This is a genomic window from Microbispora sp. NPDC004025, from assembly GCF_053604425.1.
The window spans coordinates 57,672-113,463 of sequence record NZ_JBSGHN010000019.1; the positions used below are offsets into that span (position 1 = coordinate 57,672).

53 protein-coding genes and 1 tRNA gene (2 of these 54 only partly in view) are annotated in these 55,792 nt (G+C 70.8%); 21 read left to right on the forward strand and 33 right to left on the reverse strand.

Annotated features, from left to right (window positions below):
• From ACWEQG_RS34480 to ACWEQG_RS34505, 6 genes are all read right to left on the reverse strand, one after another.
• Positions 1-477: the 5' portion of an ABC transporter permease subunit gene (locus ACWEQG_RS34480; RefSeq protein WP_452291256.1), read on the reverse strand. It extends 324 nt beyond the left edge of the window; 477 of the gene's 801 nt are visible here — the first part of the coding sequence; the start codon lies at positions 475-477; the stop codon falls past the left edge of the window.
• Positions 458-1,366, reverse strand: a complete 909-nt coding sequence (locus ACWEQG_RS34485; RefSeq protein WP_452291258.1) for an ABC transporter ATP-binding protein — start codon at positions 1,364-1,366, stop codon at positions 458-460. The genes ACWEQG_RS34480 and ACWEQG_RS34485 overlap by 20 nt, the downstream gene beginning before the upstream one ends.
• 92 nt (positions 1,367-1,458) lie before the next feature.
• Positions 1,459-1,842 carry a thiol-disulfide oxidoreductase DCC family protein gene (locus ACWEQG_RS34490; RefSeq protein ID WP_452291260.1) on the reverse strand — a complete coding sequence of 128 codons (384 nt, stop codon included), beginning with the start codon at positions 1,840-1,842 and terminating at the stop codon, positions 1,459-1,461.
• 10 nt (positions 1,843-1,852) lie between these two features.
• Positions 1,853-1,999: a hypothetical protein gene (locus tag ACWEQG_RS34495; protein WP_452291262.1), complete on the reverse strand. Its 147-nt coding sequence runs from the start codon at positions 1,997-1,999 to the stop codon at positions 1,853-1,855.
• The gene (locus ACWEQG_RS34500; protein ID WP_452291384.1) at positions 1,996-2,952 is read right to left on the reverse strand and encodes a cobalamin biosynthesis protein; all 957 of its coding nucleotides are present in this window, start codon (positions 2,950-2,952) and stop codon (positions 1,996-1,998) included. Before ACWEQG_RS34500 ends, ACWEQG_RS34495 begins: the two co-directional genes overlap by 4 nt.
• Positions 2,953-2,988: 36 nt before the next feature.
• Entirely contained in the window at positions 2,989-3,795 is an 807-nt protein-coding gene (locus ACWEQG_RS34505) for a phosphotransferase (RefSeq protein ID WP_452291264.1), read from the reverse strand.
• A gap of 167 nt (positions 3,796-3,962) precedes the next feature.
• Here ACWEQG_RS34505 and ACWEQG_RS34510 point away from each other — a divergent pair, with 167 nt between their 5' ends.
• The 3 genes from ACWEQG_RS34510 (at position 3,963) to ACWEQG_RS34520 (ending at position 6,052) form a co-directional block, all read left to right on the forward strand.
• Positions 3,963-4,841, forward strand: coding sequence for an alpha/beta fold hydrolase (locus ACWEQG_RS34510; protein ID WP_452291266.1), 879 nt, complete (start codon positions 3,963-3,965; stop codon positions 4,839-4,841).
• A gap of 162 nt (positions 4,842-5,003) precedes the next feature.
• A tRNA-Arg gene (locus ACWEQG_RS34515) sits at positions 5,004-5,077 on the forward strand.
• Between the two features lie 282 nt (positions 5,078-5,359).
• On the forward strand, positions 5,360-6,052 hold the full coding sequence (locus ACWEQG_RS34520) for a hypothetical protein (protein WP_452291268.1): 693 nt from the start codon (positions 5,360-5,362) through the stop codon (positions 6,050-6,052).
• Positions 6,053-6,227: 175 nt separating this feature from the next.
• Here the strand turns inward: ACWEQG_RS34520 and ACWEQG_RS34525 are convergent, their stop codons facing one another.
• The 3 genes from ACWEQG_RS34525 to ACWEQG_RS34535 all read right to left on the reverse strand — a co-directional run bounded on the left by ACWEQG_RS34525 (position 6,228) and on the right by ACWEQG_RS34535 (position 9,663).
• Positions 6,228-7,535, reverse strand: coding sequence for a ricin-type beta-trefoil lectin domain protein (locus ACWEQG_RS34525; protein WP_452291270.1), 1,308 nt, complete (start codon positions 7,533-7,535; stop codon positions 6,228-6,230).
• Positions 7,536-8,057: 522 nt separating this feature from the next.
• A complete protein-coding gene (locus ACWEQG_RS34530) occupies positions 8,058-9,035 on the reverse strand; it encodes a PaaX family transcriptional regulator (RefSeq protein ID WP_452291272.1) in 978 nt (325 codons plus the stop codon).
• A 175-nt stretch (positions 9,036-9,210) separates the two neighbouring features.
• Positions 9,211-9,663: a winged helix-turn-helix transcriptional regulator gene (locus tag ACWEQG_RS34535; RefSeq protein WP_452291274.1), complete on the reverse strand. Its 453-nt coding sequence runs from the start codon at positions 9,661-9,663 to the stop codon at positions 9,211-9,213.
• Positions 9,664-9,760: 97 nt separating this feature from the next.
• Here ACWEQG_RS34535 and ACWEQG_RS34540 point away from each other — a divergent pair, with 97 nt between their 5' ends.
• The 7 genes from ACWEQG_RS34540 (at position 9,761) to ACWEQG_RS34570 (ending at position 16,835) form a co-directional block, all read left to right on the forward strand.
• On the forward strand, positions 9,761-10,354 hold the full coding sequence (locus ACWEQG_RS34540) for a dihydrofolate reductase family protein (RefSeq protein WP_452291276.1): 594 nt from the start codon (positions 9,761-9,763) through the stop codon (positions 10,352-10,354).
• A gap of 62 nt (positions 10,355-10,416) precedes the next feature.
• A complete protein-coding gene (locus ACWEQG_RS34545) occupies positions 10,417-10,803 on the forward strand; it encodes a PPOX class F420-dependent oxidoreductase (RefSeq protein ID WP_452291278.1) in 387 nt (128 codons plus the stop codon).
• 213 nt (positions 10,804-11,016) lie between these two features.
• On the forward strand, positions 11,017-12,249 hold the full coding sequence (locus ACWEQG_RS34550) for a low temperature requirement protein A (protein WP_452291280.1): 1,233 nt from the start codon (positions 11,017-11,019) through the stop codon (positions 12,247-12,249).
• A gap of 49 nt (positions 12,250-12,298) precedes the next feature.
• Positions 12,299-13,057: an SDR family oxidoreductase gene (locus ACWEQG_RS34555; protein WP_452291281.1), complete on the forward strand. Its 759-nt coding sequence runs from the start codon at positions 12,299-12,301 to the stop codon at positions 13,055-13,057.
• Positions 13,058-13,185: 128 nt separating this feature from the next.
• Positions 13,186-13,416, forward strand: coding sequence for a hypothetical protein (locus ACWEQG_RS34560; RefSeq protein WP_452291283.1), 231 nt, complete (start codon positions 13,186-13,188; stop codon positions 13,414-13,416).
• A gap of 326 nt (positions 13,417-13,742) precedes the next feature.
• Positions 13,743-16,442, forward strand: a complete 2,700-nt coding sequence (locus ACWEQG_RS34565; protein WP_452291285.1) for an AfsR/SARP family transcriptional regulator — start codon at positions 13,743-13,745, stop codon at positions 16,440-16,442.
• 177 nt (positions 16,443-16,619) lie between these two features.
• Positions 16,620-16,835 carry a hypothetical protein gene (locus ACWEQG_RS34570; protein ID WP_452291287.1) on the forward strand — a complete coding sequence of 72 codons (216 nt, stop codon included), beginning with the start codon at positions 16,620-16,622 and terminating at the stop codon, positions 16,833-16,835.
• Between the two features lie 103 nt (positions 16,836-16,938).
• Here the strand turns inward: ACWEQG_RS34570 and ACWEQG_RS34575 are convergent, their stop codons facing one another.
• From ACWEQG_RS34575 to ACWEQG_RS34595, 5 genes are all read right to left on the reverse strand, one after another.
• On the reverse strand, positions 16,939-18,051 hold the full coding sequence (locus ACWEQG_RS34575; protein ID WP_452291289.1) for a sensor histidine kinase: 1,113 nt from the start codon (positions 18,049-18,051) through the stop codon (positions 16,939-16,941).
• A gap of 38 nt (positions 18,052-18,089) precedes the next feature.
• The gene (locus tag ACWEQG_RS34580) at positions 18,090-18,797 is read right to left on the reverse strand and encodes a response regulator transcription factor (RefSeq protein WP_452291291.1); all 708 of its coding nucleotides are present in this window, start codon (positions 18,795-18,797) and stop codon (positions 18,090-18,092) included.
• Between the two features lie 68 nt (positions 18,798-18,865).
• Positions 18,866-19,573, reverse strand: a complete 708-nt coding sequence (locus ACWEQG_RS34585) for a VanZ family protein (RefSeq protein ID WP_452291293.1) — start codon at positions 19,571-19,573, stop codon at positions 18,866-18,868.
• Positions 19,573-20,835: a serine hydrolase domain-containing protein gene (locus ACWEQG_RS34590; RefSeq protein ID WP_452291386.1), complete on the reverse strand. Its 1,263-nt coding sequence runs from the start codon at positions 20,833-20,835 to the stop codon at positions 19,573-19,575. Before ACWEQG_RS34590 ends, ACWEQG_RS34585 begins: the two co-directional genes overlap by 1 nt.
• Before the next feature lie 406 nt (positions 20,836-21,241).
• Positions 21,242-21,760 (reverse strand): hypothetical protein, encoded by a 519-nt coding sequence (locus tag ACWEQG_RS34595; protein WP_452291295.1) that lies wholly within the window; start codon positions 21,758-21,760, stop codon positions 21,242-21,244.
• A gap of 379 nt (positions 21,761-22,139) precedes the next feature.
• Here ACWEQG_RS34595 and ACWEQG_RS34600 point away from each other — a divergent pair, with 379 nt between their 5' ends.
• Positions 22,140-22,742 carry an RDD family protein gene (locus ACWEQG_RS34600; protein ID WP_452291297.1) on the forward strand — a complete coding sequence of 201 codons (603 nt, stop codon included), beginning with the start codon at positions 22,140-22,142 and terminating at the stop codon, positions 22,740-22,742.
• Between the two features lie 7 nt (positions 22,743-22,749).
• On the opposite strand, the gene ACWEQG_RS34605 is transcribed toward ACWEQG_RS34600, so the two are convergent.
• Positions 22,750-23,637 carry a DNA-3-methyladenine glycosylase 2 gene (locus tag ACWEQG_RS34605; RefSeq protein ID WP_452291299.1) on the reverse strand — a complete coding sequence of 296 codons (888 nt, stop codon included), beginning with the start codon at positions 23,635-23,637 and terminating at the stop codon, positions 22,750-22,752.
• A 385-nt stretch (positions 23,638-24,022) separates the two neighbouring features.
• Here ACWEQG_RS34605 and ACWEQG_RS34610 point away from each other — a divergent pair, with 385 nt between their 5' ends.
• Positions 24,023-24,298 carry an acyl carrier protein gene (locus ACWEQG_RS34610; protein ID WP_452291301.1) on the forward strand — a complete coding sequence of 92 codons (276 nt, stop codon included), beginning with the start codon at positions 24,023-24,025 and terminating at the stop codon, positions 24,296-24,298.
• Positions 24,292-25,671 (forward strand): condensation domain-containing protein, encoded by a 1,380-nt coding sequence (locus tag ACWEQG_RS34615; protein WP_452291302.1) that lies wholly within the window; start codon positions 24,292-24,294, stop codon positions 25,669-25,671. Before ACWEQG_RS34610 ends, ACWEQG_RS34615 begins: the two co-directional genes overlap by 7 nt.
• 59 nt (positions 25,672-25,730) lie before the next feature.
• Here ACWEQG_RS34615 and ACWEQG_RS34620 read toward each other — a convergent pair whose 3' ends face one another.
• From ACWEQG_RS34620 to ACWEQG_RS34665, 10 genes are all read right to left on the reverse strand, one after another.
• Entirely contained in the window at positions 25,731-26,363 is a 633-nt protein-coding gene (locus ACWEQG_RS34620; RefSeq protein WP_363468039.1) for a LysE family translocator, read from the reverse strand.
• A gap of 93 nt (positions 26,364-26,456) precedes the next feature.
• Complete coding sequence (locus tag ACWEQG_RS34625; RefSeq protein ID WP_452291304.1) at positions 26,457-26,984, reverse strand: hypothetical protein; 528 nt, start codon at positions 26,982-26,984, stop codon at positions 26,457-26,459.
• A 138-nt stretch (positions 26,985-27,122) separates the two neighbouring features.
• Positions 27,123-27,944 (reverse strand): IclR family transcriptional regulator, encoded by an 822-nt coding sequence (locus ACWEQG_RS34630; RefSeq protein ID WP_452291307.1) that lies wholly within the window; start codon positions 27,942-27,944, stop codon positions 27,123-27,125.
• A gap of 223 nt (positions 27,945-28,167) precedes the next feature.
• Positions 28,168-29,499, reverse strand: a complete 1,332-nt coding sequence (locus tag ACWEQG_RS34635; RefSeq protein WP_452291309.1) for a family 2B encapsulin nanocompartment shell protein — start codon at positions 29,497-29,499, stop codon at positions 28,168-28,170.
• Complete coding sequence (locus tag ACWEQG_RS34640; RefSeq protein ID WP_452291311.1) at positions 29,496-31,772, reverse strand: terpene synthase family protein; 2,277 nt, start codon at positions 31,770-31,772, stop codon at positions 29,496-29,498. The genes ACWEQG_RS34635 and ACWEQG_RS34640 overlap by 4 nt, the downstream gene beginning before the upstream one ends.
• A complete protein-coding gene (locus ACWEQG_RS34645; protein ID WP_452291388.1) occupies positions 31,772-33,145 on the reverse strand; it encodes a family 2B encapsulin nanocompartment shell protein in 1,374 nt (457 codons plus the stop codon). The genes ACWEQG_RS34640 and ACWEQG_RS34645 overlap by 1 nt, the downstream gene beginning before the upstream one ends.
• A gap of 277 nt (positions 33,146-33,422) precedes the next feature.
• Positions 33,423-34,499 carry a polyprenyl synthetase family protein gene (locus ACWEQG_RS34650; protein WP_452291313.1) on the reverse strand — a complete coding sequence of 359 codons (1,077 nt, stop codon included), beginning with the start codon at positions 34,497-34,499 and terminating at the stop codon, positions 33,423-33,425.
• 113 nt (positions 34,500-34,612) lie between these two features.
• Complete coding sequence (locus ACWEQG_RS34655; RefSeq protein WP_452291315.1) at positions 34,613-35,815, reverse strand: Cmx/CmrA family chloramphenicol efflux MFS transporter; 1,203 nt, start codon at positions 35,813-35,815, stop codon at positions 34,613-34,615.
• Positions 35,816-36,144: 329 nt separating this feature from the next.
• Positions 36,145-37,095: an ABC transporter permease gene (locus ACWEQG_RS34660; RefSeq protein WP_452291317.1), complete on the reverse strand. Its 951-nt coding sequence runs from the start codon at positions 37,093-37,095 to the stop codon at positions 36,145-36,147.
• Positions 37,092-38,075, reverse strand: a complete 984-nt coding sequence (locus ACWEQG_RS34665) for an ATP-binding cassette domain-containing protein (protein ID WP_452291319.1) — start codon at positions 38,073-38,075, stop codon at positions 37,092-37,094. Before ACWEQG_RS34665 ends, ACWEQG_RS34660 begins: the two co-directional genes overlap by 4 nt.
• Before the next feature lie 72 nt (positions 38,076-38,147).
• On the opposite strand from ACWEQG_RS34665, the gene ACWEQG_RS34670 reads away from it, so the two are divergent.
• Positions 38,148-38,777, forward strand: coding sequence for a TetR/AcrR family transcriptional regulator (locus tag ACWEQG_RS34670; protein ID WP_452291321.1), 630 nt, complete (start codon positions 38,148-38,150; stop codon positions 38,775-38,777).
• A gap of 8 nt (positions 38,778-38,785) precedes the next feature.
• Here the strand turns inward: ACWEQG_RS34670 and ACWEQG_RS34675 are convergent, their stop codons facing one another.
• Positions 38,786-40,111, reverse strand: coding sequence for an MFS transporter (locus tag ACWEQG_RS34675; protein WP_452291323.1), 1,326 nt, complete (start codon positions 40,109-40,111; stop codon positions 38,786-38,788).
• A 227-nt stretch (positions 40,112-40,338) separates the two neighbouring features.
• Between ACWEQG_RS34675 and ACWEQG_RS34680 the strand changes: the two genes are divergently transcribed.
• The 4 genes from ACWEQG_RS34680 (at position 40,339) to ACWEQG_RS34695 (ending at position 45,824) form a co-directional block, all read left to right on the forward strand.
• Positions 40,339-40,761 (forward strand): Zn-ribbon domain-containing OB-fold protein, encoded by a 423-nt coding sequence (locus tag ACWEQG_RS34680; protein WP_363466797.1) that lies wholly within the window; start codon positions 40,339-40,341, stop codon positions 40,759-40,761.
• Complete coding sequence (locus ACWEQG_RS34685) at positions 40,758-41,885, forward strand: thiolase C-terminal domain-containing protein (protein WP_452291325.1); 1,128 nt, start codon at positions 40,758-40,760, stop codon at positions 41,883-41,885. The genes ACWEQG_RS34680 and ACWEQG_RS34685 overlap by 4 nt, the downstream gene beginning before the upstream one ends.
• A gap of 316 nt (positions 41,886-42,201) precedes the next feature.
• Positions 42,202-44,481 (forward strand): hypothetical protein, encoded by a 2,280-nt coding sequence (locus tag ACWEQG_RS34690; RefSeq protein ID WP_452291327.1) that lies wholly within the window; start codon positions 42,202-42,204, stop codon positions 44,479-44,481.
• Between the two features lie 176 nt (positions 44,482-44,657).
• Entirely contained in the window at positions 44,658-45,824 is a 1,167-nt protein-coding gene (locus ACWEQG_RS34695; RefSeq protein ID WP_452291329.1) for a hypothetical protein, read from the forward strand.
• Between the two features lie 143 nt (positions 45,825-45,967).
• On the opposite strand, the gene ACWEQG_RS34700 is transcribed toward ACWEQG_RS34695, so the two are convergent.
• Positions 45,968-48,085 (reverse strand): acetate--CoA ligase family protein, encoded by a 2,118-nt coding sequence (locus ACWEQG_RS34700; protein WP_452291331.1) that lies wholly within the window; start codon positions 48,083-48,085, stop codon positions 45,968-45,970.
• Entirely contained in the window at positions 48,082-49,251 is a 1,170-nt protein-coding gene (locus tag ACWEQG_RS34705; protein WP_452291333.1) for an acyl-CoA dehydrogenase family protein, read from the reverse strand. Before ACWEQG_RS34705 ends, ACWEQG_RS34700 begins: the two co-directional genes overlap by 4 nt.
• Positions 49,252-49,392: 141 nt before the next feature.
• Here ACWEQG_RS34705 and ACWEQG_RS34710 point away from each other — a divergent pair, with 141 nt between their 5' ends.
• Entirely contained in the window at positions 49,393-50,067 is a 675-nt protein-coding gene (locus ACWEQG_RS34710; protein WP_452291335.1) for a TetR/AcrR family transcriptional regulator, read from the forward strand.
• 51 nt (positions 50,068-50,118) lie between these two features.
• Here the strand turns inward: ACWEQG_RS34710 and ACWEQG_RS34715 are convergent, their stop codons facing one another.
• Positions 50,119-50,964, reverse strand: a complete 846-nt coding sequence (locus tag ACWEQG_RS34715) for a MaoC/PaaZ C-terminal domain-containing protein (RefSeq protein ID WP_452291337.1) — start codon at positions 50,962-50,964, stop codon at positions 50,119-50,121.
• A 1-nt stretch (position 50,965) separates the two neighbouring features.
• The gene (locus ACWEQG_RS34720; RefSeq protein ID WP_452291339.1) at positions 50,966-51,889 is read right to left on the reverse strand and encodes an SDR family oxidoreductase; all 924 of its coding nucleotides are present in this window, start codon (positions 51,887-51,889) and stop codon (positions 50,966-50,968) included.
• A 118-nt stretch (positions 51,890-52,007) separates the two neighbouring features.
• Between ACWEQG_RS34720 and ACWEQG_RS34725 the strand changes: the two genes are divergently transcribed.
• Positions 52,008-53,471, forward strand: a complete 1,464-nt coding sequence (locus ACWEQG_RS34725) for an MFS transporter (protein ID WP_452291341.1) — start codon at positions 52,008-52,010, stop codon at positions 53,469-53,471.
• On the opposite strand, the gene ACWEQG_RS34730 is transcribed toward ACWEQG_RS34725, so the two are convergent.
• Genes ACWEQG_RS34730 through ACWEQG_RS34740 form a run of 3 tightly spaced genes read right to left on the reverse strand, consistent with a single transcriptional unit; the run spans position 53,464 to position 55,600 of the window.
• Positions 53,464-54,477, reverse strand: coding sequence for a pirin family protein (locus tag ACWEQG_RS34730; protein WP_452291342.1), 1,014 nt, complete (start codon positions 54,475-54,477; stop codon positions 53,464-53,466). The genes ACWEQG_RS34725 and ACWEQG_RS34730 overlap by 8 nt on opposite strands.
• A complete protein-coding gene (locus tag ACWEQG_RS34735) occupies positions 54,474-54,809 on the reverse strand; it encodes a GNAT family N-acetyltransferase (protein ID WP_363466824.1) in 336 nt (111 codons plus the stop codon). Before ACWEQG_RS34735 ends, ACWEQG_RS34730 begins: the two co-directional genes overlap by 4 nt.
• Before the next feature lie 20 nt (positions 54,810-54,829).
• Entirely contained in the window at positions 54,830-55,600 is a 771-nt protein-coding gene (locus ACWEQG_RS34740) for a pirin family protein (protein WP_452291344.1), read from the reverse strand.
• Between the two features lie 95 nt (positions 55,601-55,695).
• Here ACWEQG_RS34740 and ACWEQG_RS34745 point away from each other — a divergent pair, with 95 nt between their 5' ends.
• Positions 55,696-55,792, forward strand: the 5' portion of a protein-coding gene (locus tag ACWEQG_RS34745) for a MarR family winged helix-turn-helix transcriptional regulator (protein WP_452291346.1). 356 nt of this gene lie beyond the right edge of the window; the window shows 97 of its 453 coding nt (coding positions 1-97); it begins with the start codon at positions 55,696-55,698; the stop codon falls past the right edge of the window.

A 55,792-nucleotide genomic window follows, 5' to 3' on the forward strand; every position in this document is an offset into this window, starting at 1 on the left:
GATGCTCCCGAACGGCACGTCCATGCCGGCGGCGGACGACGCCCCGGTGGCGACGGCCAGCGTCACCAGCGCCACGGCGAGCAGGCCGAGGGCCAGCGCGGCCCAGCGCTCCAGCAGCAGCCGCCTGCGGTCGACCGGCAGCGTCAGCGTGAGCTCCAGCGTCTTGGCCTCCTCCGGGCCCGCGATCGCCCGGTTGCCGAGGATCGCGGCGCACATGGTGAACAGCAGCGGGCCGAGGAGCTGGTAGGCGACCGCCTGCAGATAGCCGCGCCCGGTCGCGATGTCGGACATGCCGCCCATCAGGTCCCTGAACGCGCCGGGATACTTGGCGATCGCCTGCGCGCTGAACGTCTCGGGATCCTTCATCATGCTCGCGTAGATCGAGATGTACATCCCGAGGAACGCGCACAGCCCGACCGTCCACCCGACGAGGGCGCGGCGATACTCCCTGAGGCTCTTACGCACCAGCGTGGGCATGACGGCCCTCCTCCTCGCTGTAGTAGGTCAGGAAGATCTCCTCGAGGTCCGGCTCCGCGCTGACCATGTGGACCACGGTGTGGCGGGCCGCCGCCTTGATCAGCGCGTCCGGCCTGCCGTCGATCGTGCAGCGCAGGCTCGCACCCCGCACGACCACGTCGCGTACGCCCGGGAGCCCCTCGAACGACTCGGCGGGTACGGGCGCGTCGAAGTGGAGCTCCACGTGCCGTACGGCCCGCTCGCGCAGCGCCGCGATGTCCTCGACCGCGACGAGACGGCCCGCGCGCACGATGCCCACCCGGTCGGCCACGTGCTCCACCTCGGCGAGCACGTGCGACGACATCAGGACCGTGTGGCCCGCCGTGCGCGCCTCCCTGACCATGGCCAGGAACTCCTGCTGCACCAGCGGGTCGAGCCCGCTCGTCGGCTCGTCCAGGATGAGCAGCTCGGGCTCGTGCATGAACGCCTGGATGAGGCCGACCTTCTGCTTGTTGCCCTTCGACAGCTCGCCCATCCTGGCCGACAGGTCCGCGTCCAGCCGCTCGGCCAGCTCGTCGATCCTGCCGCGGTTCACGCCGCCGCGTACGTCGGCGAGGAACTGGAGGTACTCGCGCGCTCGCTCCCTGCCCTCAAGGGCCAGCTCACCCGGGAGGTAGCCGATCCGGGCGCGGACGCGCGGATCGCGGGTATCGGCGCCGAGGACGCTCGCCCGGCCGGACGTCGGCCGGATCACGTCCAGGAGCAGCCGGATCGTCGTCGTCTTGCCGGCGCCGTTGGGCCCCAGATAGCCGAACACCTCGCCCGGCCGGATCTCGAGGGTGAGGTCCTCGAGGCCCCGTCTCGTACCGTAGAACTTGGTCAGTCCTTCGGTCTCCACCACTGCTGTCATGCCGCAATGGTGGCGCTCCCGTCAGGCGCGGGGTATGCCCGCTTCCGGACACTTGCCGGTCTTCTTCGTTCGCACCTTCGGCAAAGCGGAGGTCAGGACGTGCCGCAGGTGGTGGAGCCGGGCAGCAGGTGGCGGTAGCGGGAGACCACCCGGTAGCCCGCCTCGGCGAGCCAGCTCACCGGCGGCGTCAGCATCACCCGGCCGGCCGCGCGCCAGGCCACGACCGGCTGCAGGGCGAGGAGCAGCGCGACGGCGCGCGCACCGTGGGCACGCAGCCCGTCCGGGCCGAGGAGCTGCACGGACGTCGTGACCTCCTCGCGCGTCAGGCCCGCCGCGCCGAGGTCGAGGCCCTGCCAGGCCCGCACGGCGGGCATGTACGGCAGGAACCGGTGCCCCGCGTTCACGCAGCTCTGGCAGAAGGCGCAGTCGCCGTCGAAGACCAGCAGGACCCGGCTTTCTCCGCTTTTTCCGCCCATGCCATCGAACCTACCAATCCTCGGGCGGATCATTCCGGTCTCGAGGTGGCGGCGCGGGCCGTCGCGACGCCCGCAGAGCCAGCACCGCGACGATGATGACCGCGACCCCGACGCTGAAGACGACGGCGAAGACCAGCAGCAGGACGAGTGCACTCATCGTCGGCCCCTTCGGCGGTTCCGGGCGAGGGCGAGCCGGGCGGCGACGGCCAGGCCGACCGACGCGTACGACACGGCGCGCGCCAGCCGTACGGACCTGCGGATGTCGGAGACGGCCGGGCGGGGGCCGTCGCCCAGCTCCGGGCGGTGCTCCACCCTGCCGCCGTAGTCGTTGGCCCCGCCGAGACGTACGCCGAGGGCGCCGGCGAAGGCCGCCTCGCAGCGTCCGGAGTTGGGGCTCGGATGGCGGTGCCCGTCCCGCGCGAGAACGGCCGCGGCGCGGCGCGGGGAACCGCCGGCCAGACCGGAGAGGCCCGCCGTGAGCAGGGCGGTCAGCCGGGCCGGCAGGTAGTTGGCCACGTCGTCCAGCCGGGCGGAGGCCCAGCCGAACCTCCCGTAGCGCGGCGACCGGTGGCCCACCATCGCGTCGAGCGTGTTGACCGCGCGGTAGCCGAGCAGACCGGGCACCCCGAAGACCGCGCCCCACACGAGCGGGGCGACGACGGCGTCCGAGGTGTTCTCCGCGATGGACTCCACCGTGCCCCGCGCGAGCTCCGCGGCGTCCAGCCCGGACGGGTCGCGCCCGCACAGGTGCGGGAGACGCGCGCGGGCGGCGGTCAGGTCGCCCTCCTCCAGCGAGCGGGCCATCAGCGCGCCCTCCCTGCCCAGGGTCGTGCCGCCGAGCACCGCCCAGGTCGCGGCGGCGGTGACCACGGCCCGCGCGGCCGGGCTCGACCGGGTCAGCCGCTCCGCGATGACCCCGGTGGCCGTGGCGGCGCCCACACAGACGGCGGTGTATGCCACGCCGGCTAACCGCGAGTCCCGATATATGCGCTTTTCGAGAGCGGCGGCCCGGCTTCCGAACACCGCCACGGGATGACCCCGCCGGGGATCGCCCACCGCGGCGTCGATCGCGGCCCCGGCGAGCAGCCCCGCCGCCGTGGCACCGTCCATGATCCGGATCACGCAGGCATTCTGCCGTACGCCGCGTCAGGAGCCGGGCAGCAGGCTCCCCTGGATGGCGTCCTCGTTGGCGTCGAGCCAGGCGGCGGCGCGCCTGATCCGCCCGCCCGCGCCGCCGGCCCACATGCGCGCCCAGCCTCCGCCGAGCGTCCGGGCCCGGTCCCGCATGAGCGCGTAGGAGCGGCCGAACCGGATCCTCGCCGTCTCCACCAGCATCAGCCGGTCCCGTGCGGACAGGCCGTACGCGTCGCAGAACAGCCGGACGCGGGACGCCGCGTCCAGGGAGCGCTGCAGCGGGTCGCGGTCCACCGGGTCGGCGAGCGGGGCCCAGTGCCGCACCGTGGTGACCACGTCGAACAGCCGCGTCGTCGGCCTGGCCAGGTCGAAGTCGATCAGCGCGTACGGCAGCAGTCCCCGCGCCGTCTCCCGGAAGACGACGTTGGCGGGGGTGACGTCGCAGTGCCCGACGAGCTCGGCGGGGCCCTCCGGCGCCGAGCCGTCCTCCCAGCTCGCGCCGGGAGGCGGAGTGAACGACGCCGCCGCGTCGTGGAAGCGCCGCAGCAGCCTGGCCACCGCCGTCAGCGCCTCCTCGCTCACCGCGTACGCCGGCAGGGGATGCGCGGGCACCACGCCCTCGACGTACGTGAGGATCGCCCTGCCCCGCTCGTCGGTTCCGAGGAACCGGGGCGCACCGTCGAACCCCATGGCCTCCAGATGCCGCAGCAACGCGTGGACGGCAGGCGACGAGGGCCGCATCGGCCGCCGTACGGTCGCCCCCACCCGCACGACTCCCTCGGAGACGTCTCCGATGAGCGGGATCTCGCGTACGGACATGGCGCTGGATTTTAGCCCCGCAGGCGATCAAATTTCCGCCCGAAGGCACGAAGTACGGGAAAACGTCTCGCCACCCGGACGATCGTCCACGTTTCGAGAAACTCCCTATCGTTATGCAACATGCCCTATTACTGTCTCATGGAGAAACTTAGGGAAGGAAGGCGGGCATGACTGCCACCGGCATCTACGTCACCGGCGAAGGCGAGCGCGAACTGCGGGAGCGGTACCAGGAACTCCTCACCCGCTGGCCGGTCCCGAGCGAGCATCTGCGCATCCCGACCCGGGAGGGCGAGACCTCCGTCATCGCCTCCGGCCCTCGGGACGCCCCGCCGCTGCTCCTGCTGCACGGCTCCAGCACGACCTGCGTGATGTGGCTGGGCGACGTCGCCACCTGGGCGCCGCATTTCCGGGTCTACGCCGTCGACCTCATCGGCGAGCCGGGCCCGAGCGCTCCCTCACGTCCCCCGCTGGACTCCGAGGCGTACGCGCTGTGGCTGGACGACGTGCTGGACGGGCTGGGACTGTCGCGGGTGTCGCTGGTGGGGGCTTCGCTGGGCGGCTGGCTCGCCGTGGACTACGCGATCCGGCGCCCCGGCCGGGTCGAACGGCTCGCGCTGCTGTGCCCGGGCGGCATCGGCCGGCAGAAGGCGGGCTTCGCGTTCAGGGCGCTGTTCCTGTTCCTGTTCGGCGAGCGGGGACGGCGGCGGCTGCTCGGCATGGTCATGGGAGATGCCCCATCCGACCCGCGCTTCGCGGCGTATCTCGACTACGCGGCCCAGATCGCCCGGCACTTCAGGCCGCGCAGGGAGAGGCTGCCGGTGTTCGGCGACGAGGCCCTCGGCGGCCTGGCGATGCCGATGTTCGTGATCGTCGGCGGGCGGGACGTCCTGCTCGACTCCCGCGACACCGAGCGCCGCCTGCGGCGCCTGGTGCCGCACGCCACGGTCCGCTACCTCCCCGACGCCCCGCACGGCCTGCGCGGGCACGCGGAACCCATCCTGGCCTTCCTCCGCGACAGCACGGCGAGTGCCGGCGACGGGCGCTGAACCGGCTCCACACGGCGAGCGCCTGAGCACATCGGCGCAGGCCGGGCGGCTCTTTGACGGGCACGGCCACCAGGCTCGGAGGCCCGCACGAGGCGTGCTCCGGCCCATGTCCGGGAAACCGGGTGTGTACCCGGTCCCCGGATCATGCAGAATTAGGCACGAGCGCCCTTAGCTCAGCTGGATAGAGCATCGGACTTCTAATCCGACGGTCGGGGGTTCGAATCCCTCAGGGCGCGCTCTCCTCATCAGCCCATCCGGTCTCTGACCTGGGATTTCACACGATCGGGATCTGATCGTGCGTACAGCCGTACGCTGCCGATTGCCGCCGATCACGGCACCGCGAGCGGCGAGGCCACCTGCTCGCAGGTGCAGGCGTCGCTCCGGGTTCTCATGATCCGGGGCCGTCCTGGCCGCGTGATCGCGCGATTAAGACGTCGGCCCTCTCCTTCGATCCTCACTGCCACGTGGTGCAAGTACAAGACTGTTTCTGACCGCTCAGGCTTGTGAGACTGCCGGGCATGAGTCTCCTCGGCCAGCGCACGCCTGCTGATCTCGCTCGTCGGCTCGCGCACGTCCGCTGGATCGCCGGCGGTACCGGCGCCGGCAAGAGCACCCTCACTCAGTCCTTGGCGGAACGGCACGACCTGCTCGTGTATGACGGCGACCGCGCCGAACAGGGCTACGTCAACCGGTGCACCCCGCAGCGACAGCCCCACCTGTTCGCATTGCTGCGAACGCCCCTGGAGCAAAGATGGACGGGACGCACCGCGGCTGAGATCTTCCAGGCCATGCCCAGCCTGCACGGCGAGACATTCGGATTCGTCATCGAAGACCTGCTTACCCTGCCCACGGACCGTCCCGTACTCGTCGACGACTTCCGTACCCTGCCCCGAGACGTCGCGCCTCTGCTGACGCGCCGTGAGCACGCCGCCTTTCTGCTGCCGACACCCGAATTCCGCCGCGACGCATTGGGCACCCGATTCGCCGACCCAGCCAGAGCACGAGCCAACTGGGGAAGCGGCGACCATGCCGAAGCGTTCGCCAAGCGACTGGCCCGCGACGAACTCTGGGATGAAGAAGTACGGCGCCAAGCCCTCGAACTCGACGTGCCGGTCCTGCGGGTCGACGGCTCTCGAAACGTCGCCGAACTCGCCGACGAACTGGCCGCGATGTTTCGCCTGCGGGATATGCGCGGGATGGCTTCCACCTAGATTCACATCTACCGCTCGAACGTCTGGGTCACCCCGAGCGGGATGTTCCATCGGCCCCAGTTCGACTTCGGCCGCGCGATGGTGGGACTCGACCGAGCAGACGAGTGACTAGGGGCTTCCGGGTCGTGGCCTGCGGTGCGGCGGCGTGTTCCGCACCGCGGGCCACAGGTGCGGGCTATCCGTTCCAGGCCCACTTCTGGTTGGTGCCGCCGTGGCAGGAATACAGCTGGATCTTGGTGCCATTGCCGGTGCCGGCGCCGACGGCGTCGAGGCACAGCCCGGACTGGACGCCCTGGATGCTGCCGTCGGAGTTGACGCGCCACTTCTGGTTGTCGCCGCCCCAGCAGGAGTAGATCTGCACCTTGGCGCCGTTGCCGGTGCCGGCCGCGTCCAGGCACTTGTTGCCGTACACGCGGATCTCACCGGCGGAGGTGGAGCTCCAGGTCTGGTTGGTCTGGCCGTTGCAGTCCCACAGCTGCACCTGGGTGCCGTCGGCGGTGCTCGCGCCGGTCACGTCCAGGCAGCGGCCGGAGCTCGTCCCCTTGATCGGCCCACTGCCACCACCGGAGGTGGGGGTCACGGTCGGACTGGGTGACGGGCTACCCGGGGACGGGCTGGGGGACGGGGACGAGGTGCCGCCGTCGAGCGTGAGGTTCTTCTGCTGGACCTGCCACTGGGTCCTGCACAGGCCGCAGTTGGCGCCGACGAAGTTGGCGCCGGCCGTCGTGTCGCCCTTGAGCCGCCACTTGAGGTAGAGCACGGCCACGCGGCCGAACTCGCCGCCGTTGGTCTGGTCGTAGGTGCCGCCGTGTCCGACGTTCAGATTGCCCATGAACGCGGGCAGCCCGGCCGGCAACTTACCCCAGTCGTCCATGGCGTTCGGGTAGGCGATGTCACTGGGCCCGCCGATGAAGTAGGCGATCGGCTTCGTCAGCCGGCGGAGCTGGTAGTCGTCGGAGTCGTTCAGCAACCCGCTGCTGAAGATGGTGGTCGTGGTGACACGTGAGTCGTTGGAGACGGCGTAGGCCTCCAGCCCTCCACAGGACCAGCCCCCTACAGCGATCTTGCTGGTGTCGAGCCTGCCGTTGTATTTGCTGCCCTGCCGGCTGTTCTCCGCGACCGCCCAGTCGATGGACTGCGTGAGCATTTGGGACGTCGTCGAACCGGAGCCGTTCGGGCTGCCGCTGGCGATGACCAGGAACCCGTGCGAGGCGATCTCGCGGAGGAAGTTCAGCTGCCCCGTTCCGTTGGCGGAACAGCCTCCGTTGCCCCAGACGAAAATGGGGAGCTTCTCGGACGGAAGGGTTCCGGGCCGGTAGATGGTGTGGTTGGGCAGGCTGGTCGAGGTCTCGTAATCAGCCGGGTAGGGGCCCGAGCCACCGACCGCCGCGGCGGCCGGTGTCGTCGTGAGCGCCACTATTCCGGCGCAGACCGGGGCCATCGCGGCCGCCAGTACTGCGCTGATAATCGAGCGTTTTCTCATTTCGCCCTCCATAGGTGTCACGACGGCGCTTTGTGCCGGATGTGGAATACGCGGCGCACGCCGACGGAGCCCGGCAACGGCTGATAACTGCCACCGCGACAGGCTGGTCGGCGCCGACCGAATCTGGGGATCGATATGGCGGACTATCGACTGCGAATCGCGCCCGCGCCAGGCGAAACGAGCCGATGAGAGAAGCGTGCAGTTAATATCACTGCGGTCACCAAAAGTGTCAAGCGACCGCGGTCGGCACGTGCAGCGGTGCCCCCGCGGACAGGACACGTCCCTGACGCACCCGGGTCCGGGCGTGCAGGTCGACCTCGGGATGGTCGCCACCGCTCCCCCGCCCGGCGCCGGGAGGACGGACCGGGGCGGAGGCGGCTCCGGCGCAGGTCACAGTGCCTTTCCTGCCGGAGATTACGGCGGGCCCGGGTGGGCGGCGGTCGGCCGGAAGCGGACGCGTCACAGCGGCCGTGAAACGCGTTCCGGCGGCCGCGCGATCGTGCGGAGAGCGTGAAAGTTTCTTCAGCCGTCCCCGCCCGCCGGGGCCGAGAGGGAGTTCTCCGATGCGTGGAAGTGGGTGATCCAGGACGCCGCGTCCGGCCAGTACGGCGTCGCGACCTCGATGAGCCGCGCCTCGGCGAGCGAGCCGAGAGCGGAATGGATCTCCAGCATGAGGTCCCGGGCCGCCTGGCGGGGCCATGGTGCCGGCAGGAGGTGCTCGGGGAGATTCGGGTCGATGTCCGGGAACTTCCGCCAGGAATCCATGACGGAGGTCCGCGCCACCAGCGCCCGGCTCGCGTCGATCTCCCCGTTGCGTACGGCCACCCGCAGGTCCGCGTACTGTGCGATGAATTCCTCGTAGGCCGAGGCGAGGCCGGCCAGATCGTAGGCGGCGGCCGGACCGTGCGGGCCGGTCTCCTCGTCGAACCGGGTGTGCATCACCGACCATCGACCACCCTCGACGTCGTCCAGGATGTCGTGCAGCGCCCGGGTCACCGGACCGGCGTCGGATCCGGGCCGGATCCACACGCTGTCGTACAGCCGCGCGAAACCCAGCGACCCCAGAGCCTTACGGACCGCGTGCCGCGGGGCCTGACCGGACTGCCCTTGACCGGACTGTGCCTGACCGGATTGGGGGATCGAGAAGGAGACGGTCACCCAGTCGCCGGTCCACTGCGGCGGGCGTGCGCCGAAGCTCAGGAAGTGATCCATCCGGGAACGGTGCTTGGCTATCGCCGCAGGCGTGAGGTGGTATACGGGCGGCCGTCCGGATCCCCGTACGGCGATCAGGCCACGCTTGGTCAGCCGGGACAACGCGGCCCGCGCGCTGGACTCGCTGATGCCGAACTCCCCGAGCATCGCGACCACCGCCATCGACGGAAGGCCGGCATCCGAGGAGTCGAGGTACTCGCCGAGCAAGGTCGTCAGCAGGTGCTGCGGGTTGGGGCCGGCCTGCGCACGTGGAGCTCCGACATCGTCCGGAGGCACATGGACACTCACGTCATCAGCTTGCCTCACGCCAACGCCCCTGCCGAACGACCCGGCCCCGCACCGTCGCCCCGGAGCGCCTCCCGGCGAACTCACAGCCCGCCCGCCGCCCGTCAACCTGCGTCACACCGCTGCGCTGTCACACCTCTGCGCTGTCTACGGCTGCGCTGTCCACGGCGGCGCTCTGTCACACGGCTACGCCAGGGCCGGGCAGCAAGTCGACGTCGCCGGCGTGCATCGGCTCGCCGCAGTGGGCGCAGCGCAGGTCGACACCGCTGATCTCACCGCACGCGTGGTGGCGGTAGAGCACCGGCGGGCCGGCCTCACCCGCGAGCCACCTGTCGCCCCAGCCGGCCATGACCATGAGCAGGTCGACGAGTTCGGTGCCCTTCTGCGTCAGGTGGTACTCGTGCCGCGGTCGCTGGTCGTAGGGACGGCGTTCCAGCACACCCTGGTCGACGAGGTGGTTCAGCCGCTCGGTCAGCACCTTACGTGAGATCCCGAGGTCGGCCTGGATCTGTTCGAACCGGGTGAGCCCGACCCACACGTCGCGCAGGATCAGCGGCGACCAGGGCTCCCCGATGACGTCGAGCGTGCGCGCGATCGAGCACGCCATCTCGCCGAAGTTCGTGCGCTGCATGAAGCCAGTCTAACAATCGGGGTTCCTTTAGGGAACTTCGAAGTGCTACGGTCTTGGAGTTCCTTAAGGGAACTACAACTAGGGAGGGTTCACCGAGATGAGCAAGGTCATCGGCGCCCATGCCGTGTCGGTCGACGGATACATCACCGGTCGCGATCCCCGTGCCGGGCGCGGGCTCGGCGACGGGACGATGCTCTTCGACTGGTACTTCGACGGCGACACGCCCAGCCGGGTGTTCGACGGGTTCCGGCTGAGCGAGCCCAGCGCCCGGGTCTTCGACGCTCTCGCCGCGCGGGTGGGCGCCGTCGTGGCGGGACGCAACACCTATGAGGACTCCGACGGCTTCGGCGGCGGCAGCCCCCACCCGACGGCCCGGTTGTTCGTTCTCAGTCACCGGCCGGCGCCGAAGACGAGCGAGCGGCAGACCCTCGTCACCACCGGCATCCAGGACGCGATCGCGGCGGCCCGCGAGGCGGCCGGCGGCAAGGACGTCGGCCTCATGGGCGGCGGCGTCGTGACCGAGGCGCTGAAGGCGGGCCTCGTCGACGAGGTGATCCTCCATCAGGTGCCGATCCTGCTCGGCCGCGGCCGGCCCTTCTTCCAGCCGCTTCCCGGGCATGTGCGCCTCCGCCTCGTCGAGGCCGTCCCGGCGCCCGGTGTCACCCACCTTCGTTACGAGGTCGAACGATGACCTCGTCGTCCGCCGACGATCACCGGCAAAAGTCCGCCCACAACCCACTCCAGGAGATGACCATGACGCTCGACCCCACTGTGCGCCGCGTGCTCGACGGCACACCTCTCGCCCACCTCGCCAGCGTCCTGCCCGATGGCGCCCCCCACACCGTCCCGGTCTGGATCGGGACGCACGGCGACCACATCGTGTTCCTCACGGGTCCGGGCTCGCGCAAAGCTCGCAACCTGCGCCGCGATCCGCGGGTCGCGCTCTCCCTGACTCCGCCCGGCGACCCGTTCCAGCCGGTCGTCGTCCGCGGCCGCGTCGTCGAGTGGCTCGAAGGCGACGCCGCCTGGACGATCGTCGACCAGCTGGCCGTCAAATACATCGGCCGGCCGTACTCGCGAGACGAGGAGCGCGTCGTCGCGGTCATCGAACCCGAGCGGCAGACGGTGGGCCTCGCCTGAGCGGCGGCCACTTGGCCGGCGCGCCCCCAAGTCCCGCTTGTCGAGCCGGGCCTGTGCCACCGTCGCCCGGGTACGACCTCAATCGCCGGCCCGGTCTGCGGCTCGTTGTCACAAGTCGGGACGTCGCCCTGTCTTCGAGGCGGACCGTACGTCGCGAGATGACAGGAACAGACCATGCCACCAACAGGCCCCGTGATCCGGATCCGGGTCCGGATGAGTGCTCGGGCCGTCGACGAGCCGCACCGTACGTCGAGTCAGCTCGAGCTGCTGTTCGATCTCACCTTCGTGGTCGCTGTCGCGGCCGTCACCGCGCAGCTCGCGCGCGACATCGCCGACGGTCACGGTCTGGCCGGGCTGGTGCCGTTCCTGCAGGTGTTCTTCGCGATCTGGTGGGCGTGGATGAACTTCACCTGGTTCGCCTCGTCCTTCGACACCGACGACATCGCCTACCGGCTGCTGACCATGGTGCAGATGGCCGGCGTGCTGGTCCTCGCCGCCGGTGTGCCCGCCGCCGCGAGCCACTCCGACTATGCCGTGATCACACTGGGCTACATCGTCATGAGGATCGGGCTCGTGGCCCAATGGCTGCGGGCCGGTCGCGAAGACCCGGCGAGGCGCCGCACCGCGCTTCGCTACGCCGGTGGTATCGCCGTCCTGCAGATGGGCTGGCTGTCACGGCTCGCCCTCGTGGAGACGGGAGTCCTGCCCTCGTCCCTCGGCCTGCCGTACTTCGCCTGCCTGGCCGTCCTGGAACTCGCGGTGCCATGGTGGGCGGAGCGGGCCGGGGCCACCAATTGGCATCCGCACCACATCGCCGAGCGCTACGGCCTGTCCACGATCATCCTGCTCGGTGAGAGCGTGCTGGCGGTGAGCAGAGGGGTCGGAAGAGCGCTGGAGGCGGACGCGGCCGGCGGCCCCTTCGTCGTGATCGCCGGTGCCGGTCTCGTCCTGCTGTTCGCGCTGTGGTGGTTGTACTTCCTCGGACCTGCGGGGAACGGTCTCAGTGGCCGCCGCCATCGGTCCTACCTGTGGGGATACGGCCACTACGGCATCTTCGCGGCTCTGGCGGCACTCGGTGCGGGGCTCGAGGTCGCGGTGGAGCGGAGCGGGCACGAGACCGGGTCCTCGCCGCTGGCGCTCGGCTACGCGATCGCCGTTCCGGTGGGCGTGTATCTCGCGCTGCTGTGCGCCGTGCACGTGCTCGTCGTCCCACAGCCCGTCCTCGTGCCCGCCGTGGTGCTGGGATGCGTGGTCGTCGTCCTGACACTGCCGCTCGCGACGCCCTGGACAGGCGAGGCCGGCGTGGCCGGCGTGGCCGGGGCGATCGCGGCCGTCTGCGTGCTGCTGACCGCCGTCACGATGCGGACGGCAGCCGCCCGCACCCGTCAGCGGCCGGAGAAGGATCCGACGGCAGCCGTCACAAGCCCGAGGGCTGTCCGGTCTTAGCTGGCGACCGGGCGGCGACGAGGCGGCCCGGCGGACCGAGGGGAACGCGATGAAGATCACGGTAGTCGGCGGAACCGGCCTGATCGGGTCGAAGCTCGTGACGAAGCTGCGCGGGCAGGGGCACGAGGCGGTGGCGGCGTCGCCGAACACCGGCGTCGACACACTGACCGGCGAGGGACTGGCCGAGGTGCTGGCGGGTGCGCAGGTGGTGGTCGACGTCTCGAACTCGCCGTCGTTCGAGCGGGCCGCGGTGCTGGAGTTCTTCGAGACCTCCACGCGCAACCTGCTCGCGGCCGAGGCGGCGGCGGGCGTGGGTCACCACGTCGCGGTGTCGATCGTGGGAACCGAGCGGATGCCGGACAACGGCTACTTCGCGGCGAAGATCGCACAGGAGCAGCTGATCGAGAAATCGGGAATCCCGTTCTCGCTCGTGCACTCGACCCAGTTCTTCGAGTTCGCCCGCGGCATCGCCGACGAGGCCACTGTGGACGGCACGGTGCACATCGCGCCCGTGCTCTTCCAGCCCATCGCGGGCGACGACGTCGCCGAGGCGGTCGGCCGGACCGCGGTGGGGTCGCCTCTGAACGGCAGGGTCGAGATCGCCGGCCCCGAGCGGTTCCGGATGGACGAGTTCTTCCGTCAGGCGCTGGCCGCCTGGGGCGACCCCCGTGAGGTGGTCACCGACCCGCACGCGCGCTACTTCGGCAGCGAGCTGAGCGAGCGGTCGCTGGTGCCCGTCGACGACGGCGCCGCGCTTGGCGCGATCCGCTACCACGACTGGCTCGACCGCGCCGTCACCGGCGCATAGTCCAGTCCATCCACACGGGTGCGCACGCGATGACCGTGGTCCCTCCGCCCCGCGGGCCGCCGCGGTCGTCGCGTCCCCCGGGCCGAGCCATCCGCACAGAACAGAACAGCACAGAACAGAGAGGATCGATGACCGCTCCGAGCGACGAGTACGGATTCCTGCACGAACTCGAGATCGAAGTCGAGGAGGAGATGATCGAGGCCGAGCGCGGCCTCCCAGAAGAGGCGGCCGCCCTGCCCATCGCCGAGTGGCTGTTCGACCCGACGGACGTCGAACGCGAGCGGATCGGCCTGCGAGGTCTGCTCGGCGCGGTCGAGGTGCTGGAAGACGGCCTCCTGCCCGCCGATCCCGTCGAGTAGAAGGTTCTCCCACACCGATATGCGTTCGCCCGGCCTTGGTCGAATATCAGTACCCAGCGCTGCCTGTAACCATCGGAGCCGCAGGTGTATTACCGCACGGCGACGTAGTCACCGAACTCGGATACGCCGGGGCATTTGCCCGGTGTAATAGTTCCTCATCTGGAATGCGTACGAGCCGTTGTTTGAGAGGTTCCAATAGGAACCGTACCTGAAGGAGCAGACGCCGGCGGCGGCCTGCGCCGGTTGGGCGGCGGTTGTCTCCTTCCTTGACGATTTGACCGATCGCAGTCAGATTCGGAATGTCATCCGATGAAGGGCGGGGGCTGTTGATCGAATTCGGCGTGCTCGGACCGCTGGAGGTGCGGCGCGACGGGGTGGCCGTGGCGGTGAAGCCGGCGAAGTGGCGTCGCCTGCTGGCATTGCTGCTGTGCAGGGCCGGGGAGCCGGTGGAGGTGCCGGCATTGATCGAGGCGCTGTGGAACGGCCGCCCGCCCGCCAGCGCGCGCAAGAACCTCCAGTGCTATGTGCATCGGCTGCGGCATTCGATCGCCGGACAGGAGCACATCGTGCACAGCGCGGCCGGGTACGCGATCATCGTCGGAGTGGACCAGGTGGACGCGCTGCGTTTCGCGGATCTGGTGGACCGCGGACAACGCGCCTATGACCGCGGGGATCTCGAATCGGCCGACGCCACTTTGCGGCAGGCGTTGGAACTCTGGCGGGGCACGCCGTACGCGGATGTCAGTGATGTCCCATTCGTGACGCAGGAGGTCCTGCGGCTGGAAGAGGCACGACTGCGCGCCCAGGAACTGAACGTTTCCGTGGATTTGGAGCTGGGCCGGCACAGTGCGCTGATCGGAGAACTGGGCCGGCTCGCCACGGCTCACCCGTATCGGGAGCGGCTGCGTTACTACTGGATGCTGGCGTTGTACCGCTCCGGTCGTCAGGCCGAGGCCCTGGAGGTCTTCCGCGACACGCGTGCCCTCCTGATCGAGGAACTCGGCATCGAGCCGGGGCCGGAGCTGCGTGCTCTCAACGAGCAGATCCTGCGCTCCGACCCTGCCCTCGGCCCCACGCGGGCCGCAGGACCGGTGGAGGTGCGCCCGGGCTTACCGGTACCGCGGCAGTTGCCGAGTGACGTGCCCGCTTTCACCGGCCGGGCGAGCGTCCTCCACGCGCTGGACCGGCTGCTGCCCGACGACGAGACGGCTCCGGCGGGCGCGGTCGCGATCCCCCTCCTGTCGGGCACCGCGGGTGTGGGCAAGACGACGCTGGCGGTGCACTGGGCACATCGCGTCGCCGCCCGGTTCCCCGACGGGCAGTTGTACGTCAACCTGCGCGGTTTCGACCAGAACGGGCCGGTGATGACGCCGGGCGAGGCGGTCCGGGGTTTCCTGCACGCCCTTGGCGTCCCGGCGGACGACATCCCGCCCGCCCTCGACGCGCAGGTGGCGTTGTACCGCAGCCTGCTGGCCGGTCGACGGGTGCTGGTGGTGCTGGACAACGCACGCGACGCCGAGCAGGTGCGGCCGCTGTTACCCGGCTCGTCCGGTTGCGCGGCGGTGGTGACCAGCCGCGAGCAGCTGACCGGTCTGGTCGCGATGGAAGGCGCCTGCCCGCTCACCGTGGACCTGCTCCCGGCCGCCGAATCCCGTCAGCTGCTCGCCGGTCGCCTCGGGGCCGGCCGGGTGGCGGCCGAGCCCCAGGCGGTGGAGGAGATCGTCACCGCGTGCGCGGGACTGCCCCTGGCACTGGCGATCGTGGCGGCGCGCGCCGCCACCCGGCCCGCGTTCCCGCTCGCGGCCGTGGCCGACGCGTTGAGCGACAGCGGCGATCTGTGGGCGGTGTTCTCCTGGAGCTACCGGACCCTCGGCGCCCCGGTGGCGCAACTGTTCCGGCTGCTGAGCCTGCATCCCGGCCCCGATGTCACGGTGCCCGCCGCGGCCAGTCTGGCCGGCGTGCCGGTGGCTCGGGCCCGGCGGCTGCTGGCCGAGCTGACCCGCGCCCATCTGCTCACCGAACAGGCCCCGGGCCGCTACGGCATGCATGATCTGCTGCGCGCGTACGCCGCCGAGCTGACCCGGCGGTGGGACGGCGGCACCGATCGGCACGCGGCGCTGCACCGGATGTTCGACCACTACCTGCACACCGCTCACAGCGCGGCGTTGCTGCTGGACCCGTCTCGCGATCCGCTTTCCCTCGTCCCGGCACAGCCGGGCGTGACCGTCCACCCCCTCATCGATCACGATGAGGCGCTGGCATGGTTCGCCGCCGAGCACACGGTTGTCATCGGCGCCGTCCAGCACGCGGCCGAGGCCGGGTTCGACACCCACGCCTGGCAACTGGTGTGGACCCTGGCCGATTTCCTGACCCAGCGTGGGCGCCACGACCCGAACGCCTCAGGGCTCGGCGACGACACCCTGACCCACTACCGGCACGCCCTGTCGCAGTGGGAGAAGCTGACCGAGTCATCCGGCAGGGGCCGGACCCATCTAAGCCTCGCCCTGGCGTTCGCCCGGCAAGCCGGCTACTCCGACACGCTCCGCCACTCCGAGCAGGCGCTTCACCTGTTCCGCGCAGCAGGCCATCAGATCGGACAGGCCTTCGCCCTGGTGGGGATGTGGTGGGCGCACGGTCAGCTCGGCGATCATCGTCGAGCCCTGCCCGCCTGTCAGGAGGTCCTGTCCCTGTACCTGCAGATCGGCGACCGCTACGGCCAGGCGGCCGCCTGGGACAGCCTGGGTCAGACCCTGCACCACCTCGGCCGGCACGCCCAGGCCGTCGCGAGCTATCAGGAGGCTCTCACACTCTTCCAGCAGCTCGGCGAACGGTATGGAGAGGCCTACACCCTCACCCGCCTCGGTGAGACGCAGCGCGCCGCGGGCGAGCACGAGGCCGCCTACCGAGCCTGGCTGCGCGCCCTTTCCATCCTCACAGAGCTCGGGCATCCCGACGCCCACACCCTGCGGACCAGACTGCACGCCCTCTTTTTCGCCCCGACTCACGACGTCGCAGCGGCCAGGTAGCACTCCGGCCGATGCCGAGGAAAGCCGATGCCACCGGCATCCGGAGGTCGTGACGCCCATCACAGGACTGACCGCTCACTTGCTCCCACCACGGACGTCTCCTGCTATTCCTACATAGTTACTAGGAATACCCCGAATACCCCGTCTCGGCAGGGACAGCGCGGAAAGGGGCGCAGCATGCCCGCGACGGGGGCGGCGGTCGCAGGGATCGACTCGTTCATCGTCTCGGGCAATCCGTTCTTGGAGGAGACGTACCGGTTCGGCGAGCAGGTGATGCCGCTGCTGCCGGTGACGCACGACGACCCCGGCCCGCTGCGGCCCGCCGGCTACACCCGGCCGCGGACCGCCGCGCCGTCGCCGACCGGCGGCTCCTCGCTCGTCGCCGCCGGCTGACCCGGCGAAACGCGGCGACCTCGCCGGGCACGGCCCTGCTCCGGCGAGGTCGCCGGCCGCGGCTCCCGCTGCTCGGCCCCTCCGCTCCCGCGCGGGAGGGCGGCTACGGCGTGCGGGGAAGCCGGACCGTGACGAGGAGACCCCCGTCGGGGCGGGCAACGAGGTCGAGCGTCCCGTCGTGGGCGCGGACGATGCTGTGCACGATGGCCAGGCCGAGGCCGACGCCGGCGTGTTCGCCGGTGCGTACGCGTTCTGTTCCGCGCCGGAAGGGCTCGGTGAGGGTCGGCACCAGTTCCGGTGGGAGCCGAGGGCCCGTGTTCTCGACCCGCAGCACGCTGGTGTCCACGTACGCCTCGGTGTGGACCGTCACGGTGCCGCCGGTGGGGATGTTGTGCACGATGGCGTTCTGGACGAGGTTCGTCACCATCCGCAGCAGGAGCTCGGCGGAGCCGCTGGTCCGGGCCGCCCCGCCGGTGACGTCCAGTGTGATCCGGCGCTGTTCGGCGAGGGGCAGCAGTGTCTCGGTGGCCTCTTCGGCGACGAGGGAGAGGTCGACGCTCTCGCGGGTGAAGTTTCCGCGGTCGCCGCGGCTGAGCAGCAGGAGGGCCTCGGTGAGCTCGATCGCCCGCTGGTTGACGGTGTGCAGGCGTTCGATGAGTTCGTCCCGGTCCCGTGTGGGGTCCTTGCGGGCGACGTCGAGGAGCGTCCGCGAGATCGCCAGCGGGGTGCGCAGTTCGTGGGAGGCGTTCGCGGCGAACCTCCGCTGTTCGGCGACGTGGGATTCGATCTGTTCGAGCATGGTGTCGAAGGCGTCGGCGAGTTCCCGGAATTCGTCCTGGCGGCCCTTCATACGGATCCGGTGGGACAGGAATCCACTCGCGGTTTTCCGGGTGGCATCGGTGATCTGTGTGAGGGGTGCGAGCATCCGGCCGGCGAGGAGCCATCCACCCATCAGGCCGAACGCCAGCAGAAAGGCCAGCGCTTGGGCCGCGCGGGGGACGAAGGCGCGCTGGAGGTCGGTGCGGTTGGGGATGAACGGCGGGGCCGGCGCCCAGGGCCCGCCGCCCCTCAGTCCGGTGATCCACACACCGTCGGGTACGTAGCGCAGCAGGAACACCCACACCACGGCCAGCAGGAGAGCGCCGGCGAGCATGAGGAACGCGGCGTAGCTGATGGTGAGTTTCAACCGGGCGCTGAGCCCTGGGGGCCTGCTCATGCGTGCCTGTTCATGGGTGCCTGCTCATGCGTGCGTGATCATGGGTGCGTGTTCATGGGTGCCTGCTCATGGGTGCCTGTGTCCGTGCCGGTGTCGATCCGGTAGCCGACGCCGGGCACCGTGGCGATGAGCCAAGGTTCGCCGAGTCGTTTGCGCAGCGCGGAGACGGTGATGCGGACGGCGTTGGTGAACGGGTCGGCGTTCTGGTCCCAGGCCCGCTCGAGGAGCTCTTCGGCGCTGACGACGCCGCCCCCGGCGGCGACGAGGACTTCGAGCACGGCGAACTGCTTGCGGGTGAGCGCGACGTAGCGTCCGTCGCGGAAGACCTCCCGGCGGAACGGGTCCAGCCTCAGGCCCGCGATCTCGATGACCGGGGGCCGGGCGTGCGCGCGCCTGCGGTCGAGCGCACGCAACCGCATCACGAGCTCTCGAAGGTCGAACGGCTTGGTGAGGTAGTCGTCGGCGCCGAGCTCGAACCCGGACGCCTTGTCGTCGATCCGGTCGGCGGCGGTGAGCATGAGGATCGGGATGCCGCTGCCCGACGCGACGATCCGCCGGGCGACCTCGTCACCGGACGGGCCGGGGATGTCGCGGTCGAGGACCGCGAGGTCGTAGGAGTTGACGCTGAGCAGTTCCAGGGCGGCGTCGCCGTCGCCGGCGATGTCGGCGGCGATCGCCTCCAGCCGCAGACCGTCACGGACGGCTTCGGCCAGGTAGGGCTCATCTTCCACGATCAGCACGCGCATGTCTGAAACCTACGCAGCACAACATATCGCCAACGTATGCGAAGACCTGCGCACACCGGACACGCGGCTCACCCTGCCGACGCCGGCGCGGGGCGAGGCCGGTCCGACGGAGCTCGCGCCGCCGTGACGCGCCACCAGCGGCGCGACGCCAGCGCGGCCAGCACGGCGCCGGCGGCGTTGACCAGTACGTCGTCCACCGAGGACACCCGGTCAAGCCGCAGGACGTACTGGGCGATTTCTACCGCGACCGAGCAGCCTGCCCCGAGCGCCAGGATCCGCGGCACGGACGCCATCGCCGCGAACCGCATCGGGGCGAAGAACCCCAGCGCCGCGAAGATCAGCAGGTTGCCGCCGATGCCGATCGGCCCCATCGTGAGCAGGTCCCGGAGCGGGATCAGACTCAGCCGGCCGGGGACGATGCCGGCCCCCGGGCCCGGCATCATGGTGATCCATACGAACGGCACCGTCCCGTAGACCATGCCCACCTCGGCCAGCGACGTCCGCCACGCCGATGCGGCGCCGGCGGCACGCCGCCCGCGCGCCAGCGCCCACACCACCAGAGCGGCCAGCGGCAGCGCGACCAGCGTCATGAGCAGCACGCCGTTCTCCGTGTCGTAGCAGCCGTGCCACCGCCCGGCGAAGCACTTCGGGGCGGACATCAGGAGCGGCCGCCGTACGACGAACGCCACACCCGCCAGGCCGAGGATCGCCAGGCCGGCGAGCACGACCCCGCGCGTGCGGCGGGGCGGTGCGGACAGGGATGCGCTCCGGTTCATCAGCCGCCCGACCCCCCGCCCGTCCCCCCATCGGGCGAAACCCCGGTGACGGCCTGCATCTCCCGCCCGATCATGTCCTGCAGCGACACGCCCTCGCTGTTGCCGAGAATGACGCCGACCCAGCCGGTGTCCGGGTAGATGCTCCAGTTCGCGCCGACACCCGGGTTGCCACCGGCTCGCTGGAACATCCACTGGCCGCCGACGATCTCGATCGCGATCCCGTACGCCCCGAACGACGCCGGCCCATGAGGGATCTTGGCCGCGGTGAGCACGTCGGCCCAGGGCCGGTCCAGCAGCGTGCCGTCGCCCAGCGCCCGCGCGAACCGGACCAGATCCGGCGCGGTGGCGAAGCCGCCGTCCCCGGGGGCGTCGATGAAGGCACGGCCCGGGTTCTTGCCCAGCATGTACGAGGCGGGGCTGCCCTTGTCGAGGTTGCGGAGGGCGTCCACCTGGCTGCCGTCGGCCAGCGTCATGTACGGATGCGCGATGTTCCTGCCGGTGAGCCACTGCGGCCTGGTGTAGAACGCCGAGCCGGTCATGCCGCACCGCTTGAAGATGTTCTTCTCGACGTAGTCCCAGTACGTCATGCCGCTCACAGCCTCCACGATCAGCGGGGGGATGGTGGCCTCGGCCTCCTGGTGGGTGGTGCTGGGAACGCCCGGGACACCCACCGGTTTCGCCAGCCGGGTCCGCCGCTCGTAGTAGTCGTGCACCTCCTCCCGGCTCTGGAAGACGCGATGCACGTCCTCCGCCGGGCTGTCGAGCCCGGAGGAGCCGGACAGCAGGTGGTGGATGGTCACCTTGGCGGCGACGTCCCTGGCGAAGCCCTTCAGGTATTCGCCCACCGGGTCGGACAGCCGCAGCTTGCCCCGCTGCGCCAGCTGCAGAATGGCCACCGCGTGGAACGGTTTGCCGGCCGAGCTGAGGCTGAACGCGGTGTCCTCGTGGTTGGGAATCCTCTTCTCCCTGTCCGCCATGCCGTAGCTGCGGGACAGCACCGTGCGGCCCCGATGCGACAGCATCACCACACCGGAGAACTTGCCCTCGGCGGCCAGCTGCGCCACGTACCGGTCGTAGGCCCCGCCGGGCAGGGTGTCCCGCGGGATCCGGTCGCGCCGGGACGAGCCGGGGGGAGACGAGGCGGCGTGCCCGGCCCCGGCGCTCACCAGCGGCCCGCCGGCCGTCACCATACCGGCGGCCGCCAGCCCGCCCCATTTGACCAGCCTCCGCCGGTCGACGCCCCGTGTCGAACTCGCGTCCATGATCACGGCCCTTCCTCGGTCGACGAATCCGGCGCTGACAGTGATGCGCGCTGATTCACGCCCTCATCGAAGACGCGAGGCTGTTGCGGTGGCGTATGCGGTTTTCGATACGTCCGCGATACACCGCGGCCAGACCGCCAGGCCCGGCGTGACCGCCCCGTGATGCGCGGCGAACCGGGCATCGGCGGCGAACAACCGCCCGATGCGGGCGTGCATCGAATGGGTGCGGTCGAAGTACCGCGACACCGGACGCTGTCGCCCCAGCGGTCCTCGGCCTCGCCGGCCCAGGCGGGCTGCCAGTCGTCGCCGACGATCTCGACCTGCTCCTCCGGCGTCGGCCGCATGCCGGCGCTCGACTGGGGGCGTTCCCGGCTCTCCTGGAACGCCCCCGGTCGAGCCGCGGATGTCAGGCGACGTTCGCCGTGGCCGAACTCCGCTGCTTGGCGGGCGTACCGGCGAAGGCGGCCTTCCAGGTGCCCGAGCCGCCGTCGTCCACCTTCACGCTGTACTGCCCCCGCGCCCCCGTACGCGCCGAGCCGACATACGTGTAGCGGGCGGCGCCGGCCTTGCGGAAGTAGACGGCGATCGTCTGGGCGTCCAGGCCCGACCGGCCGGAGGTCAGCGACCCGGAGAGCGTCAACAGCCCGGCACGCCTCTCGTCCCGGGACCGCTTCGCCGTCTCCTCGCCCGCCGAGGCGGTGATGGTCAGCGAGGTGGCCGCGGTGGCGGGCCGGGTGTCCTTCTCCGCCTCCTTCTGCTGCGGAGCCTGCCCCGGGGCCTGCTTCGGGGCCTGCTGGGGGGTGGTCGCGGCCACGGGTCGCGGGGCGCCCTGCTTGCCGGTGGCCGCGAAGGCCGACGCCGTCGGGACGAGCACGCCGGCGCCGACGGTGGCGGTCAGCAGTCCGGCGATCACTTTCACACGCATTTGTTTCCTCCTCGGGAGAACCACCGGCGCGGATCGCAACGATTGGAGAGGGCGTCCGCACCGGATTTCGCCAACACCGGAAACGTATCGGCGCTTTTCGCTGCCGAGGCGATTCTCAAACAACCGCAGCCCGCTTATCCGATTCTCATCACACCAGGTCAGAGGAGGTTGTCCCGCGATTTCTCCCTATCGCGGCGTGACCTTTCCGGCGAGAAAGTCTCATCCGATGTTCAGTTCCCATGAGAATTCGATGAGGCGGTGCCGCGGCCCCTTCAGCGTCTTCTCAGACGCCGTACGGGCCGTTCACGCGAGCCCGTGGACGGAACCCCGCTCCGCGGCGCCGCTCCCGATGCCGGGACGTCACGGCACACTTGCGGGCATGACAACCGCCCCCCAGGCGCCGACGTGGACCACCGCCGCCCGGCGCCACCGTTTCGCCGCCTTCCTGGTCGACAACCTGATCCTTCTCGCAGCCAACACCCTGATCGGACTGGTGCTGGGGACTGCCGCCCAGCCCGAGGCCGGCGAGGCGGACTACCTCACCACGCTGCTCGACCCCTACGCGGAGGGCGGTTGGCCCCTGCAGATCGCGATCATCGCTGCGAACGCCGCCTATTTCTGGGTGCAGCACGCCCTGTGGGGCCAGACGCCCGGCAAGCGCCTGTACCGCCTGAAAGTGGTGGCCGCCGCGACCGGAGCGACACCGGCCCATCGTCAGGTGGGGATCCGGACGCTCGTCCACCCTCTCCTGAGCTCGGCGGCCCCGTATCTCGGGCCGGTTCTCTACCTCGTCGACGCCCTGTGGATCTTCGGCGACCCCGGGCGGCGCTGCCTGCACGACGTCATCGCCGGGACCGTCGTGGTGGACGTGCCCGCCTCCGGCGCGAAGGCGCCGAGGGCGTCCGGATTCCTGATCGGGCTCGTCGTCCTCGTTTCCGTCTTCGCCGCCTTCGTGCTGGTCACCACGCTGCTGGCGGCATAGTCGCCGGTCACCGCTCGTCGGCCGGGGCACCGTACCCGGACGCCCGGAACAGGAAGGATGCCCAGGAGCGGTAGGGCCGCCACGCCTCGGCCACCTTCCGGTACGCGGCTGGCGGCGCGTCCTCCGGCAGGCCGTACGCCTCGCGCAGGATCGCGAACAGGCGGGGTTCGTCGCCCGGGAACGCGTCCGGCGCGCCCGCGCCGCGGATCAGGATCAGGCCGGCCGAGAACGGCCCCACGCCGGGCAGGGCGCGAAGCTCGGCCAGCGCCTCCTGAGGGTCGAGCGCGCGCAGGTGCTCGGCGGTGAGCACGCCGTCGAGCGCCGCGCGGGCCAGCCCGCGCAGCCACTCCTCCTTCTGCGCGGGCAGGCCGAGACCGCCCGCCTCCAGCAACGTCATGGGCGGGGGGAAGGCGGTGTACGGCTCCCCGTCCACGATCACCCGCGCGCCGTACCGCTCCGCGATGCGCTGCTTGATCCGGGCGGCGATGAGCATCGACGAGCGCTGCACGATGACCGCCCAGCAGGCCGCCTCCCAGGGGCTCCAGAAGCACAACGGCCGCAGTCCGGGGCTCTTGCGCTGCAGGTCGCCGAGAACCGGGTCGGTCTCACCCGCCTCGGCGAAGCCGGAGCCGTCCACGTCGAGGGACAGGATGCGCGCCACCTCGCTCCGGATCGCCGGCCCGGCGGCCCGCGTCGTGGCCACGGCGACGCCGGCGGGCGCGGCGGTCACGGCCACGCCGATCGGCAGCCAGTCGGACTCCGCGCAGTAGGCGAAGCGCAGCGCCCGCCCGTCGGAAGGGAGCCCGCTGGTGGCCGGCCAGTCCTCGACGAAGCGCAACGTGGCGCCGAAGTCGAACGGGCCCTGTGCCGTGAGCGTGAAACCATGCCTGGTCATGGGCCTCATCGTACGAGCCCGGACAGACAAAGGATCTTGCCGCCCGGTGCGACCGCCGCCCATCCCCGCCCCGCCGGCACGCCACGAGACCCCGCCACCCCACCCGAAAGATTTCGGACTAGGACTTGCAAGTTTCACGGTTCTCATACCACTCTTGTTGCCTATACGGGATTTGCGGAGCAACCCAAACCGGACTAACCAGCACTTATATCCCATCGCGGAACAGGGCATCGTGGCGAAAATTTCGGTGACATGTGGTAAGTGGAGGCGGGATCACCCTGCCCGGCCTGCTTGCCCACCGCGCGCAGGAGCAGCCCGGCCGTGGCGTGCGCGGGCTGTGCATCCGACCGCGCCAGGACGGGGTCGTACGAGAGGAAGGTGCGGCGTGACGGCGGAGGAGTACACGCGCCGGCTGGCGCAGTTGATCTCAGAGGTGTCGGATGGCGAGATCACCGTCGAGGAGGTGCTCGCCGCCGGACACTCGCTGTCGGCGCTCGGCCTCACCTCGCTCGCGCGGATCCGGCTCATCGACGCGATCGAGCACGCTTTCGGCGTCGAGATGGACCTGAGCGACGAGCTGGCCACCTTCGAGGACGTCGGCACCCTGTCCGCCCTGGTGGCCCGGGCCACGCCCGTCGGAGGGACGACACGCGCATGGTGACGGTGGCGTTCAGCGGCGCGCGGGACGGAGAGGCGCCGCTGACCTGGGGACAGCGACTGATATGGCGGGCGGTCCACCTGATGGGCGACAGCCAGACGTTCCTGAGCTGCCCGTGGGTGCTCCCGGTGTACGGCAGACGCGACCTCGGCAGCGTCCTGGACGCGCTGCGCGTGCTGCTCGAACGCCACGAGAGCCTGCGTACGACCTTCGCCCTCACTCCGGAGGGGCCGGTGCAGCGGGTCGCACGCGGTGGCGAGCTGACCGTGGACGTCGTGGAGGCGGGACAGGACCGGGCGCTGCGGGTCGCCGAGCGGGTCGCGGGCGAGCTGGGCCGGACGGCCTTCGTCCACGACCGGGACCTGCCGCTGCGCTGCGCCCTCGTCGTCAAAGGTGGCCGCCCGATGGCGCTGGCGATCGCCTTCTCCCATCTCGCGGTGGACTTCCAGGCGCTGAACACGCTGTCGGAGGAGTGGAAAGTCCTGCTGCGCGGCGAGAAACTGCCGCCCGCCGAGTGGCAGCCGATGGACCAGGCGGCCGCGGAGCGCGAGGAGCCCTACCCCGCACGCTCGGCCAAGTCCATCCGATACTGGCACTCCGTGCTGGCGGACGGGCCGCTCGACGTGTTCGACCATCCGCCGCGCGAGGCGGACGACCCGCGGTTCATCGAGGTCGGCATGGAGTCGGCGGCGCTCGCCGTCGCGGCGCAACGGCTGGCGGAGCGCTGGACGATCAGCACGACCAGCGTGCTGCTCGCCGCCTGCGCCACCGTGCTGGCGACGGTGAGCGGCCGCCCGCGCGCGGTCATGCAGCTCGTGCACAGCAACCGCCGCGACGCGCGCACCCACGCGATGGTCGGCACCGTGGAACAGGACGGCCTGTTCGTGCTCGACCTGCCCGCCACGGACTTCGCCGCCGCCTGCCGGGCCGCGCAACGGGGGGCGCTCAGGGCGTACCGCAACGCGCACTACGACCCGTTCGAGATGCAGGCCATGCGGGAGGAGATCGGCCGCCGCCGCGGCCGGGAGCCGGACCTCGACGCGTTCTTCAACGACAGGCGGACCGTCGGCACCTGGCCGGGACTGCCTCCCGTCGGCGCCGACGAGGACGTGGCCCGCCTCACCGGGCAGACCCGGACGTACGTCACGAACGCCTGGCCGGGTGTCCGGTTCAAGGCGTTCTTCACGGTCGTCTCGGCCCCCGACACCGGGAAGCTCAGCCTCATCGTGGACACCGCCTACCTGCCCCGGGAGGTCGCCGAGGGCATGCTGCGCGGGGTCGAGGCCCTGCTGGTCCGCGCCCTCACCGAGGACGTCCCGATCACCGCGGTCCCCCGGATCTGCGGCATCGGCCCGTACGCGGGGAGCCCGACCTAAGTCGGCCAGGAACCGCGGGTAGCGCGCACGGCCGTCATCGGCGATCCGAGGGTGGGCGGTCAGGACTGCTGGACCGCCAGGCGCAGGCCGAAGCCGATGACGATGAGGCCGGTGAGCCGGTCCAGGGCGCGCTTGACCGCGGGCCTGCGCAGCCAGCCCCGCATCATGCCGGTGAACCCGATGAGGACGACGCTCCACACGAGCGCCTCGCACACGTGGACGCCCGCCAGAAGCACGCCCATCACCGCGTGTGGCACGCCCTCGGGCATGAACTGGGGCAGGACCGCGACGTAGAAGGCGCCCACCTTCGGGTTGAGCAGGTTGGTCAGCAGACCCCGCCGGAACGCCTGTCCCCACCCGGCGTCCGCCGGGCCGGGCTGCGCCGCGTCGTCCGCCCGGCTGTGGCGGCTGTGCCAGAGCATCCGGCCGCCCATCCAGATCAGGTACGCGACGCCCGCCCACCGCAGCACCTCGTACGCCACCTGGGAGGCGGTGAGGAGCGCGGACAGGCCGGCGGCCGTGAGCAGGCCCCACAGCAGGGTGCCGGCCTGGATGCCGAGCACCACGGCCCAGGCCGGCCTGCGGCCGGCGAGCAGCGACGTACGCAGGATCAGGGCGGTGTCCAGGCCGGGCGTGAGCGTGAGGAATGCCACGATGATCGCGAACGAGGCGAGCGCACCATAAATGTCCACGATCGGTCACCGTAGTCCACGCCCGCATCTCCGCATGGCGGGATTCCGGACGCGGGGCGGCGTCGGCGACGCGTCACGCAGTACGCGACGCGATCACGACGGCGCCAGGACCAGGACCGCGTGGTCGGGTGACACGCTCACCAGCCGGAGGCGGATGTCGCCGATCCTGCCGGGCCGTCCCATGGCCAGTGTCAGCCCGCCCTCCGTCCGGCAGCGGCCGTTGACGCAGTCCTGGCTGACGCCGGTGTTCATGCCTTCGACGTGGAAGGCGCCCCCGCCCGCTTCGAAGCGCAGTCGCAGCTCGCCCCGATCGAGCGAGACGATCGTGATCGCGTCGAGGCCGGTCTTCCGGTCGAGCCGCAGCCGGTCCCCCGGGCGGACCGTCACCTCGCAGTCCGCGTCCCGGCACGCCTGCGGGTCGTCCGCGGCCGTGACGGCCGAAGGGGCGGGCGAGGGCGAGGCCGCCACGGGAGACGTGGCCGTCGCCGGTCCACCCGTGGCAGCGGACCGCGGTTGCACCTCAGGCTGCGGCGACCCGCACGCCGTGAGCAGCACGGTCATCGGTACGGCGACGAGGCCGGCCCGGCCGACCAGGCGGGACGCGTACGGCCCTGGACGCATGACTCTCCCCCGCGACGGCTGCGCCGTTCCACGGCGCCGGCGACGGGCTGTCTCCGCCGTGGCGGGGACGCCCGGGCCCGATGCTCAACGTGGTCGAGCCTTCCCCCGGCGCGGCGGCCCCAATCGGAAGATCGGGAGTCACAGGCTGAGGGCGCCGGTGATCTGGCGGGCGGTCCTGCGTACGGCCGCGCCCAGGCGCGGCAGCGCCGCCGTCCCCACCACTCCCGCCGGGGCCGCGACCGCCACGGCCATGCACACCCCGCCGTCCGGGCCGAAGACGGGCGCGGCCGCGCAGCACACGCCCTCGGCGAACTCCTCCCGCGCGTAGCCCACGCCCTCCCCGCGAACGGCGGCGAGCTCGCGTTCCAGCGCGGCCGGGCCGGTCACCGTGCGGCCCGTCACCGTGCGGCCGGTCACCCGCCGCAGGGCCGGGGTGGCGAGGAACGCCGTGCGCAGGCCCGCGTCGTGGGCGAGGAGCACCTTGCCCGCGGCCGTGCAGTACAGCGGCGCCCGGTCCAGGCCGTCGGATGGCGATTTCACCCGGTTGTGCCCGTACAACCGCTCGACGTACGCGACCTCGAAGCCGTCCGGCACGGCAAGGTTGACCGTCTGCCGGGTGGCCTCGTACAGCTGGAGCAGGTGCGGCAGGACCGCCCTGCGGGAGCCGGGCAGGCGACGCCCCTGGATCGCCCAGCCGCGCGGCGCCACGAGGTCGGCGGCGCGTCCGCCGACCGTGTAGTCACCGCCCGTGCGCGTGACCAGGCCCCGCCGCTGCAGGGTGCCGAGCAGGCGGTGGGTGGTGGTTTTGGAGAACCCGGTGGATCGGTGCACCTGCGTGAGGTTCATCGGCCGCACGCCGGCGGCCAGGCACAGGAGGATCTCGATCCCGCGTTCCAGGCTGCCCAGAGCGGAGGCCGCCTCCGCCCGGCGGGCGCGATCCGACGCTGCTAACAAGCCCACCCCGCGACGCTCGTGAGATAGATCCTTACAGGCCAGCGGTCACCCTAGCCGCGCCGCGCCGCGCATGAGGGGAGAACGCGGTTACTACGCGGGCGTCGCCAGCCCGGCCTGACGGCCGACTCCGTCGCACTGGTTCACCGGTCCTCTCCCTCGACGGCGGCCTGCAGCGTCCTCGAACCGCCGGCCGGGGAGCTGCACCGAGCCCCCCGGCCGGCGCCGGGCCTCAGTTCACCTCGACGCTCTCCAGTACGCCGAGGGCGTCGGGGACCAGGACGGCCGCCGAATAGTAGGTGGTCACCAGGTAGGAGATGATCGCCTTGTCGTCGATGCCCGTGAAACGCACCGACAGGCCGGGCTCGTACTCGTCCGCCAGCCCGATGCGGCGCAGGCCGACCACGCCCTGCTTCTCGGCGCCGGTGCGCATCACCACGATCGAGCTGAGCCCGCCCTCGGTGACCGGGATCTTGTCGCAAGGCAGGATCGGCACCCCCCGCCACGCCATGACCGTCGCCCCGTTCACCTCGGTGACGTCCGGATACACCCCGCGCCGGGTGCACTGCCTCCCGAAGGCGGCGATCGCCCGGGGATGGGCGAGGAAGTAGTGCGAGCTGCGCCGCCGGGCGAGCAGCTCGTCGAGGTCGTCGGGGGTGGGCGGGCCGGAGCGGGTGTGCACGCGCTGCTTGAGATCGGCGTTGTGCAGCAACCCGAAGTCGCGGTTGTTGACCAGCTCGTGCTCCTGACGCTCCCGCAACGCCTCGATCGTCAGCCGCAACTGCTGCTCGGTCTGGTTCATCGGCTCGTTGTACAGATCCGCCACCCGCGAATGCACCCGCAGAATCGTCTGCGCCACACTCAGCTCGTACTCACGCGGCCCCAGCTCGTAGTCGACGAACGTCCCCGGCAGCGTCGCCTCACCCTCATGCCCCGCCGCCAGCGCGATCTCCGCCTCGCCATACCGGTTCACCGGCCGCGCCATGGGGGGACGGCTGAGATGCGCGCGCAGGCCACCGGATAAGGCGGTCAAATTGTCCAGCGCCGGGCGCTCGAGGACGAGAACGATGCAGGAGGTGAGGGCCCTGGCGGGCGCGGCCCCCGGACCGGTGAGGTCGCCCAGGTGATCTCCGTCGGCCAGGACCTGGAGCAGTGCCTCGCCGCCGTACGCGCCGACGCCGACGCGTGTGATCTTGCCGTGGGCGACGAGCACCACCTGTCCCGGCGGCACCGGATCGTCCGGGCGCAGGTCGTGCTGGACGAACCGGTCGGCCAGCGCCCCGAGGGTGTCCAGGTCGCCGAACCCGCGCAGGGACGGCAGCTCGCACAGCTCGGCCGGGACGACCCGCACCCGGGCTCCGGTGGAGACGAAGCTCACCCGTCCGTCCCCCACCGTGCAGGTGAGACGGCGGTTGACCCGGTAGACGCCGCCCTGGACGTCCGTCCACGGCAGCACGCTCAGCAGGTGCCGGGGAGTGATCTCCCGCATCTGCGGCGGCGTCTTGGTGGTGGTCGCCAGGTTCCGCGCGGCGGCCGTGCTCAGGGTCAGACGCGACGCGGTCATGACGCCCCCACCGGGAGCGGATCAGCGGGCGCCGTGAGATCGGACGGCGCGAGGGCGGGCGCCGTCACGGACGACGCCGTGAGCGCCGGCGACCCGTGAGCGGGCGACGCCCTGTGTGCCGCCGGCGCCAGGGAGAGGATTCGCGCGGTGGCCGTGCCGAGGCCCGTCGGGCCCTGGGACCACCGGGCCACCGGGCCCCTGCGCAGTTCCTCCTCGAAGTAGCGCCGGGACCGCTCGTGCCAGCGCAGGATCGCCGCCATCCAGTTGCGCAGGTCGGACACGTATCCCGCGATCGAGTCGCGCACGTCCTCCCGCGCCTCGATGCGGTCGAGCAGGGCGGGCAGGTCGACGGTGGTGATGTGCTCGAACTGCCTCATCCGGCTGGTCATGAGCGCGTCCACCACGGTCACCGCCTCGTCGGGCGCGCAGCCGAGGAAGGTGCCCAGCACCACGACGGCGTTGTGCATCTCCCCCTCGAACTGGACCTCCTTCTGGTAGGAGAACAGGTCGTTCAGCAGACACGCGTAGTCCTGCGCGGCATCGGTCATGCCGAGGAACTCGCGGGTGCGGTGGATCTCCATGGGGATGACCCGGCCCGGCGCCAGCCTGGCCAGGCTCATCGTCATCTGCGAGCCGAACGTCCTGCGCCGCATCTCGATGTAGTCGATCGGCTCGGGCACGCGGTGCTGGGCCTGGTTGGCCAGCTCCCACACCCAGCTGTCGATCATCTCTTCGACCGCGACGCGGAAGGCCTGGCGGGAACTCTCGGGCAACGGCCCGGCGGTGCGCGGCCACAGGTCGGCCAGCCCGCGTTCCAGCCCGGTCATCGGGGTCAGACGCGGAACGAGGTCCAGCGGCATGAACTCCTTGAGCCGCCGGTTGCCGAGCTTCGCGCCGACCAGGTCGCGCGCGGGCCCGTAGACCCGGGGATAGTAGTCGTCGCCGTACGTCCCCCAGGCCAGCCAGTTGGTGGCCAGGATCAGCTCTGCGGCCGTGGCGTCCGGGTTGATGCCGGACGCGCACAGGGCGAGGTCGAAGCCGACGAGCTGCGGTTCGTTCCACACGGCGGTCGCGGGAATGCCGGGGACCCCGTCGAAGAAGCCCATGGCGGCACACCATTCGACGTCCGCCGTTCGCGCCTCCTCCAGATGCGGGTTGTCGCGCACCTCGAACGGCATGTACGGCTTCGGCGGCCGTACCGAGACCTGCTGGTACGGCGTGTGCGTGTGGTTGCGCAGGCCGCCCGCGCCCGTGAGGTGGGCGCGGGAGACGTTCACGCCGAGCGGCCCGGGGAGGCTCCCGGACTTGGTGTAGCGGCTGGAGGCGGTGTGCCAGGCGTGTCCTCCCGCCTGCCAGTCCTGCAGTCCCTTCACGTAGCTCAGGACCAGCGCCTGCTCGGGCGGCAGGACCCCTTCGTCGGTGAAGAGGGCCGGAAGCTCGGTCAGCGCGGTGTGCTCGAACTGGTGCAGCCGGGAGGTGAGCAGATCGTTGGTGATCTCCACGGCCCGCGCGGTGTCGCAGCCGAAGAAGCGCTCGCAGACCAGCACGCAGTTGGACAGCTCGCCCTCCTTCAGCACCTCCCGCTCGTAGGAGAACAGGTCGTTGCGCAGGTGCACGGCGTCGGCGAACGACTCCGTCAGCACCCGGATCGGCCGGGAGCCCGCCAGCCGGGCCGGCAGCTCCGCCCCGGCCGCGTGCTCCACCAGCGCGGCCGACCACGGGGCGCCGCCGACCTTCCTGCGCTCCTCGATGTACTCGATCGGGTTGGAGACGGCCTCCCGCTCGATGTGGAACAGCTCCCACATCGACTCCTGCAGGAGGTCACGGGTGACCCGGACGAACCGGCGCCGCCACGCCTCCGACATGGCGGGCACGGTCCTGGGCCACAGGTCGGCCAGGCCCCGCTCGACGGGATTGGACGGCTCGGGCGGGTCGTCCGACATGAACGCGTCCAGCCGGTCCAGGTAGTCCTGGGCGCCGTCCAGGTCCCTGCTGCGCTTGAACGTCTCCAGGAAGTGGTCGTCGAAGTAGAAGACCCACACGTACCAGTCCGTGACCAGGTCCAGTTCGGGGGCGGAGCAGTCGGGATGGGTGTAGGCGCACATCAGGCCGTAGTCCATCGCCTCGAGCGACTCCTCGGTCCAGATGTCCGGGTCGTCGAGCATGCCCATGTCCGCCGCCCACCCCCGGGTGTGCGCCCGGGCGGTCTCCACGTGCGGGTTCAGCCGCGGCGGATAGGGGAGGTAGAAGTCCGGCAGCCGGTAGGAGGACATCAGAGGACCTCGACACTCTCCAGGATGGCGAGGGCGTCGGGGACCAGGACGGCCGCCGAGTAGTAGGTGGTCACCAGGTAGGAGATGATCGCCTTCTCGTCGATGCCCATGAAGCGCACCGACAGGCCGGGCTCGTACTCGTCCACCAGCCCGGTGCGGCGCAGGCCGACCACACCCTGGTCCTTCTCGCCCAGGCGCATGACCATGATCGAGCTGATGCCCTTGTCGTTGACCGGGATCTTGTTGCACGGCAGCATCGGGACCCCGCGCCAGGCCGGCGCCTTCTGGCCGTTGATGTCCACCGTCTGCGGGTAGATTCCCCTGCTGTTGCACTGGCGGGCGAAGGCCGCGATCGCCTTGGGGTGGGCGAACATGACGCTCGGGTTCTTCCACACCATGGTGAGCAGCTCGTCGAGGTCGTCGGGGGTGGGCGGGCCGGAGCGGGTGTGCACGCGCTGCTTGAGATCGGCGTTGTGCAGCAACCCGAAGTCGCGGTTGTTGACCAGCTCGTGCTCCTGACGCTCCCGCAACGCCTCGATCGTCAGCCGCAACTGCTGCTCGGTCTGGTTCATCGGCTCGTTGTACAGATCCGCCACCCGCGAGTGCACCCGCAGAATCGTCTGCGCCACACTCAGCTCGTACTCACGCGGCCCCAGCTCGTAGTCCACGAACGTCCCCGGCAGCGTCGCCTCACCCTCATGCCCCGCCGCCAGCGCGATCTCCGCCTCGCCATACCGGTTCACCGGCCGGTCCGGGTCCTCGTGGTAGGCCTGCACGTGCTCACGCAGGCTGTCCGACAGGGTGAGCAGCCGTTCGAACTCCTCCCTGCCGAGGGTGAGCACGGTGCACGGCGTCACGGCCTTGACCGTCCACTCCCACCGCGCGTCCGTGTTCACCAGCATCTGCTCGCCGACGTACTCGCCGTCGGCCAGCACGCCGAGCAGCGTCTCGTTGCCGTACGCCCCCTGGCCGAGCTTGTCCACCTTGCCGTGGGCCAGGAGCACGACCTCGTCCATCGGGGTGCCGGCCTCGGCGATGACCTGGCCGGCCTCGTACTCCCTCTGGGTGAACAGGTCCGCCATCGCGGCGAGCACGTCGGCGTCGTCGTAGCCGCGCAGGGCGGGAAGCTCGCACAGCTCGGCGGAGATGACCCGCACGTCCGCCCCGGTCGCGACGAACGTCACCCGCCCGTCGGCCATCTGGTAGGTCAGCCGCCGGTTGACCCGGTAGGCGCCGCCCACCGCCTCGATCCACGGCAGCACGCGCAGCAGATGACGGGAGGTGATCTCCTGCATCTGCGGCTGGGTCTTGGTCGTCGTGGCCAGGTTGCGCGCGGCCCTGGTGCTCAGGCTGAGCCGGTTGTCGTTCGGCATGGTGGTTTCGGTCACAGCACTTCACCCCATCTGTTGTCGGCACGGCGGCCGGTGTTTCGGTGACTGGTCACGCTCGTCGCCGAGCGGCGGAGGGGGGAGAGAAGATCAGGGTCGTTCCTGCCGGGGTCGCCCCGGCCCACCTAGGGCCGCGCGTGGGCGCACCAGGCGTGCCAACGGCACCAGGTGCGGCGCGCAGCCGTACGGCCGGGCGCGGAGGAGGCCGGAGGGGCCGCGGCGGCGGAGGTCGTGGGAAGGGCGGGCGTGCCGGTCGCACGCCTCACCGGACGCGGCGGGTGAGCCGCTCGGTGAGCACCGCGAGCGCCCGCGCCGCCTCCGGGGCGATCGCCTGGTCGCGCAGCGCCTCGATCGCCTGCCCGGCCCGCATGGCGATGAGCTCCTCGACCTCGTCGAGGGCGCCGGTGTCCACGATGACCTGCCGGAGCTCGGCGGCTCGCCGCTCGTCCAGCCCCGGGTCGCCGTGCCAGGTCCGCAGCAGGTCCCGTTCGGGTCCCCGTGCCCGCGCGTACGCGTGCGCCATGAGCACGGTCCGTTTGCCCTCGCGCAGGTCGTCGAGGACCGGTTTGCCGGTGACGGCGGGATCGCCGAAGACGCCGAGGACGTCGTCGCGCAGCTGGAACGCCTCCCCCAGCGGCAGTCCGAACCGGGAGTAGGCCTCCAGCAGGGCGGGCGGCGCCCCGGCGAGCGCCCCGCCGATCTGCAGCGGGCGCTCGACCGTGTATCGGGCGGTCTTGTAGCGGATGACCGTCAGGGCCTGTTCGACGTCCGCGTCCGCGCGCGTGTGCGCCAGGATGTCGAGGTACTGCCCGGTGACGACCTCTGTGCGCATCCGGTTGAACAACTCACGCGCCGCCCGCCCGCGCACGTCGCCGACGGTGGCGTCCGCGAGCAGCTCGTCCGCCCACGCCTGCGCGAGCACGCCGAGCAGGATGGCGGCGGACCGGCCGAAGGTCTCCGCTCCCGGCCACCGCGGAGCCCGGGCGAGCCCCCTGTGGATGGTCGGGCGTCCACGGCGCAGCTCGCTGCCGTCCATGACGTCGTCATGGATCAGCAGGCCGGCGTGGTAGAGCTCCAGCGCCGCGCCGGTGGTGACGGCCCGGTCCTCGTGCGGCGCGTCGCCGCCCGCGCCCCGCCAGCCCCAGTAGCACAGCAGCGGCCTGATGCGCTTGCCGCCCTCGACCACGAACTCGCGCAGCAGCCGGTAGCCCTCGGCGACGTCCGGATCTCCGACCGGGGGACGCCGCGCGTCGAGGAAATCGGCCAGCAGTTCGTCGACCCGCCTCCGCACCCGGCCGGTCATGCCGGTGATGGACGTGTCCACGATTCCCGCCGTCATGGTCGGTCTCCTCCGCTCGACGAGCCGGTTCCCCTTGCGGAAAGTTACTTAATGAACACGCAAAGTAGAACCTCCCGTTCCGATAATCGGAACTTCCCGCCCCTCCGCGCGGCTCAGTCCGGATCGGCCCGCTGCTCCCCACCGCACTCGAGAGGGCCGTGCCGGAAGACCGCGGAGGGGAGGGCGACGAGCAGTGCGATCGCGACGAGAAGCCCGCTCACCCACAGTGGGCCGAGGTCTCCGGTCCCTTCGCCGGAGGCGGCGGTGCCGAGGGTGGCCGCGGCGATGAGCGGCCCGGCGGCGGCGCCGACGTTCAGCGCCGCGGTCGCGTACGAGCCGGCCATGGTCGGCGCTCCCGCCGCCTCGTAGAGGACCCGTGTGATCAGGGTGCTGCCCACGGCGAACGACAGCGCGCCCTGGACGAACACCAGGATGAGCAGGACGACCGGCTCTCCGGCCAGAACGGCCAGCGCCGGCCAGCCGATGAGCAGCAGCGGACCGCCGGCCGCGAGAACCATCCCGGAGTGCCGGTCGGACAGCCGTCCCGCGACGGTGACGCCCGTGAACGAGCCCGCACCGAAGAGCACCAGGACGACCGGGATCCACAGCGGATCCAGCCCCGCGGTGCCGGTCACGACGGGGGCGAGGAAGGTGAAGCTCGCGAAGGTCGCCGCGTTCACCAGCGCCCCGAGCAGCATGACCAGGATCAGGCGCCGGCTCCGGAGCTGCGCGAGTTCCGATCGCAGGACCCGCCCGCCGGGCTCGCCCGGGGGACGCGCCGGGATTCCGTGAAGGACGCCGGCGGCCGCGGGCACGCAGAGGACGGCGACGGCCCAGAACGTGACCCGCCACCCGAGCAGCGTGCCGAGGACCGCCCCTCCCGGGACCCCCGCGACGGTCGCCACCGTCGTGCCGGACAGCAGCACGGCGAGAGCCCGCCCCTTGCGGTTCGCGGGGACGAGAGCGGCGGCCGTCGTCACGGCCACGGCGAGGAACCCCGCGTTCGCGAGCGCGGCGACGATCCGGGTCGCGAACAGGACGGGGAAGCTCGATGTGGCGGCGCCCGCGACGTGGGCCGCCACGAAGACGAGGAGGAAGACGAGGAGGCCGGACCGGGGAGGCCGGTTGCGGGCGAGCCCGGCCATGAGCGGGGCGCCGGCGATCATGCCGATCGCGAAGGCCGAGGTGAGCGTGCCCGCCGTTCCGACGGTGACGCCGAGGTCCGCGGCGATGTCCGGCAGGAGGCCGGCGAGCATGAACTCCGAGGTACCCATGGCGAAGACCGCCATGGCGAGCGAATACAGCGACAGAGGCATCGAGTGGCTCCGAGGCGATGAGAAGCACGAGAAGGGGACGTCTCGTCACCGCGGTCAGCACCCGGGAGCGCGTTCGTCCGGCCGCGGACGCGGCGGGACGACGGATTCACGAACTCAGTGGTTCAGTTCAGCTTCAGGGGGCTGACGGCGTGACCGAAAGCCCCCACCCTGGATGCCTCGGGGCTCGACATGGCCCACACGATATCGTCCATCGGTCTCGCGCGTGCCGGGCCGTGCCGTCGGACGCTCAGTCGGCTCCGCCGAACTGCTCTGTTTCAATCGGCTCTGCCGAACTGCTCTCTTTAATCGGCTCTGCCGAACTGCTCTTTCTAATCGGCTCTGCCGAATTGTGCGATCGCGGTCGCGAGCAGGGCGAGCCCGAGGGCCGCGAGGACGGCCACCTCGACCGCGATGGGGACGTGCCAGCCGCCCCACGTCATCCCCGGCGCGAGCCGGGCGCGTACGGCGGGCGCCAGGTCCAGGTGGGCGAAGACCAGCCGCCGGATGGGGTCCACGGCGTACGACAGGGGGTCGATCCGGTTCAGCGCGGTCAGCCACGCGGGGAGGTCCGACGCGGGGAACATCGCGCCCGACATGAAGTAGAGCGGCATGATCAGCAGCTGGTTGAGCGCCATGAACGACTGCATCTGCCTCACCCGCACGGACATCGCTACCCCGAAGGCCGTGATGGTGAAGGCCAGCAGCACCTGGATGCCGAACACGCCGAGCATCAGACCCGGCGCGTACGGCACGCCGGCCGCCCCGGCGATGCAGATGACGACGAGACCCTGGACGGCCGCGACCGTGGCCCCGCCCAGGCATTTGCCGACGACGATCGACGCGCGGGACACCGGCGCGACCAGCATCTCCCGCAGGAAGCCGAACTCGCGGTCCCAGACGATCGAGGCCGCCGAGGACATGGCGGTGAACAGGACGGCCATGGCGAGGATGCCCGGGTAGAGGAAGGTTCGCAGGCCGAGCCCGCCGGTGCCGCCCGAGGTGAGCTGCGACAGACCGGTGCCGAGGACGAACAGGAACAGGAACGGCTGCACGAGAGAGGTGAGGATCCGCAGCGGGCCGTTGAAGAACCGGATGATCTCGCGCTGCCAGACCACCTTGACCGCGCGCAGTTCGCTCGCCGCGCTGCGCCCCGGCACCCGCACCGCCGCGACGCGCAGGACAGTCGCCGGCGTCCGGTCCCGCGGGCCCGCCGCCGTGTCGCCGGAGGCCGGCACGTCCTGAGGCGCGTCCTGGGGCGTCCCCTTCGGCGTCACGGTCATCGCCGGCCTCCCCGCGCCGCCGCGAGCGCCCCCGGGCCGCGTGCGCCGCTCGCCTCGGCGTCACGGATCGACCGGCCGGTGTACGACATGAACACGTCGTCGAGGCTGGGCCGGGCCACGCTGACGGACCGGATCGGCAGTCCCGACCGGGAGAACAGCTCCGGGACGAACCGCTCCCCCTCGTCCACCTGGAAGACCACCACGTCCCCGGACGCGACGGCCCGGATGCCGAACCGCTCGTCCAGGGCGGCGACGGCCGCCGCGCCGTCGTCGGTCTCGATCTGGACGCGGTCCTTGCCGACACCGGCCTTCAGCGCGTCCGGGGTGTCGAGCGCGATGATCCGGCCGCCGTCCATGATGGCGATGCGGTCGCAGTGCTCGGCCTCGTCCATGTAGTGGGTGGTGAGGAAGACCGTGATGTCCTCGGCCTCCTTCAGCTCCCGGATGTAGGACCAGATCGAGCTCCTGGTCTGCGGGTCCAGGCCCACGGTGGGCTCGTCGAGGAACAGCACCCGCGGCGAGTGGAGCAGGCCGCGGGCGATCTCCAGCCGCCGTCTCATACCGCCGGAGAACGTGGCGACCCTGGCCTTGCGCCGGTCCCACAGCCCCACCATCTCGAGCACGCCCCGCAGCCGCGGACCGACGTCCGCGCGGGGCACGCCGTACAGCTCGGCGTGGAAGCGCAGGTTGCGCTCGGCCGTCAGGTAGCCGTCCAGCGTCGGGTCCTGGAAGACCAGCCCGATCGAGCGCCGCACCTCGTCGCGTTCGCGCACCACGTCGTGTCCGGCCACACGCGCCTCGCCGGCCGTGGGCCTGGTCAGGGTGCAGAGCATGCTGATCGTCGTGGACTTGCCCGCGCCGTTCGGGCCGAGGAAGCCGAAGATCTCCCCTCTGTGCACGGTCAGGTCGATGCCGCGCACGGCCTCGACGTCGCCGTAATGCTTGGTCAGCCCGGTGGCGACCACCGCCGGATACGTCATCCCGCCTCCCCTGCTTACACTTGGTGTAACAGTACACCAGGTGTAAGTCAGGGGACCGATACGCTGTGCCCCATGAGCGGGCTGCGGGAGCTGAAGAAGAACCGGACGCGGCAGCTCATCGCCGACACCGCCAACGCGCTCTTCCGCGCCCGGGGGTTCGACGAGGTCACCGTGGACGAGATCGCGGCGGCCGCGCAGGTGTCGAAGAAGACGGTGTTCAACCACTTCCCGACCAAGGAGGACCTGGTCTTCTACCGGGCGGAGGACCGGGAGGCGATGTCCCTGGCCGCGGTCACCGACCGTCCCGCCGGGGTCTCGATCCTCGACTCCTTCCGGGCGCTGTGCCTGGCGCAGACCAGGCTCGTCCCCGGCATGCGGCGCGACCTCGTCCAGCCGCGCGGCTTCTTCGACCTGGTCAGCGGCAACCCCTCCCTGCAGCGCAAGATGCACGAGGTCAACGAGCGGATCGTCCGGGTGCTCGCCGACGCGCTGGCGGCCGAGGCGGGCGCCGAGCCCGGCGACCCGCTGCCGCGCGTCGTCGCCTCGACGCTGGTCGGCGCGCAGCGGACGCTGTACCGGCGGCTGCGGCAGCGGGTGCGGGAGGGCGGGCCCGACGAGGAGATCGAGCGCGCCCACCGCGCGGACGTCGAACGGGTCTTCGGCCTGCTCGGCACGGGCCTGGGCGGCTACCCGCCCGCCTGACCCGGGTTCTAGTCCGCCACCGCGACCCTGGCCTCGCGGCCGGCCGCCTCGGTTCGCTCGCGCCGCCACGGTCCGTGGAACAGGAAGACGGCGGGCGCGAACAGCGCCAGGCACACCAGGGAGACCACCAGCCAGGTCTGCCAGCTCGTGGCCTCGACCACGTGCGGGATGACCAGCAGGCCGACCACGGCGATCGCCTTGGTCAGGAAGCCGAACAGGCCCCAGGCCGTGCCCTGCAGCCGGGGGTCGACGTCCTCGGCGTCCTCGGAGTAGTTGGCCATCCAGGGGGCGTACGCCACGCCGAGCGAGCCGCCGAGCAGCGCGCCGACGACCATGAGCAGACCGCTGGAGACGCCTTCGCTGCCCAGGATGTACGCCAGGTAGGCGGTGACCAGCACGGCCGCGACGGTACCGGCGAGCGTGATCGGCTTACGCAGCTGGGTGCGGTCGGAGACGCGGCCGGCGACGATCAGCGTGATCAGGTTGAGGCTCCAGAAGCACGCCATGATCGTGGACGCCTCGGCGGCCGTGACGCCCAGTGCGCCGACCAGCATGGTCTGACCGAACAGGGTGAGCGTGATGTAGAGCACCAGCCACAGCGAGATGCCGACCACATGGGCCCAGATGTTGGGCCGGGCGAACAGCGAGGAGACCCTGGCCGGCTTGGTCAGGTCGACGACGTCGCTGGCCTGGCGCTCGGTGTGCTGGATCTGCGCGCGCAGCTCGGGCGACAGATCGGCGATGTTGAGGGCGATGACGATCGAGATGACGAGCGAGAAGCAGCCCATGATGACGAACTGCGACCGCCAGGAGTCGTCGAAGATCGGCAGCGTCCAGCCCGCCACGGCGGCGGCGAGGAAGTTCGCCCCCACCGGGCCCCAGGTCCAGAAGCCGAACGCCTGGGCCCGGCCGAGGCGCGGCGAGAAGTCGCGGACCAGCGGCGCCGTGCTCGCCATCGCCACCCCGTCGACGAAGGCCAGCACGATCCTGGCGATCAGCAGGTCCCGTGGGCTGTGGACGAGTGTCATGGCGAAGCAGCACAGGGCGGTCAGCAACATCAGCGGAACCAGCAGGCGCACCCTGCCGAGCCGGTCGGTGAGCCTGCCGCCGAGCGCCGACGCGACGGCCCCCGCGACCGCCGCCGCCCCGGACACCGCGCCGTACGTCGCGAGGGACATGTCGAGGTCCTTGAGCAGCAGCGGGACCACCGGGGCGATCTGCGCCTCATAGGAGCCGATGAGAACGGCCAGCACGGCCATCGTGAGGATCTTCATGCGACGCGCACCGGTGGGGTACTCGTCGAGCTCGCGTACGTAGGACAGGCCCATTGACATGCCTTTCTCGTCAGCCCCCGTCCCTGCGATGAGTTCTAGAAGACAGCTCTAGAATTCATTTCTACGAATGCTCCGCCTCCTCACGGCCGGAGTCAAGGGCTGTGAGCACGTGTTCTTCGGCCGGCGCGGCAACGGGATCCCCGTCCCGCGACATCGGCCCTCGCCAGATCTAGATTGTAGTTCTAGAATCCACCTCTAGGACTTACCTCCCGGGTGGCAGGAGAACGATGACCGCATCACACAAGCCCGTCCCGAAACCGACCCCGGAGACCCAGCCGTTCTGGGACGGCACGGCGCAGGGACGGCTGCGGATCCAGCGCTGCCGCGCCTGCTCGCGGCACTACTTCTATCCACGGCCCGCCTGCCCGCACTGCGGCTCGGACGACGTCTCGTGGGTGACGGCGAGCGGCAGGGCCACCCTCTACTCGTACGTGATAAGCCACCGCCCGGCTCCTGGCTTCGAGCAGGACGGGCCGTACGCGATCGCGGTCGTGGAGCTGGAGGAGGGCGTGCGGATGATGACGAACATCGTCGGCGTGGAGATCACACCGGAGAACCTGCCCCTGGACATGGAGCTGCGCGTGGTGTTCGAACAGCGCGGCGACGTGCACGTGCCCCTCTTCGAGCCCGCTGGAGGTCCCGCCCGATGAACATCGTGATCGCGGGTGCGGCCGAGACCGACGAGCTCGGCAAGCTCCCCCACATGTCCACCGCGCAGCTCCACCTCCAGGCCGCGCGCAACGCTCTCGCCGACGCCGGGATGACCAAGGACGACATCGACGGCGTCGCCACCGTGGGCATGCCCGGCCCGATCCAGATCGCGCACGCCCTCGGCATCGCTCCGGCCTGGCTCGACGGCACCGGCGTGGGCGGCTCGTCCTTCCTCTTCCACGTACGGCACGCCGCGGCGGCCATCCGGGCCGGCCTGTGCACCACCGTGCTCGTCACCCACGGCGAGTCCGGGCGGTCGCGGGTCGGCGCGCCCCGCCCGGCCCTCGGCCCCGACTCGCTGATCGGCCAGTTCGAACTGCCGTACGGCGTGCTCGGCCCGCCCACGATGTTCACGCTGACGGCGCTGCGCTACATGAAGGAGACCGGGCTCACGCACGAGCAGCTCGCGGAGGTCGCGGTCGCGCAGCGCCGGTGGGCGCACCTGAACCCCCGAGCCATGTTCCAGGACCTGATCACCGTCGAGGACGTGTTCGCCTCCCGGATGGTCGCCTATCCCTTCCACCTGCTGGAGTGCTGCCTCGTCACCGACGGCGGCGGGGCGCTGATCGTGACGACCGAGGAGCGCGCCCGCAGGTCACCGGTCCATCTGCTCGGCTCCGGCGAGTCCGCCGAGTCGCCGATCATCTCCCAGATGGAGGACTTCACCACCTCCGCCGCCTTCCGCCGCTCCGGCGAGGCCGCCTTCGCCGAGGCGGGCGTCTCCCACGACGACGTGGACCACCTCATGATCTACGACGCTTTCGCGCACGTGCCCGTCTACGGGCTTGAGGATCTCGGCTTCGTCAAGCGCGGCGAGGCCGGGCCGTTCATCGCCGAAGGCCACACCTCCCCCGGCGGCCGCCTTCCGCTCAACACCAACGGCGGCGGCCTCTCCTACACCCACACCGGCATGTACGGGATGTTCGCCATCCAGGAGTCCGTACGGCAGTTGCGCGGCGAGGCGGCGGCGCAGGTGCCCGGCGCCGAGATCAGCGTGGTCCTCGGCAACGGCGGCATGTTCGCCTCCGCCGCCACCCTCGTCCTGTCGAACCACCGCCCCTGACCCCGGCGGCACGACGGCCCTCCGGCGCTCCGGCCGGAGGGCCGTCGATGTCGGGGATACACCGAGGCGGTCTCGATGCCGACTGCGGCCATTCCGGCCGGTCCCCGGTTCACGTGACCGAGTTCGACAGGGCCGCCCTGTTAACCTGCGCGGCCTGCGGCGACCCGCCGGGCGCGGAAGCCATGAAGCGCCAGGCGGCCCCCCGGGTGATCGATGTAATGGCTCACGTCAGGCCGGCGACTACGTATCAGACGGTGCCGATGTCCATCCAGCCGAACGGACATCCCGGAAACGCCGGAAGATACGGGAGCGATACTTGAGCATCGAGAGGCGACTCGAAGACGTCGCGGAGACGATCAATCACGTTTTCGAGGCCGATGACGATTTTGAGGACACTGCGCTCAGGCGAAGACTGCGACGGCTCCTGGAAAGGGCACTGAGGCAGGAGGATGTTCGCATTTCCATGGCAGACGTCGAAACCGAGGAACAACATCTTTACGAGATCGCCTCCCGAATGATCGATCGTGTTCCGGAGGAGGCTCCCGCCGAATACGAGCTGTACCGTCAAGCATTCGACGGTTTCAGGGATGCCTTGAGCGCCGCCCGCGAGAACGCTTCGAAGGATGAGTGGAATAATATTCTTCCGCCCCTGATCAAGTATGGAGCAATAGCAGGGGGTGCACTCATATCCGCACACCTTCTGCTGAGCGTATGGCTGACTCTCCTCGGCATGCTCCCAATCGTCGGCGCATTTGCGCTTCTGGTCGCCGCGCTCGCCAAGGCTCATCTCCACGGACGACGGACGATATTTGGGCAGCGCATCCTGTTCGCCATCACAGGAAATCGTCATCGAAAACTATACGTTCTCCAGCGGCAGAGACTGCTCAATACCATCGTCGAGCGCGACTTGGTAATCCCTACCGTACGTCTCGCACTTAACGAGTGCCACAAGGACAAACTGAGCCGGAAATTCGCTGTTCAGGAGAGCCCGGGCCTCGGCGACCTGCACAGTTCGCTGTACTACGTCCCGACGTCGATCAAAAGCGAAGCAGGCGAACTCATCCACCAGTTCAGAGGTGGGAGTATCGGCATAGCCGGCCCACGCGGCTCCGGAAAATCATCGTTACTTCGACTCTATTGTGACGCCCGAAATCGCGTCGATTCCCCCGACATCTGCTGCATGGTGTCGGCGCCGGTAGATTACGTTGCACGCGAGTTCGTACTTCATGTGTTCGCGGCGCTATGCCGGTCCGTCGTCGTCAAGTACGCACGAAGGGGGCCGGGGAAACCATCACCGCCGCAGAGGCTCATCGCGTTCACCTTTGCCGTGCTTGTGCACGTTGTCTTGGGGGCCGTTCCCGGCAGCCTGGTGTGGTTCGGAATTCACAGCTACTCCGCCTCGCCACTCTCACAGGTGCTATCGGTCGCCGCGACGTTGGTCGGCGGATCCACCCTGCTCTGGGTGTACGGCATATTGGCGGTTATTTACTTGAGGCGCCGGCCGGCACTCCGCAGGCAGCGAAGATTGCAGAAGTCCGCAAAACGCAATCTCGCCAAAATCAGATACCTACAGACGCACAATGCTTCGTGGAGCGGCAGCCTCAAGGCGGGCCTCGGGGTGAAGCTGAGCATGGGGTTTGACCGGCAGAGATCCCGTGGCTTGTCCCGGGCCGAACAGCCCATGGGATATCCCGAGATCGTTCGCCTGTTCCGAGTGTTCGCCGGCATGGCGTCCGCACACGTGAGCGAACAGGGTGGCCGCGTTCTGATCGGTATAGACGAACTGGACAAGATCGCCTCCGCCGATCAGGCGGAGAAGTTCCTCAATGAGATAAAGAGTATTTTTGGAGTCCCTCAGGTCTACTTCCTGATAACTGTGTCCGATGACGCGTTGACGGCATTCGAGCGTAGGGGCATGCGCCTTCGCGATGCCTTTGACAGTTCTTTTGATGAAATCATCCGGGTGGAACTCCTGACCTATGCGGAGTCGCGGCGTATGCTTTACAGACGGGTGATCGGCTTGTCGGAGCCGTACGTGGCGCTGTGCCACGCGCTCTCCGGCGGACTGGCGCGCGACCTCATTCGTTCGGCTCGGCATGTCATCCGCGCGGCCGGGCCGCGTGACAAGCCTCGCGAGTTCGGCGAGATCGCCAAGCGGGTGATCAGAGAAGACGTTCACCGAAAAGCGCGTTCCCTTGGCCACGCCGAGGCGATCAGAAACGACGCTGGACTGCTCTACGTGCTGCACAAGGCCAGACTCGGTCATTATGATCAGAAGACGCTGTCCGACCTACTCCACGATGTTCAATCCACACAGCCCGAAGACAACGAACGAAACGCTTCCGAAGCCGACCTTCTACGCAGAGAGTTCATGGCCTTTCTGTACCTCTCCCACACCCTGGAGGACGTTTTCAACGAACACCTCGATGAGAATCGAGTAGCGTTCGCCGCGGACGGCTCACGAGGACAGTGCGTATTCGACATGATGGCATCCGCTCGCGTGGCGCTCGGGACGAACACCACACTGGCGTGGAGGCTGACGAGCGAAACCCGACAGACCTGGGGTCTGGAGGTCTGGAACGGCCAGGTCGGTTGATAGTCCGGGCACCATGGGATACGGGACTCACGCCGAGGCTCCCCTGAGAGAGCCCGTCCCGGAGACCGGCCGTCGCTGGCGCGGCCGACTGGCGTGGACAGACGACTGCGTTCGTATCGAGGCTGGACTCGGCAGTTCGCGGGGACATCCCTGCCCACAACCTCGATGATTGGACGATGCGACCGGAAATCATGGCGATCGGGCGGCTCACCGCTGTCGCTGTGCTGAGCGCCACCGCGATCGGGTGCTCGGGCGGCGACGCCGTGGACGCGCGCCACCTCCCCGGCCCCGCATCGAGCAGGCCTACGGCCTCGGCCCGGCCCGAGGTGGTCCCGTCGCTGTCCGGCGGCACCTGGACGGAGACGAGAACGGCCGACGCCGGCGCCGTGATGCTGAGTGTCGCCGTGACCGGGAGCAGCGAGGCCTGGGCGGTCGGCACTTCCGGAGAGAACAGGCGAACCGGCACGGTCCTGCGCTGGGACGGGCGCGCGTGGCGGTCCGTGCCGCTGCCGCCGGGCCTGCGGTATCCGACCGTGGTGTCCGCGACGTCCCCCCGCAACGTGTGGATCTTCGACAATCACGCCGACGCGTGGCGGTGGGACGGCCGGCGATGGTCGGCCCGGGACCGGCCACCCGGGAGGCGCCCGATCGCCCTGGATGACGCCGTGGTCACCGGACCCGCGGACGCGTGGGTCGCGGCGGCCCAGGACCACGGCACCGCCGGGAGACCCGACTGGCGTCCCGTGCTCGCGCGTTGGTCCTCTTCCGGCTGGTCGGTCGTGCCGCGACCGACCCGGCGGCTCATGCGCCGCCTCGGTGCCACCGCCTCCGGAGACCTGTGGGCGCTGGGCGACGCCGGTGACAGCGGATCGACTGTCGAACACTGGGACGGGCGCCGCTGGACGGCCGTTCCGGTGCCCCGGCCCGGCGGCGCCACGGTTGAGTTCACGGACCTGGCGGTGGTGTCGGAACGGGAGGTCTGGGTCGCCGGGTCGATCCTGCTGCCCGGTGCCGGCTCGGCCACCGCGACGCTCATGCGCTGGAACGGCGACCGGTGGAACCCGGTCTCGCGCCTTCCGGCGGACGTGGTCTCGTTCAACGCGGTGGCGTCGGACGGCCACGGCGGGGTGTGGCTCGGCGCGGACAACTATCACTCCGAGAACAAACGGATCCTGCTGCACTTCGACGGGCGCTCCTGGACGTACGAGAAGACACCGAGGATCGGCAACGCTCCGGAGGTGCTCGACCTGGTCAAGGTGCCCGGCCGGGACACGGTCTTCGCGGTCGGCGGCAATCCCTCCTATGACGAGGACAGCGAGGCGTGGATCTGGACGAGGTCATGAACGCGGTCATGAACGCGGTGCGCGGACCGGAGCCATGCGGGCGCCTTTGCCGATCATGGCCGGTGCTCTCGCAGGGGCTCCATCTCCGTGGTCCGGCGTCCGGGCGCGGCGGGTGAGCGCCGCGCGGGAGGGACGATCGGCCTTCATCTCCGCCAGGTGACGAGGGCGTCCAGGGCTTCCACGTGGGAGCCGCGGACGAGCAGGGGGTTGATCTCCAGCGACTCCAGGTCGTCGCCGAGGCTCTCCGCGAGGGCGGCGACGCGGGCCACGACCTCGGCGACGGCGTCGAGGTCGGCCGGCTCGGCGCCGCGGGCGCCCCGCAGCAGCGCGGCGCCGCGCAGCTCGTCGAGCGCCCGCCGCACCTCGGCCGCGTCCACCGGCAGCACGCGCAGCGCCGTGTCACGCAGCGCCTCGACCCAGATCCCGCCCAGGCCGACGGCCAGGGTGAGCCCCCACGCCGGGTCCCGTACGACGCCGACCAGCAGCTCCACGCCGCCGCCGCGTTGCGGCTGGACGAGCGCGCCGACGCGGCCGGCGCCGGGGACCGCCGCGGCGGCGGCCACGACCTCGCGGTAGGCCCGTTCGACGGCCCGCGCGTCGGCCAGGCCCAGCCGGACCCCGCCGACGTCGCTCTTGTGCCCGAGTCCGTCGGCGGCGACCTTGAGGACGACCGGGTAGCCGAACCCGACCGCCGCCGCCACGGCCGACTCCTCGTCGTGCACGAGCTCGCCGGGCACGACCGGGATCCCGGCGGACGCCAGCAGGGCGGCGGCCCGGTGCTCGGCCCAGACACCTGTCCCGGGCTCGACCGCCGGGGCGCTCACCACGGCCCTCTCCGGGACGGCTCCGTTCGCCTCGACGGCCGCGCGGTACGCCCTGGACCACCGGACCGCGGCCCCGATGGCGTGCACGCCGTGCTCGATGCCGCCCGCGACGTACGGGAAACCGGCCTCCCGCTGCACGTCGCGGCCGAACTCGGTGACGTCGGTCAGCACGTTGCTCACGACGACGACGGGCATCGGGGCCTCGGCGATGCGCTTGGCGCTCGCGGCGAACATGGCGTACACGGGCGCGGGGTCGGGCGGGGCGACGCGCGGGAGGTCCGACAGCAGCATGACCGCGTCGACGCCGGGGTCGGCGGTGACGGCCTCCAGCGCGCGGCCGAGCAGCGTACGGTCGATGAGCACATAGCCGGTGACGTCGAGGGGATTCTGCACGGTCCCGAAGGCCGGCACGATCTCCCGCAGCCGGGCGACCGTCTCCGGGGCGAACGCCGGCAGCTCCAGCCCCTCGTCCTCGGCCCGGTCGGCGATGATCTCCGACGCGCCGCCCGAGGGCGTGACGACACCGATCCGCGGGCCCGGCAGCGGGCCCACCTCGGCCAGCAGGCCCGCGGTGATGATGAGGTCCTCGAGCGACCGCACCCGCACCACCCCGAGCTGCCGGAACGCCGCCTCGATCACGTTGTCGTCGCCGACGAGCGCGCCGGTGTGGGCCTGGGCCGTGCGGGAGGCGAGCCGGCTGCGCCCGATCTTCAGCGCGACGATCGGCTTGCCCGCGAGCAGCGCCCGGCGCGCCGCCCGGGAGAACGCGGCCGGGTCGCGGACCGACTCGAGGAACAACGCGATGGCCGTGGTCGCCGGGTCGTCCACCAGGTAGTCGATCACGTCCGTCACGGTGACGAGCGACTCGTTGCCCATCGAGGTGAGGAGGCTGATCCCGACGTTGCGGGCCTGCGCGAAGGCGAGCACCGAGCTGGCCAGCGCGCCGCTCTGCAGCACCACGCCGACCGACCCGCGCAGCAGCGGCGACGGGATCGGCAGGCCGTACGGCGTGACGTCCGCGGCGGCGTTGATGAAGCCGTTGCCGTTCGGGCCGAGCACGGTGAGGTCGTTCTCCCGCGCGAAGTCGACGATCTCCGCCTCCAGGGCGGCGCCCTCCGGCCCGGTCTCCCCGAACCCGGCGGTGAGGATCACGTAGTGGCGGATGCCGAGCTTGGCCCCCTCGCGCAGCACGGGCAGCACAGCCGTCGTCGGCACCATCACGTACGCGAGGTCGACCTGGCCGGGGATGTCGGACAGGCTGCGGCAGGCCTGCTCGCCGTGCACCACGCCGCCGCGCGGGTTGACCAGGTGAACGGGCCCCCGGAAGCCGTGCGTACGCAGGTTGGTCAGCGTGCTGATCGACCAGCCGGACTTGTCCGTCGCGCCGACCAGGGCGATCGACCGGGGGTTGAACAGCTCTCCTACCGGCATCCTCATTCCCCGATCGTGCCGAGACGGGCGTGGCCCCTGAGCAGGTTGCGGGCGATCGTCCGCCGCTGGATCTCGTCGGTGCCCTCGAAGATCCGCAACAGGCGCAGCTCGCGATACCACCGCTCGATGGGCAGTTCCTTGGTGTAGCCCATGCCGCCGTGGATCTGCAGCACGCGGTCGACGACCTGGTTGGCCATGACCGCGCCGTTCAGCTTGGCGATCGAGGAGGCGTGCCGGGCGTCCATGCCCTGCTGCACGCGCCAGGCGGCGTGCAGCGTGAGCCACTTGGCCGCCTCGATCTCCACCTGCGAGTCGGCGATCATCCACTGGATCGCCTGGTATTCGGCGATCGGCTTGCCCATCGACACGCGGATCCCGGCGTAGTCGATCGCCATCTGGAGCATGCGCTCGGCCGAGCCGACGGCCCGCGCGGGGATCATGTAGCGGCCCTGGCCGATCCACTGCATCGCCAGTTCGAAGCCCCTGCCGAGCTCGCCGAGGATGTTCTCCTCCGGCACCCTGACGTCCTCGAACACCAGCGAGGCCGGGCCCCACTGCCCCATGGTCGGGATCGGCTCGGACTTCCAGCCCATGTCGCGGTCGGCCAGGAAGCAGGTGACGCCGCCGTTCGCACCCTTCTCCGGGTCGGTCACGGCGAACACCATCACGAAGTCGGCTTCGCTGCCGCCGGTGATGAAGGTCTTCTCGCCGTTGATGACCCAGTCTCCGCCGTCCTTGACGGCACGTGTACGGATGTTGCGGGCGTCGGAGCCCGCGCCCGGCTCGGTGATGGCGAAGCAGGAGCGGCGTTCGCCCTCGATGGTGGGGATCAGGTAGCGCCGCTTCTGCTCCTCGGTGCCGGCGTAGAGGATGTTGTCGGCCGACCCGCCGAAGCTGAACGGGACGAACGTCCGGCCCATCTCCATGGCGATGATCGCGGACATCACCGGGCCCAGAGCCGCCCCGCCGTACTCCTCGGGGGTGTTGATCCCCCAGAAGCCCATCTTCTTCGCCTTGAGCCGCAGGTCGTTCAGGACCTCGGGGTCGAGCCCCGGGCCGCCGGCGCGCTCGCTGCGCAGCACCTCGGGTTCGAGCGGCATGACCTCCCGCTCGACGAACGCGCGGATGGTGTCACGGATCTGCAGTTCCTCGGGGCTCAGGGAGAAGTCCATCGACGCGACTCTTTTCTAGAATTGCTCTCTAGGAATCGGTTCCAGCCTGGTTCCCCGCCGAAGGGGTGTCAAGAGGTCTGGAATCACTTTCTAGAATTCAACCGGCTACGATGGCGTCGTCCCTGTCGACAAGGAGCCCAGATGGCACGCAAGCCCGGCGGCAGGAGCGGCTCGTGGGAGTGGAGCCGCACCGCCCAGACGCGTAAGAGCATGCTTCAGGCCGCCCGCGAGGTCTTCTCCGAGCACGGCTTCGCCGACGCCAACGTCGCGGACGTCGTCGAGCGCGCGGGCTCCAGCGTGGGCAGCCTCTACCACCACTTCGGGGGCAAGACCGAGCTGTTCCTCGCGCTGTGGGAGGAGCACCAGGCCGCCCACGAGGAGGCCGCCGCGGCCGGCGTCGCCGCGGCCAAGCAGTCGGGCGTGAAGGACCCCGTCGAGCTGTTCATCGCCGGGGCCAGGGCCTTCCTGGAGGGATCCTGGCAGCGTCGCGACCTGGCCCGGCTGTTCATGGACGGCGACGGCCCGCCGGGGTTCGAGCTGATGCGGCGCACCCGCGGCCGGGAGTGGGTCCGGCAGAACGCCGTCCTGCTGGGCGCGGCGAACACCCCGACCGACCGCCTGACCGTCTCGGTCCTCACCAGCGTGATCGGCGAGGCCGGACGTGAGGTCGCGACGAGCGAGACCGAGGAGGAGGCCGGGGAGGTCGTCGAGGCGGCGGTCGCGCTGATCCGCCGCTTCGGCGATCCCCTGGCCACCCACGACGACGCCACCGGCGCCACAGGTGTCGACGACGCCGGGGCTGCCGCACCGAGCTGATCTCGGCTTGCCGGCCCCGGCGGCACCCGCCGCGCCGTGACCAGGGCGCTCTCAGGCGGGGCGGAAGGCGGCCCTGCCCCGGTCGATCACGACGGTGCCGTCCTCCTTCGCCGTACGGAACAGCGCCGTCGCGCCGTCGCCGGACACCCAGATCGACACGGTCAGCGCCTCGCCCGGGTAGACGGGTTTGCTGAACCGCCCCGACATGGCCGCGAAGCGTGCCGGGTCGGACCCCGCCACCGCGTGCAGCAGCGCCCGGCCCGTGAAGCCGTACGTGCACAGGCCGTGCAGGATCGGGCGCCCGAAGCCGGCGCGGGCGGCGAAGACGGGGTCGGAGTGCAGCGGGTTGCGGTCCCCCGACAGGCGGTAGAGCAGCGCCTGGTCGGCCCGGGTCCGATAGGTCACCGTGTGGTCCGGTGGCCTGTCCGGCTCGGTCCACTCGTCGCGGGGGCCGCGCTCGCCGCCGAAGCCGCCCTCGCCCCGGATGAACACCGAGCCGCGGCTCGTGATCAGCGACTCGCCGCTTCCGGCGTCGGCCGCCCTGGCCTCGGTCGTCACCAGCGCCCCCGAGCCCTTGTCGTAGATGCCGGTCACCGTCGAGGTCGTCGATACGCGACCGGCGGGCGGCAGCTCGCGGTGCAGTTCGAACGCCTGCTCGGCGTGCACGAGCATGGCGGGGTCGAAGTCGCCGAGTTTCCGCCCGATGGGGGCCTGGGCGGCCAGGACCGCGAAGGTGGGCAGCACCCGCTGCCGCATCCCCGCCGAGTTCTCCGTGGTGAAGGCGAGCTCCTCGGTGCCCGCCCCGACGCCCAGCGCGTACAGCAGGGTGTCGGCCGACGTCCACGACCGCTCGTGCGGCGCGCTCTCCACCCCGATCAGACCGTGGTCGAGCGGCATGTCAGGCCTCCCCGTCCGGGATCCGCCCGCTGGTGAGGGCGTTCGGCGCGGCCTTGTCCACCAGGGCGGGGATCACCTCGCCCAGCTCGGCCGGGTCCCACCGGGCGTCCTTGTCCACGCCCGGCCCGGCGTGCCAGCCCTCCGCGACGCTGATGTGCCCGCCGCGCACGTTGAAGACCCGGCCGGTGATCCCCCGCGCCTCGGCGCTGCCCAGCCACACGACCAGCGGCGCGATGTTGTCCGGCGCCGCCGGATCGAAGCCGCCCTCGGCCCGCGCCCTCCCGCCCGGGATGAGGTTCTCGGTCATCCGCGTGAGCGCGGCGGGGGCGACCGCGTTGACGGTCACGCCGTAACGCGCCAGCTCCTTGGCCGCGATGATCGTCAGTGACGCGATCCCGGCCTTGGCCGCGCCGTAGTTGCCCTGACCGGCGTTGCCGTAGATGCCGGACGACGACGTGGTGTTGATCACCCGGGCGTCCACCGGCTCTCCGGCCTTGGCCCTGGACCTCCAGTAGGCGGCGGCGTGCCGGAGCGGGGCGAAGGTGCCGCGCAGGTGCACCCGGATGACCGCGTCCCACTCGTCGGCGGTCATGTTGACGAGCATCCGGTCACGCAGGATGCCCGCGTTGTTGACCAGGACGTGCAGGTCGCCGAACGTCTCCACGGCCCTGCCGATCATGCGACGCGCGCCGTCGAAGTCGGAGACGTCCTCCCCGTCGACCACGGCCTCGCCGCCCATCGCCCTGATCTCCTCGACCACCTCGCCCGCGGCGCCGGTGGACGACCCGGTGCCGTCGACCTCGGCGCCGAGGTCGTTGACGACGACCTTGGCGCCCTGGCGCGCGAACTCCAGCGCGTGTCCCCGCCCGATGCCCCGTGCGGCACCGGTGACGATCACGACACGGCCTTCCACGATTCCGCCCATGCGCAGCTCCCTTGACCCGACCTTGACCCGATCCCGTGTGAACGTGATTCTAGTAATGGAATCTAGAATTCGGTAGGGAGGAGCCGGTCATGATCCAGGTCGCCGTACGATGACGGCCGTGCCGCGGACCCTCGCGGCGGACCCCGGCGAGCGGGAGCGGCTGCGCCGCGCCTGGCGGACGCTGTCGGTCGTGAGCATGGCCAGCGTCCTCACCGCGCTCGGCGGCAGCGCGCTCAACGTGGCGCTCCCCCAGGTCGTACGGCAGACGCACGCGAGTGCGGACGCCGCGAGCTGGATCCTGCTCGCCTTCCAGCTCACGACGACCGTCCTCATGGTGGTGTTCGGCCGGCTCGCCGATCTGTTCGGGCGGCGGGCCATGTATCTCGGCGGCCTGGCCACCTACACCGTCGCCAGCCTGCTGGCCGGGCTGGCGCCGGACGCGTGGGTCATCGTGGCGTTGCGGGTGGTGCAGGCCGCGGGCGGGGCGATGCTGCTGACCAACAGCGCCGCCCTCGTGACCGACGCGTTCCCCAAGTCGCGGCTCGGCGAGGGGATGGGCGTCTACACCGCGTCGTTCTCCATCGCCCAGCTCGCCGGCCCTGCGCTCGGCGGCCTGTTCACCGAGCACCTCGGCTGGCGCTGGGTGTTCTGGTACAACGTGCCCCTCGGCGTCGCGTGCCTGGTCTGGGGCGCGGTGGCCCTGCGTCCCGGACCGCCGCAGGGCCGCGACCGGGGCCTCGACCTGTCCGGGAACGCGCTCGTGCTCGCCTGTCTCGGCGGCCTGCTGCTCGCGCTGTCGGAGGTGACCCGGCTCGGCTGGGGACACCCGATGGTGGTGTCGGGCCTCGTCGTGTTCGCGGTGACGCTCCCGCTGTTCGTCGTGCGTGAGCTGCGGGCCCGTCATCCGGTGGTGGACATCCGGATGTTCCGCGATCTCACGTTCGCTCTCGGGACGCTGGCGTCGTTCCTCAACTCGACCGCCCGGGTCGGGGTGGTGCTCCTCGTGTCGCTGTTCTTCCAGGCCGTGCGCGGCGAGGACCCGGTGAGCGCGGCGGTGAAGGTGCTGCCGCTGTCGGTGGCGGCGATGGCGGCGTCGGTCGCGTCGGGCTTCCTGCTGCGCCGCCTCGGCCCGCGCACGGTGGCGGTCGCCGCGACCTCGCTGACGACGGCGGGCCTGGCCGTCCTGCTGTGCCTGATCTCCCCCGGCATGTCGTCGGCGTCGCTCACGGCCGCCCTCGTGCTGATCGGCGTCGGCTCGGGCATGTTCCTGCCGAGCAACACCACGGCGATCCTGCACGGGGTGCCGTCGCACCGGCTGGGGATCGTCAACGCCATGCGCCTGATGCTGCAGAACACCGGTGTGGTGGTCGGCACCGCGCTGGCCCTCTCGATCATCACGGTGCCGCTGCCGGCCGGGCTGCACGACGCCGTCTTCGCGGGAACGCTGTCCGACGTCTCGTCCACGGCGGTCGAGCGGCTCGTGACCGGCTACCGCTGGGCGCTCGCCTGCATGACCGCCGTCTCCGCGCTGGCCGTGCTCACCTGCTTCACCAGAAGGCGGGCGGGCTCGTCCGTCAGCTGAGGACGCGGCCGTGGCGGTCGCGGGCCTTCAGCCGCACGGTCGGCATCTCGGGGGCGGGCAGCCGGCGCTCCCCGCCGGGAACGACGCCGAAGCGGTCGCCCGGTATCCACTCATCCCGCGCCCAGTCGTCGCGCGCCCGTGCGATCTCCTCATGCGAACGGCCGACGAAGTTCCACCACATCACCAGGGGCTCCTCGAACGGCGTGCCGCCCAGCACGAACAGCCGTGCCGGGCCCGCCGCCTCGATCGGGACCTCCGTACGGCCCCGGCCGAGGTAGAGCAGTGAGCCCGGCGCCAGCGCGACCCCGGCGACGTCGGCCGTGCCCGACATCGCCAGCACCGCCGTCTCGAAGGCCGGGTCCACCGGCAGCCGGTGCTCTCCCGTTCCCGCGAACAGCACCTCGGCCCCGAGCAGCGGGGTGTGCACCAGGGCGGGCGAGCGCAGCGGCCCGGACTCCCCCACCACGACGGTCACCGTGACGTCCCCGTCGCGCAGCACGGGCAGGGCGGCGTGGTGCTCGAACCGCGCCGCGCCGTGCCGTGCGTCCTCCGGCAGGGCGACCCACAGTTGCAGCCCGTGCATGCCCGGCGGGTGCTCCGGCGGCGACTGCTCCGAGTGGGCGATGCCGTGGGCGGCGGTCATCAGGTTGAGCTGCCCGGGCACGACCGGCTGGATGTTGCCGAGGCTGTCGCGGTGCAGGATCTCCCCCTCGACGAGCCACGTGACCGTCTGCAGGCCGGTGTGGGGGTGCGGCGGCACCTGCATGCCCGGCCGGCCGCTCACGTCGTCGGGTCCGAAGTGGTCGACGAAGCACCATGCGCCGACCATGCGGCGCGGGCGCTGCGGGAGCAGCCGCCGCACGGTCGTGTACCGGCCGAGCGGCACGTCGTGACCGGGCAGGAGCACGCTCTCCGGCTCCGCCTCGGCCGCGCCCGTGCCGCCGTTCAACACCGCGCCGCCGTTCAACACCGTGCAGCCGTACAGCGCCGGCTCCCCGGGGGTCACTTCGATCCCTCCCCGCCGTCGAGGGAGAACCTGGCCCGCCGGTCGGCGGGCACCAGGTCGAGATACTCCGGGTGCCGCGCGATGTACCGCTGCACGAACGGGCAGAACGGCAGGACCTCCAGCCCGGCGTCGCGGGCGGCGTCGAGCGCCGCGCGGACCAGCGTCGAGCCGAGGCCCCGGCCCTCGAAGGCCGGGTCGATCTCGGTGTGGGTGAGGGAGATCGCCGGCCCCTTGAGCCGGTAGTCGGCGAAGCCGGCGAGGGCGCCGTCCACGGTGATCTCGAAGCGGCTCGCCTCCGGGTTGTCGGCGACCTGCGGTTCTGACTGCTGCATCGGGTGTCCTTCCTGGATCGTCAGGCGGCGATCGTCGCGTGCATCTCCCACACGAGGATCTCGGCGGGCTCGGTGGCGGTGACCTTCTGCCCGCCGGTGGCGGTGAAGCGTACGGCGTCACCGGTCTCCAGGGTGCCCGCACCCTCCAGGGTCACGCTTCCCCGGGGGACGAACAGGTGCAGGAACGGCGCCTCGGGCAGCTCCACGCTCTGGCCCGCCTGGAGACGGGCGGCGTACAGCGCGGCGTACCGGTTCTTGATGCGGATCGCGGCCTCGCCCGCGTGCTTGTCCATGCCGCTGGCGACCGGCACCAGACCGCCGGCCAGCAGCTCGTTCTCGATCTCCAGCTGCTCGTAGCCGGGATCGATGCCGGGCTCGTCGGGCACCACCCACATCTGGACGAAGTGCACGGGCTTGTCGTGCGTGTCGCCGCCGGTCAGCCGCCAGGAGTCGTTCTTCTCCGAGTGCAGGATGCCGGTGCCGGCGCTCATGCGCTGCGCCAGGCCGGGGTAGATGACGCCGGAGTGGCCCTCGGAGTCCTGGTGGACCAGGGACCCCTGGAGCACCCAGGTCACGATCTCCATGTCGCGGTGCGGGTGCGTCTCGAAGCCGGTGCCCGGGTGGACGACGTCGTCGTTGTTGACCAGCAGCAGCCCGTGGTGGGTGTTGCCGGCGTCGTAGTGGCCGCCGAACGAGAACGAGTGCTTGGAATCGAGCCAGGAGATGCGGGTGGCGAAACGCTCGGCCGCCCGGCGGACGTCGACACGAGGGGTCAGCCTGGTCGTGGTCATGAGTGCCCTTTCCTCGTCGCCATGTAGATGATGCGTCATCTACTGGTGCCCACAACATACATGACGAGTCATTGATTCCGGATAGCCTGGGAGACATGGACAGCCCACGGTGGCTCGACGCCGACGAGCAGCGCGCCTGGCGGGCGTACCTGCGCATGCAGGGCCGCCTCACGGCCCGGCTCAACCGGCAGC

Coding starts and splice junctions, on each gene's coding strand:
- ACWEQG_RS34720 (WP_452291339.1), bottom strand. CDS start 51,889: ATGGGCGGAATCGTGGAAGGCCGTGTCGTGATCGTCACCGGTGCCGCA.
- ACWEQG_RS34625 (WP_452291304.1), bottom strand. CDS start 26,984: ATGCGTCCAGGGCCGTACGCGTCCCGCCTGGTCGGCCGGGCCGGCCTC.
- ACWEQG_RS34540 (WP_452291276.1), top strand. CDS start 9,761: ATGAGCAAGGTCATCGGCGCCCATGCCGTGTCGGTCGACGGATACATC.
- ACWEQG_RS34570 (WP_452291287.1), top strand. CDS start 16,620: ATGCCCGCGACGGGGGCGGCGGTCGCAGGGATCGACTCGTTCATCGTC.
- ACWEQG_RS34655 (WP_452291315.1), bottom strand. CDS start 35,815: ATGCCTCTGTCGCTGTATTCGCTCGCCATGGCGGTCTTCGCCATGGGT.
- ACWEQG_RS34495 (WP_452291262.1), bottom strand. CDS start 1,999: ATGAGTGCACTCGTCCTGCTGCTGGTCTTCGCCGTCGTCTTCAGCGTC.
- ACWEQG_RS34735 (WP_363466824.1), bottom strand. CDS start 54,809: ATGCAGCAGTCAGAACCGCAGGTCGCCGACAACCCGGAGGCGAGCCGC.
- ACWEQG_RS34485 (WP_452291258.1), bottom strand. CDS start 1,366: ATGACAGCAGTGGTGGAGACCGAAGGACTGACCAAGTTCTACGGTACG.
- ACWEQG_RS34535 (WP_452291274.1), bottom strand. CDS start 9,663: ATGCAGCGCACGAACTTCGGCGAGATGGCGTGCTCGATCGCGCGCACG.
- ACWEQG_RS34670 (WP_452291321.1), top strand. CDS start 38,148: ATGAGCGGGCTGCGGGAGCTGAAGAAGAACCGGACGCGGCAGCTCATC.
- ACWEQG_RS34595 (WP_452291295.1), bottom strand. CDS start 21,760: ATGCGTGTGAAAGTGATCGCCGGACTGCTGACCGCCACCGTCGGCGCC.
- ACWEQG_RS34500 (WP_452291384.1), bottom strand. CDS start 2,952: ATGGACGGTGCCACGGCGGCGGGGCTGCTCGCCGGGGCCGCGATCGAC.
- ACWEQG_RS34740 (WP_452291344.1), bottom strand. CDS start 55,600: ATGACCACGACCAGGCTGACCCCTCGTGTCGACGTCCGCCGGGCGGCC.
- ACWEQG_RS34550 (WP_452291280.1), top strand. CDS start 11,017: ATGAGTGCTCGGGCCGTCGACGAGCCGCACCGTACGTCGAGTCAGCTC.
- ACWEQG_RS34640 (WP_452291311.1), bottom strand. CDS start 31,772: ATGTCCTCCTACCGGCTGCCGGACTTCTACCTCCCCTATCCGCCGCGG.
- ACWEQG_RS34525 (WP_452291270.1), bottom strand. CDS start 7,535: ATGAGAAAACGCTCGATTATCAGCGCAGTACTGGCGGCCGCGATGGCC.
- ACWEQG_RS34605 (WP_452291299.1), bottom strand. CDS start 23,637: ATGACCAGGCATGGTTTCACGCTCACGGCACAGGGCCCGTTCGACTTC.
- ACWEQG_RS34490 (WP_452291260.1), bottom strand. CDS start 1,842: ATGGGCGGAAAAAGCGGAGAAAGCCGGGTCCTGCTGGTCTTCGACGGC.
- ACWEQG_RS34575 (WP_452291289.1), bottom strand. CDS start 18,051: ATGAGCAGGCCCCCAGGGCTCAGCGCCCGGTTGAAACTCACCATCAGC.
- ACWEQG_RS34520 (WP_452291268.1), top strand. CDS start 5,360: ATGAGTCTCCTCGGCCAGCGCACGCCTGCTGATCTCGCTCGTCGGCTC.
- ACWEQG_RS34590 (WP_452291386.1), bottom strand. CDS start 20,835: ATGGACGCGAGTTCGACACGGGGCGTCGACCGGCGGAGGCTGGTCAAA.
- ACWEQG_RS34685 (WP_452291325.1), top strand. CDS start 40,758: ATGAACATCGTGATCGCGGGTGCGGCCGAGACCGACGAGCTCGGCAAG.
- ACWEQG_RS34665 (WP_452291319.1), bottom strand. CDS start 38,075: ATGACGTATCCGGCGGTGGTCGCCACCGGGCTGACCAAGCATTACGGC.
- ACWEQG_RS34585 (WP_452291293.1), bottom strand. CDS start 19,573: ATGAACCGGAGCGCATCCCTGTCCGCACCGCCCCGCCGCACGCGCGGG.
- ACWEQG_RS34705 (WP_452291333.1), bottom strand. CDS start 49,251: ATGGACTTCTCCCTGAGCCCCGAGGAACTGCAGATCCGTGACACCATC.
- ACWEQG_RS34505 (WP_452291264.1), bottom strand. CDS start 3,795: ATGTCCGTACGCGAGATCCCGCTCATCGGAGACGTCTCCGAGGGAGTC.
- ACWEQG_RS34510 (WP_452291266.1), top strand. CDS start 3,963: ATGACTGCCACCGGCATCTACGTCACCGGCGAAGGCGAGCGCGAACTG.
- ACWEQG_RS34635 (WP_452291309.1), bottom strand. CDS start 29,499: ATGACCGCGTCGCGTCTGACCCTGAGCACGGCCGCCGCGCGGAACCTG.
- ACWEQG_RS34710 (WP_452291335.1), top strand. CDS start 49,393: ATGGCACGCAAGCCCGGCGGCAGGAGCGGCTCGTGGGAGTGGAGCCGC.
- ACWEQG_RS34680 (WP_363466797.1), top strand. CDS start 40,339: ATGACCGCATCACACAAGCCCGTCCCGAAACCGACCCCGGAGACCCAG.
- ACWEQG_RS34615 (WP_452291302.1), top strand. CDS start 24,292: ATGGTGACGGTGGCGTTCAGCGGCGCGCGGGACGGAGAGGCGCCGCTG.
- ACWEQG_RS34650 (WP_452291313.1), bottom strand. CDS start 34,499: ATGACGGCGGGAATCGTGGACACGTCCATCACCGGCATGACCGGCCGG.
- ACWEQG_RS34600 (WP_452291297.1), top strand. CDS start 22,140: ATGACAACCGCCCCCCAGGCGCCGACGTGGACCACCGCCGCCCGGCGC.
- ACWEQG_RS34545 (WP_452291278.1), top strand. CDS start 10,417: ATGACGCTCGACCCCACTGTGCGCCGCGTGCTCGACGGCACACCTCTC.
- ACWEQG_RS34555 (WP_452291281.1), top strand. CDS start 12,299: ATGAAGATCACGGTAGTCGGCGGAACCGGCCTGATCGGGTCGAAGCTC.
- ACWEQG_RS34660 (WP_452291317.1), bottom strand. CDS start 37,095: ATGACCGTGACGCCGAAGGGGACGCCCCAGGACGCGCCTCAGGACGTG.
- ACWEQG_RS34560 (WP_452291283.1), top strand. CDS start 13,186: ATGACCGCTCCGAGCGACGAGTACGGATTCCTGCACGAACTCGAGATC.
- ACWEQG_RS34675 (WP_452291323.1), bottom strand. CDS start 40,111: ATGTCAATGGGCCTGTCCTACGTACGCGAGCTCGACGAGTACCCCACC.
- ACWEQG_RS34580 (WP_452291291.1), bottom strand. CDS start 18,797: ATGCGCGTGCTGATCGTGGAAGATGAGCCCTACCTGGCCGAAGCCGTC.
- ACWEQG_RS34700 (WP_452291331.1), bottom strand. CDS start 48,085: ATGAGGATGCCGGTAGGAGAGCTGTTCAACCCCCGGTCGATCGCCCTG.
- ACWEQG_RS34695 (WP_452291329.1), top strand. CDS start 44,658: ATGCGACCGGAAATCATGGCGATCGGGCGGCTCACCGCTGTCGCTGTG.
- ACWEQG_RS34645 (WP_452291388.1), bottom strand. CDS start 33,145: ATGCCGAACGACAACCGGCTCAGCCTGAGCACCAGGGCCGCGCGCAAC.
- ACWEQG_RS34715 (WP_452291337.1), bottom strand. CDS start 50,964: ATGCCGCTCGACCACGGTCTGATCGGGGTGGAGAGCGCGCCGCACGAG.